The sequence below is a fragment of the Streptomyces sp. BE20 genome (assembly GCF_036322525.1).
Classification (GTDB): domain Bacteria; phylum Actinomycetota; class Actinomycetes; order Streptomycetales; family Streptomycetaceae; genus Kitasatospora.
In genome coordinates this window covers 57,672-114,174 of the sequence record NZ_JAQYWW010001113.1, presented here as the reverse complement: position 1 = coordinate 114,174, position 56,503 = coordinate 57,672, and the positions used below count along the sequence as shown (strand labels likewise).

48 protein-coding genes and 1 tRNA gene are annotated in these 56,503 nt (G+C 72.5%); 15 read left to right on the top strand and 34 right to left on the bottom strand.

Annotation, left to right across the window (positions count from 1 at the left end; translation table 11 throughout):
- Positions 1-9: 9 nt before the first annotated feature.
- Positions 10-981: a sigma-70 family RNA polymerase sigma factor gene (locus tag PUR61_RS33760; protein ID WP_329883324.1), complete on the bottom strand. Its 972-nt coding sequence runs from the start codon at positions 979-981 to the stop codon at positions 10-12.
- 440 nt (positions 982-1,421) lie between these two features.
- Here PUR61_RS33760 and PUR61_RS33755 point away from each other — a divergent pair, with 440 nt between their 5' ends.
- On the top strand, positions 1,422-2,222 hold the full coding sequence (locus tag PUR61_RS33755; RefSeq protein ID WP_329883323.1) for a phosphatase PAP2 family protein: 801 nt from the start codon (positions 1,422-1,424) through the stop codon (positions 2,220-2,222).
- 269 nt (positions 2,223-2,491) lie between these two features.
- Here PUR61_RS33755 and PUR61_RS33750 read toward each other — a convergent pair.
- Positions 2,492-2,564, bottom strand: a tRNA-Arg gene (locus PUR61_RS33750).
- A 248-nt stretch (positions 2,565-2,812) separates the two neighbouring features.
- Between PUR61_RS33750 and PUR61_RS33745 the strand changes: the two genes are divergently transcribed.
- On the top strand, positions 2,813-4,357 hold the full coding sequence (locus PUR61_RS33745) for a glycosyltransferase family 39 protein (protein ID WP_329883322.1): 1,545 nt from the start codon (positions 2,813-2,815) through the stop codon (positions 4,355-4,357).
- A 204-nt stretch (positions 4,358-4,561) separates the two neighbouring features.
- Positions 4,562-5,476, top strand: a complete 915-nt coding sequence (locus tag PUR61_RS33740) for a YhjD/YihY/BrkB family envelope integrity protein (protein WP_329883321.1) — start codon at positions 4,562-4,564, stop codon at positions 5,474-5,476.
- 44 nt (positions 5,477-5,520) lie between these two features.
- Here PUR61_RS33740 and PUR61_RS33735 read toward each other — a convergent pair whose 3' ends face one another.
- Positions 5,521-7,878 (bottom strand): D-alanyl-D-alanine carboxypeptidase, encoded by a 2,358-nt coding sequence (locus tag PUR61_RS33735; RefSeq protein WP_329883320.1) that lies wholly within the window; start codon positions 7,876-7,878, stop codon positions 5,521-5,523.
- 299 nt (positions 7,879-8,177) lie between these two features.
- On the opposite strand from PUR61_RS33735, the gene PUR61_RS33730 reads away from it, so the two are divergent.
- From PUR61_RS33730 to PUR61_RS33720, 3 genes are all read left to right on the top strand, one after another.
- Positions 8,178-8,933, top strand: a complete 756-nt coding sequence (locus PUR61_RS33730) for a GOLPH3/VPS74 family protein (RefSeq protein ID WP_329883319.1) — start codon at positions 8,178-8,180, stop codon at positions 8,931-8,933.
- Positions 8,934-9,500: 567 nt separating this feature from the next.
- On the top strand, positions 9,501-10,364 hold the full coding sequence (locus PUR61_RS33725) for a helix-turn-helix domain-containing protein (RefSeq protein ID WP_329883318.1): 864 nt from the start codon (positions 9,501-9,503) through the stop codon (positions 10,362-10,364).
- Positions 10,361-10,570: a DUF397 domain-containing protein gene (locus PUR61_RS33720; protein WP_329883317.1), complete on the top strand. Its 210-nt coding sequence runs from the start codon at positions 10,361-10,363 to the stop codon at positions 10,568-10,570. The genes PUR61_RS33725 and PUR61_RS33720 overlap by 4 nt, the downstream gene beginning before the upstream one ends.
- Before the next feature lie 170 nt (positions 10,571-10,740).
- On the opposite strand, the gene PUR61_RS33715 is transcribed toward PUR61_RS33720, so the two are convergent.
- Positions 10,741-11,856, bottom strand: a complete 1,116-nt coding sequence (locus PUR61_RS33715; protein WP_329883316.1) for an ADP-ribosylglycohydrolase family protein — start codon at positions 11,854-11,856, stop codon at positions 10,741-10,743.
- A 191-nt stretch (positions 11,857-12,047) separates the two neighbouring features.
- Here PUR61_RS33715 and PUR61_RS33710 point away from each other — a divergent pair, with 191 nt between their 5' ends.
- Positions 12,048-13,160, top strand: coding sequence for a tyrosine-protein phosphatase (locus PUR61_RS33710; RefSeq protein WP_329883315.1), 1,113 nt, complete (start codon positions 12,048-12,050; stop codon positions 13,158-13,160).
- A 139-nt stretch (positions 13,161-13,299) separates the two neighbouring features.
- On the opposite strand, the gene PUR61_RS33705 is transcribed toward PUR61_RS33710, so the two are convergent.
- Complete coding sequence (locus PUR61_RS33705) at positions 13,300-15,885, bottom strand: bifunctional FO biosynthesis protein CofGH (protein WP_329883314.1); 2,586 nt, start codon at positions 15,883-15,885, stop codon at positions 13,300-13,302.
- A 190-nt stretch (positions 15,886-16,075) separates the two neighbouring features.
- On the opposite strand from PUR61_RS33705, the gene PUR61_RS33700 reads away from it, so the two are divergent.
- From PUR61_RS33700 to PUR61_RS33690, 3 genes are all read left to right on the top strand, one after another.
- Entirely contained in the window at positions 16,076-17,389 is a 1,314-nt protein-coding gene (locus PUR61_RS33700) for a LolA family protein (protein ID WP_329883313.1), read from the top strand.
- Between the two features lie 144 nt (positions 17,390-17,533).
- Positions 17,534-18,466: an ABC transporter ATP-binding protein gene (locus PUR61_RS33695; RefSeq protein ID WP_329883312.1), complete on the top strand. Its 933-nt coding sequence runs from the start codon at positions 17,534-17,536 to the stop codon at positions 18,464-18,466.
- Positions 18,453-19,400: an ABC transporter permease gene (locus PUR61_RS33690; RefSeq protein ID WP_443035285.1), complete on the top strand. Its 948-nt coding sequence runs from the start codon at positions 18,453-18,455 to the stop codon at positions 19,398-19,400. Before PUR61_RS33695 ends, PUR61_RS33690 begins: the two co-directional genes overlap by 14 nt.
- A 164-nt stretch (positions 19,401-19,564) precedes the next feature.
- Here the strand turns inward: PUR61_RS33690 and rarD are convergent, their stop codons facing one another.
- Together rarD and PUR61_RS33680 are read right to left on the bottom strand one after the other, a co-directional pair.
- Positions 19,565-20,602, bottom strand: a complete 1,038-nt coding sequence (gene rarD / locus PUR61_RS33685; protein WP_329883310.1) for an EamA family transporter RarD — start codon at positions 20,600-20,602, stop codon at positions 19,565-19,567.
- A 197-nt stretch (positions 20,603-20,799) separates the two neighbouring features.
- Entirely contained in the window at positions 20,800-21,651 is an 852-nt protein-coding gene (locus PUR61_RS33680) for an SDR family oxidoreductase (RefSeq protein ID WP_329883369.1), read from the bottom strand.
- A 220-nt stretch (positions 21,652-21,871) separates the two neighbouring features.
- On the opposite strand from PUR61_RS33680, the gene PUR61_RS33675 reads away from it, so the two are divergent.
- Complete coding sequence (locus tag PUR61_RS33675) at positions 21,872-22,207, top strand: winged helix-turn-helix transcriptional regulator (protein ID WP_329883368.1); 336 nt, start codon at positions 21,872-21,874, stop codon at positions 22,205-22,207.
- Between the two features lie 10 nt (positions 22,208-22,217).
- On the opposite strand, the gene PUR61_RS33670 is transcribed toward PUR61_RS33675, so the two are convergent.
- Positions 22,218-22,994: a TetR/AcrR family transcriptional regulator C-terminal domain-containing protein gene (locus PUR61_RS33670; RefSeq protein WP_329883309.1), complete on the bottom strand. Its 777-nt coding sequence runs from the start codon at positions 22,992-22,994 to the stop codon at positions 22,218-22,220.
- Positions 22,995-23,045: 51 nt separating this feature from the next.
- Here PUR61_RS33670 and PUR61_RS33665 point away from each other — a divergent pair, with 51 nt between their 5' ends.
- Both PUR61_RS33665 and PUR61_RS33660 read left to right on the top strand, forming a co-directional pair.
- The gene (locus PUR61_RS33665) at positions 23,046-23,267 is read left to right on the top strand and encodes a DUF6011 domain-containing protein (protein ID WP_329883308.1); all 222 of its coding nucleotides are present in this window, start codon (positions 23,046-23,048) and stop codon (positions 23,265-23,267) included.
- Between the two features lie 178 nt (positions 23,268-23,445).
- Positions 23,446-23,829: a VOC family protein gene (locus PUR61_RS33660; protein ID WP_329883307.1), complete on the top strand. Its 384-nt coding sequence runs from the start codon at positions 23,446-23,448 to the stop codon at positions 23,827-23,829.
- Between the two features lie 82 nt (positions 23,830-23,911).
- Here the strand turns inward: PUR61_RS33660 and PUR61_RS33655 are convergent, their stop codons facing one another.
- The 19 genes from PUR61_RS33655 to PUR61_RS33565 form a co-directional block, all read right to left on the bottom strand.
- Complete coding sequence (locus PUR61_RS33655) at positions 23,912-24,964, bottom strand: thiamine pyrophosphate-dependent enzyme (protein WP_329883306.1); 1,053 nt, start codon at positions 24,962-24,964, stop codon at positions 23,912-23,914.
- Positions 24,961-26,940, bottom strand: a complete 1,980-nt coding sequence (locus PUR61_RS33650) for a 2-oxoacid:acceptor oxidoreductase subunit alpha (protein ID WP_329883305.1) — start codon at positions 26,938-26,940, stop codon at positions 24,961-24,963. The genes PUR61_RS33655 and PUR61_RS33650 overlap by 4 nt, the downstream gene beginning before the upstream one ends.
- A 244-nt stretch (positions 26,941-27,184) precedes the next feature.
- Entirely contained in the window at positions 27,185-27,847 is a 663-nt protein-coding gene (locus tag PUR61_RS33645) for a response regulator transcription factor (protein WP_329883304.1), read from the bottom strand.
- A gap of 146 nt (positions 27,848-27,993) precedes the next feature.
- Entirely contained in the window at positions 27,994-29,007 is a 1,014-nt protein-coding gene (locus tag PUR61_RS33640) for a polyprenyl synthetase family protein (RefSeq protein ID WP_329883303.1), read from the bottom strand.
- A gap of 221 nt (positions 29,008-29,228) precedes the next feature.
- Positions 29,229-30,866 carry an NADH-quinone oxidoreductase subunit NuoN gene (nuoN, locus tag PUR61_RS33635; protein WP_329883302.1) on the bottom strand — a complete coding sequence of 546 codons (1,638 nt, stop codon included), beginning with the start codon at positions 30,864-30,866 and terminating at the stop codon, positions 29,229-29,231.
- Positions 30,863-32,539 carry an NADH-quinone oxidoreductase subunit M gene (locus PUR61_RS33630; protein WP_329883301.1) on the bottom strand — a complete coding sequence of 559 codons (1,677 nt, stop codon included), beginning with the start codon at positions 32,537-32,539 and terminating at the stop codon, positions 30,863-30,865. The genes nuoN and PUR61_RS33630 overlap by 4 nt, the downstream gene beginning before the upstream one ends.
- Positions 32,540-32,576: 37 nt before the next feature.
- The gene (nuoL, locus tag PUR61_RS33625) at positions 32,577-34,472 is read right to left on the bottom strand and encodes an NADH-quinone oxidoreductase subunit L (protein ID WP_329883300.1); all 1,896 of its coding nucleotides are present in this window, start codon (positions 34,470-34,472) and stop codon (positions 32,577-32,579) included.
- A gap of 14 nt (positions 34,473-34,486) precedes the next feature.
- Positions 34,487-34,786 carry an NADH-quinone oxidoreductase subunit NuoK gene (nuoK, locus tag PUR61_RS33620; protein ID WP_329883299.1) on the bottom strand — a complete coding sequence of 100 codons (300 nt, stop codon included), beginning with the start codon at positions 34,784-34,786 and terminating at the stop codon, positions 34,487-34,489.
- Positions 34,783-35,721: an NADH-quinone oxidoreductase subunit J gene (locus PUR61_RS33615; protein WP_329883298.1), complete on the bottom strand. Its 939-nt coding sequence runs from the start codon at positions 35,719-35,721 to the stop codon at positions 34,783-34,785. The genes nuoK and PUR61_RS33615 overlap by 4 nt, the downstream gene beginning before the upstream one ends.
- Complete coding sequence (gene nuoI / locus PUR61_RS33610; RefSeq protein ID WP_329883297.1) at positions 35,718-36,329, bottom strand: NADH-quinone oxidoreductase subunit NuoI; 612 nt, start codon at positions 36,327-36,329, stop codon at positions 35,718-35,720. The genes PUR61_RS33615 and nuoI overlap by 4 nt, the downstream gene beginning before the upstream one ends.
- Before the next feature lie 6 nt (positions 36,330-36,335).
- Positions 36,336-37,706, bottom strand: a complete 1,371-nt coding sequence (nuoH, locus tag PUR61_RS33605) for an NADH-quinone oxidoreductase subunit NuoH (RefSeq protein WP_380359840.1) — start codon at positions 37,704-37,706, stop codon at positions 36,336-36,338.
- A 44-nt stretch (positions 37,707-37,750) separates the two neighbouring features.
- Complete coding sequence (locus PUR61_RS33600; protein ID WP_329883295.1) at positions 37,751-40,228, bottom strand: NADH-quinone oxidoreductase subunit G; 2,478 nt, start codon at positions 40,226-40,228, stop codon at positions 37,751-37,753.
- Positions 40,225-41,586: an NADH-quinone oxidoreductase subunit NuoF gene (gene nuoF / locus PUR61_RS33595; protein WP_329883294.1), complete on the bottom strand. Its 1,362-nt coding sequence runs from the start codon at positions 41,584-41,586 to the stop codon at positions 40,225-40,227. The genes PUR61_RS33600 and nuoF overlap by 4 nt, the downstream gene beginning before the upstream one ends.
- Positions 41,586-42,326 (bottom strand): NADH-quinone oxidoreductase subunit NuoE, encoded by a 741-nt coding sequence (gene nuoE, locus PUR61_RS33590; RefSeq protein WP_329883293.1) that lies wholly within the window; start codon positions 42,324-42,326, stop codon positions 41,586-41,588. The genes nuoF and nuoE overlap by 1 nt, the downstream gene beginning before the upstream one ends.
- Positions 42,323-43,675: an NADH-quinone oxidoreductase subunit D gene (locus tag PUR61_RS33585; protein WP_329883292.1), complete on the bottom strand. Its 1,353-nt coding sequence runs from the start codon at positions 43,673-43,675 to the stop codon at positions 42,323-42,325. The genes nuoE and PUR61_RS33585 overlap by 4 nt, the downstream gene beginning before the upstream one ends.
- Positions 43,675-44,388 (bottom strand): NADH-quinone oxidoreductase subunit C, encoded by a 714-nt coding sequence (locus PUR61_RS33580; RefSeq protein ID WP_329883291.1) that lies wholly within the window; start codon positions 44,386-44,388, stop codon positions 43,675-43,677. Before PUR61_RS33580 ends, PUR61_RS33585 begins: the two co-directional genes overlap by 1 nt.
- Positions 44,385-44,939 (bottom strand): NuoB/complex I 20 kDa subunit family protein, encoded by a 555-nt coding sequence (locus PUR61_RS33575; RefSeq protein WP_266271098.1) that lies wholly within the window; start codon positions 44,937-44,939, stop codon positions 44,385-44,387. Before PUR61_RS33575 ends, PUR61_RS33580 begins: the two co-directional genes overlap by 4 nt.
- Before the next feature lie 108 nt (positions 44,940-45,047).
- A complete protein-coding gene (locus PUR61_RS33570; protein ID WP_014137597.1) occupies positions 45,048-45,407 on the bottom strand; it encodes an NADH-quinone oxidoreductase subunit A in 360 nt (119 codons plus the stop codon).
- A 568-nt stretch (positions 45,408-45,975) separates the two neighbouring features.
- On the bottom strand, positions 45,976-46,947 hold the full coding sequence (locus PUR61_RS33565) for a DMT family transporter (protein WP_329883290.1): 972 nt from the start codon (positions 46,945-46,947) through the stop codon (positions 45,976-45,978).
- 215 nt (positions 46,948-47,162) lie between these two features.
- Between PUR61_RS33565 and PUR61_RS33560 the strand changes: the two genes are divergently transcribed.
- Both PUR61_RS33560 and PUR61_RS33555 read left to right on the top strand, forming a co-directional pair.
- On the top strand, positions 47,163-47,873 hold the full coding sequence (locus PUR61_RS33560) for a peptidylprolyl isomerase (protein WP_329883289.1): 711 nt from the start codon (positions 47,163-47,165) through the stop codon (positions 47,871-47,873).
- Positions 47,874-47,995: 122 nt separating this feature from the next.
- Entirely contained in the window at positions 47,996-48,397 is a 402-nt protein-coding gene (locus PUR61_RS33555; protein ID WP_329883288.1) for a MazG-like family protein, read from the top strand.
- Between the two features lie 110 nt (positions 48,398-48,507).
- Here PUR61_RS33555 and PUR61_RS33550 read toward each other — a convergent pair whose 3' ends face one another.
- The 7 genes from PUR61_RS33550 to PUR61_RS33520 form a co-directional block, all read right to left on the bottom strand.
- Positions 48,508-49,791, bottom strand: coding sequence for a geranylgeranyl reductase family protein (locus PUR61_RS33550; protein ID WP_329883367.1), 1,284 nt, complete (start codon positions 49,789-49,791; stop codon positions 48,508-48,510).
- Between the two features lie 160 nt (positions 49,792-49,951).
- Complete coding sequence (locus tag PUR61_RS33545) at positions 49,952-50,644, bottom strand: demethylmenaquinone methyltransferase (RefSeq protein ID WP_329883287.1); 693 nt, start codon at positions 50,642-50,644, stop codon at positions 49,952-49,954.
- 158 nt (positions 50,645-50,802) lie between these two features.
- A complete protein-coding gene (locus PUR61_RS33540; protein WP_329883286.1) occupies positions 50,803-51,390 on the bottom strand; it encodes a hypothetical protein in 588 nt (195 codons plus the stop codon).
- A 312-nt stretch (positions 51,391-51,702) separates the two neighbouring features.
- The gene (locus PUR61_RS33535; RefSeq protein WP_443035284.1) at positions 51,703-52,332 is read right to left on the bottom strand and encodes an amidohydrolase family protein; all 630 of its coding nucleotides are present in this window, start codon (positions 52,330-52,332) and stop codon (positions 51,703-51,705) included.
- Positions 52,333-52,346: 14 nt separating this feature from the next.
- Positions 52,347-53,570 carry a cyclic dehypoxanthinyl futalosine synthase gene (gene mqnC / locus PUR61_RS33530; RefSeq protein ID WP_329883285.1) on the bottom strand — a complete coding sequence of 408 codons (1,224 nt, stop codon included), beginning with the start codon at positions 53,568-53,570 and terminating at the stop codon, positions 52,347-52,349.
- Positions 53,571-53,730: 160 nt separating this feature from the next.
- Positions 53,731-55,434, bottom strand: a complete 1,704-nt coding sequence (locus tag PUR61_RS33525; RefSeq protein WP_329883284.1) for a serine/threonine-protein kinase — start codon at positions 55,432-55,434, stop codon at positions 53,731-53,733.
- A gap of 146 nt (positions 55,435-55,580) precedes the next feature.
- Positions 55,581-56,480, bottom strand: a complete 900-nt coding sequence (locus PUR61_RS33520; protein ID WP_329883283.1) for a menaquinone biosynthetic enzyme MqnA/MqnD family protein — start codon at positions 56,478-56,480, stop codon at positions 55,581-55,583.
- Positions 56,481-56,503: the final 23 nt, after the last annotated feature.

Sequence of the window (56,503 nt, the reverse complement as noted above, 5' to 3'; positions counted from 1 at the left end):
CGTCGGCCGTCACGCCGCCTCGAAGCCCGCGTGGTCGGCGATCTTCTTCAGCTCGGCCAGCGCGTGCTTCTCGATCTGGCGAATCCGCTCCCGGGTCAGGCCGTGCTGCTTGCCCACCTCGGTCAGCGTGCGCTCCCGGCCGTCCTCCATCCCGTACCGCGACCGGATGATCGAGGCCGTGCGGTCGTCCAACCGCCCGATCAGATCGTCCAGCTCCTCGCGGCGGAGCATGACCATCACGGCATCCTCCGGCGAGGTCGCCCCGGTGTCCTCGACGAGGTCGCCGAACTGCGTCTCGCCCTCGTCGTCGACCGACATGTTCAGACTGACCGGGTCACGTGCCCAGTCCAGCACGTCCTTGATCCGGGCCTCGGTGGTGTCCAGCTCGGCCGCGATCTCGGACGGGTCGGCCTCCCGGCCCAGCTCCTTGGACTTCTCCCGCTGCACCCGCCGGATCCGGCCCAGTTCCTCCACCAGGTGGACGGGAAGCCGGATCGTACGCGACTGGTCGGCGATCGATCGGGTGATCGCCTGCCGGATCCACCACGTGGCGTAGGTGGAGAACTTGAAACCCTTGGCGTAGTCGAACTTCTCGACCGCCCTCACCAGGCCCGCGTTGCCCTCCTGGATGAGGTCCAGGAGCGGCAGGCCGCTGCGCGGGTAACGCCGGGCGACGGCCACCACGAGACGGAGGTTGGACCGGATGAAGACGTCCTTGGCGCGCTCGGCGTCCTCGGCTATCGCCTCCAGCTCGTCGCGCTGCACGCTCGCGGGGAGCTCGTCCTCCTCCAGCAGGTGCTGGGCGTACACACCGGCCTCGATCCGCAGTGAGAGCTCGACCTCCTCGGCGGCATCGAGCAGGGGCGTCCTGGCGATCTCGTCGAGGTACATGCCGACCAGGTCACGGTCGGCCTCGAAGTTGGTCGGGCGGGCCGCGCGAGTCCGGTCGGCCCTGTCGCGAACGACGGCACGGGTGGCCATGCTTGTGCTCCCTTTGCTGGTGTTGCCGAGGTCTGCCTGCCTGCCCGGAGCGGGCAAGAAGCGGGGGCCCCGCGGGGCCTCACACGTAACGATCCAACGAACAGATTCCGGACAACATTCCCAAGTCGCTCAGATTCTTCCGACGATGCAGTATCCTGCCGGATTTCACCGCAACACTGGACGGAGGGTGACCGCTCGGACACCTGAGGTGTCGACTTTGAAACCGGGCCGGCCCGGGGCGGGCGGCAGGTCGACGCCCTCGCCGCGACCCGCGGCGCACTCCCGCGCACCGCCCCTCTTCTCGTGAACCTCCGGGCCGGCGCCCGCGTTCCCACGGGCCGCGCCCGCCCCCGGGCGCACGCAGGTCCTCCGCACAAAAGATGCCAAATCGCTATCGGTCCAGCGCTCGATCGGCACGACCGGCTGGGAAGGTGTCAGCCATGCACCTGACCAACAGCTCGCCCACCATCACCCCGCGTGATCGCCACCTGCTCCGGCACGCGGCTCTCGCGGTCGGCTGTGCCGCGCTGTTCGCCGTGCTGGCGGCCCTGGTGCAGACGGCCTGGCGCCCGCTCGCCCGCTTCGACCACGCGTCGGTCGGCGACCTGCACCACTACGCCACGGAGCACACCGTGTGGACCGCCGCGGTGCAGATGTTCTCCAACATCGGCGGCACCGTCACCATGCGGACGGTGCTCGGCCTGGTCGCGGTCTGGCTCTGGCTGATCGGCGCACGGGTGCTGGCCGGCTGGGTGGCGGCGCAGACCCTGATCGGCTGGGGCGGCCTGTGGGTCCTGAAGCTCTCGTTCGGCCGCGAGCGGCCCACGTTCCCCGAGCCGGTCTCGCACGCCGGCGGCCCGGCCCTCCCCTCCGGCCACGCGATGGCCTCCGCGATCACCTGTGCCGTCCTGGTCGGCCTGCTCTGGCCCCGGGTCCGCCGATCCGGCCGGATCGCCGCCTGCTCGGTCGCCGCCCTCACCGTGCTGGCGGTCGGCTTCACCAGGGTCGCCCTCGGCGTCCACTGGCCCAGCGACGTCCTCGCCGGCTGGCTCGCCGCCGGTATCGTCCTCGGCGCCGTGACGGTCGTCATCGAGCTGTCGCGTCCCGGCGCGCTGGCCCGCGACGTCCGACGGGTGGACTGGCGCACCCGCCCCCGGGTCCAGCGCGTCCTCGTCTCTCCTACCGGCCTGCCCGACGACGCCGCGGAACCCAGCGGTCACCCCGACGAACTGATCCGCTGACACACCCCTCGGGGCCGCCTCCGCCCGCACACTCCGCCCGCTCCGGGCACGGGTCTGGCCGGGTCGGGTCGGGCTCCGGGCGCTCTGCGTCGGTCGGCGCCCGGATCCCTGACTGCCGGACCGTGGCGGCGGGGACGGACCGCGTCCGAGCCGGGCCGGGCCGGGCCGGGCAACGCTGAGCGGCCGGTGACACGTGACGACGAAGGGCCGGCTCCGAGGATCCCCTCGTGAACCGGCCCTTCTCACGTCATCCGCCGTGATCGGCGCTGTGCCCCAGGCAGGATTCGAACCTGCGACACCGGCTTTAGGAGAGCCGTGCTCTATCCCCTGAGCTACTGAGGCGGGGATGACCGCTGACAGCCTAGCGGATCGGCGGAGGGAGGGGTGGCGGTACGAGGCGGGGCGGCCGGACCGACGGGGAGTCAGCTCCGCCGGGAGGGCGGAGCCCGGGTGCGGAGTGGGGGCCACCGGTGATCACCCCCCGAGCTGATCACTCCGCAGGGGCGGCGGATAGCCTGGGTGAACAAACGTGCCGGTGGGGGCATTGGCGTCCACCGGGGAGGACCACAGCGAGGACGGGGCGCGCCAGCATGACGTCGGGGGACCAACAACGGTACCGGCCCGCCGTTCTTCGGCTGCTGCAGACGGTGTGGCTCTGGCCGGCCCTGATCATGCTGGTCGTGGGCGGGTACCGGCTCGGCACGCCCGACCTCTGGCGGGACGAGGTGGCGAGCTGGACGGCGGCCACCCGCCCGCTCGGGGACCTGCTGCGGATGCTGCAGCACGTCGATGCCAGCAACGGCACCTATTACGTGCTCCTCCACGGCTGGACGGCGGTGTTCGGCGACTCGGTGATCTCCCTGCGGCTGCCGTCGGTGCTGGCCATGGCCGGTGCGGCCGGGTTCGTGGCGCTCACCGCCGAGCGGCTGTTCGGCGGCCGGGTCGCGGGGATGTCCGCCGGGGCGCTCTTCGCGGTCGTGCCACTGGTCTCCCGGTACGCGCAGGAGGCCCGCTCCTACGCGCTGGTGACCTGTGCGGTCGCGGCCGCGACCTGGTTCCTGCTCCGGGCGCTGGACGAACCGACGCTGCGGCGGTGGGCGCCGTACTGCGTGGCGATGGCGGTCGCGGGGGCGGGACACCTGGTCTCGCTGAGCACCCTGGTCGGACAACTCTCCCTGGTGACGCCGTACCTGCTCCGCCGGGGCGCGGCGCGGCGACGGCTGCTGTGGCGGCTCCCCCTGGCGGTGGCCGTCGCGGCGCTGGCCGCGCTGCCGGTGGCGGTGCTGGGCAACCGGCAGTCCGGGCGCCAGCTGGGCTGGCTCGCCCGGCCGAGCCTGGACCAGCTGTGGCACTTCGGCGAGCCGCTCTTCGGTTCGGCCCGGGTGTTCCACGTCTTCGTGGTGCTCGGGCTGCTGGCCCTGGCCCTGCCCGGACGGCGGCGGCCGGCGGTCCAGCTGCTGCTGCTCGCGGTACTGCCGGTGCTGGCGGTCTGGGTGATGTCGCGCGGCTCGACCTCGTACTTCCTCGACCGGTACCTGCTGTTCACGGTGCCCGCCTGGGCGGCGCTGGCCGGCGGCGGGATCCGCGCCGTGTACGGCGCGGTGGTGGCGGTCGCCCGGCGGACCCGGACGCCCCGGGAGCTGCGGGTGGCGGGGCTGCTGCTGGCGCTCGGGCTGGTCGCGACGGCGGGAGTGGTGGCCCTGCCCCGGCAGTCGCTGGTCCGCTACCAGGGTTCGCACTCGCAGTCGAAGGAGCCGTACCAGGCGGCGGCCGGGCTGATAGCCGCCGGTTACCGTCCCGGTGACGGGCTGGTCGTGCCGCTCGGCGACCAGGCCTGGTCGATGGTGGGACCGGGTGTCTCCTACTACCTGCCGGACCGGGTGCAGCCGTACCCGGTGTTCGTCGAACGCAGTGCCGCCCAGGCCGAGGACCTCTTCCCGGTGGCGTGCCCGCGGCCCGCCGACTGCACGGGCCCCGGCCGGCGGGCCTGGCTGCTGGTGCTCGGGGACACCGCCGATCCGCTGGCCGTGCTGCCCGGCAACCAGGTGGCGGCCCTGCGCGAACGGTACGGCCCGCCGGACCGGGTGACGCCGCTCGGCGGGGTGACCCTGGCCCTGCTGGACGGCACGCGCTGACGCCGTAGCACCGCTCGTACCCTCCGGAGCGCGGGCCCTCCTCGCCCGCCTCGCACATCCCTCCCTCCCCCGGGCACGTCGCGGCCGGATGTTCCGGGCCACGCCGCCGTGCCGCCCGCGCCGTGTCCCCCGTCGCCCCCGGATGCGCGCTCCCGGAGGGCGGGCGACCATGGTGCGCAGTGACCAGGTCGGGAGGACGGGCCCGTGAGCGAGCAGCCGACCGGCCGGAGGACCCGGCGGAAGGCCCGGCGGAGGGCGCGGTGGAGAACGCGGTCGGCCGAGCTGACCGGATACGCGCGCGGACTGCCCGAGCACGTGCCGATGGTGGGCCGGGCTCTGCACCATCTGATCCGGGTCAACCTGCTGGACTGCGCGACCCGGCTGGCCGCCCAGGCGTTCCTGAGCGCACTGCCGGCACTGTTCGTGGTGGCGGTCTTCACCCCGGCGGCGATCCGGGAGGGCGTGGTGCGGTCGCTGCGCAAGGAGCTGGGTCTGGAGGGCGACGCGGCGCAGTCGGTGCAACAGTTGCTCGGGACCGGCCACGAGCAGGACACCGGGTTCGGGCTGCTCGGCGCGCTGGTGACGCTGTTGTCGGCGACGGCGCTGAGCCGGGCGATGCAGCGGGTCTGCGAGCGCTGCTGGGAACTGCCGAAGTCGGGGACGAGGGTGGCGGCCTGGCGCTGGCTGGTCTGGCTGGCGGTCTGGCTGGTCACCCTGGTGCTGCAGACGCCGGTCCGGGACGGCTTCGGGTTGGGGGCCTGGCTGGGGATCCCGCTGACGTTCCTGGACGGGACGGCGATCTGGTGGTGGACGCAGCACCTGCTGCTGGGCGCCCGGGTGCGCTGGCTGCCGCTGCTGCCGGGGGCGCTGCTCTGCGGGACGGTGGTGGTGGGCCTCGGGGTGGCCTCGCGCGTCTACCTGCCGGGCGCGATGGCGCGCAGCATCGGCCAGTTCGGGCCGTACGGGGTGGTCTTCACCGGGCTGTCCTGGCTGATCGTCATGTTCGCCGGGCTGACGCTGTCGATCGCGCTGGGCCGGGTGGTGTCCGAGGAGGAGTCGGTCGCGGGGCTGTTGGGTTCGCGGACCGAACCCGGCCGCTGGGGCGGCGCACGGTTCTGAGCCCCGGGCGGAGCGGGTGCCTGCCGCTCCGCCCGGGGTGTCGCTCAGAGGGCGCGGGTGAGCCGGGAGGCGATGGACGGCGGGTTCAGGTCGGACTGGAGCACGACCGGGACCTCGATCCGGTTGTCGCCCTCGCCCGAGCGCAGCACGCCGACCTTGTCGCCCGCCCTGGCGGTGTGGCCGACCTTCACCGCGTCCAGCACGAGGGTCGCGGTGATGCCGGGGAAGCCGGCCACGGTGAGGTCCTTGCCCGCGACGACCGGGACGGTGCCGCCGAGCCCGTCCTCGACCCGGCCGACCACCTCGCCCTGCTTGGCGAGGCTCTGTCCGGTCAGCCCGTTCTGGGCGGCCTGGATCTGCTTGGCGCTGACGTTCTGGACCATCTTGAGGATGCTGGGCTCGGCGGTGGTCGCCGGCTGGCCGAGGGTGACGCCGAGGATCAGCCGGCGCACCCCGCCGACCTCCTTGTAGGCGGCCCACATCAGGCAGCCGCCGGCCGGGGTGCTGGAGCCGGTCTTGACCCCGATGATGCCGTTCTTGGGGGAGATCAGGGTGTTGGTGTTGGAGATCTTCTGGTTGTTGAAGGTGGTGTCCGGGGTCGAGACGATCTGCCGGAAGATCTCGTCCTGCATGACCTGGCCGGCCAGCTTCAGCTGGTCCTTGGCGGTGCTCTTGGTGTCCGGGCTGAATCCGGCCGGGTCGGTGTAGGTCGTGTTGGTCATGCCGAACCTGGCGGCGGTGTCGTTCATCTTCCTGACGAACGCCTCCTCCGAACCGGCGTCCCAGCGGGCCAGCAGCCGGGCCACGTTGTTGGCCGACGGCAGCATCAGCAGTTCCAGTGCCTGGTACTGGCTGATCTGCTGGCCCTCGACCAGGGTGGCGCGGGACTCGTCGACGTTGCCGGACTCCTGGGCCGCCTGCTTGTCGACGGTGATCTTCGGCCCGCTCTCGCCCTTCTTGAGCGGGTGCGACTGGAGGATCAGGTAGGCGTTCATGACCTTGGTGACGCTGGCGATCGAGGCGGGCGTCTCCTGACCGGAGCTGCCCAGGCTGCCGACGCCGACCACCTCGGCGGCCGACTGGCCCTTGGCCGGCCAGGCCAGGTCGAGCCGGTCACCGGCGAAGGTGAAGCCGCCCGGGGCGGTGAGCCGCACCTTGCCGTCCGGCAGCGGGCGGAGCAGCTGGGCGGTCACCGCCGCGCCGAGGACGACGGCCAGGAACAGGGTCCAGATGGTGATCCGCTTGAGGGCGCGGCGCAGCGGTGAGACCGGGCGGGCGCTGAGTGCGGCCAGGACCTCCATCGCCTCGGAGGTCGACTCCGGGGACGGCTCCGGGGCGGGAACGGGCTCCGGGGCGGGGAGCGGTTCGGGCTCCGGCAGCGGCGGCGCGGGCGGCACCGGCCGGCGGTCGGGGGTGGGCAGCGGTTCGGGGGCCGGGGTGGGCCCGGGCTCCGGTGCGGGGGGTACGGGTGCGGGCCGGGGCAGCGGTTCCGGGTCGGGGGTCGGCTCGGGCTCGGGCAGCGGGCGCGGCGCCGGCGGCGCGGGGACGGTGCCCGCACCGGGGGCCGCGGGGGCGCGGAAGGCCCGAAGGGCCCGGGTCCGCTCCGCGTGGTCCGGCTTCTCGAACTTCTCCGTCTGCTCCGTCTTCTCCGTCTGCTCGGGCCGGTCCGTCCGCTCGGGCCTGCCGGTGTCCGGGGCGGCTCCGGCGGTGGCGGCCCCGGTGGGGCCGGCGGTCGAGGAGCCGGCGGTCGCGGCCCCGGCGGCACCCCCGCCGTCCGTCCGCATGGCGAGACGGGGGTCGGCGGCGGCCGGGCGCTTCGCCGGCCCGTCCCCGCCCCGCACGCCACCGGCCCCGAGGGGTTCCACCAGCTCCTCCGGCAGGCGCAACGCGGTCGTGGCCTCGTCGGCGGGGAGTCGCAGGGCGGTGGTCGCGTCGTCGGCGGGCAGTCGCAGGGAGGTGGTCGCCTTGTCCGACGGCAGGCGCAGCATCGTCGTCCGGATGTCCGCATCCCGGACACGGAGGTGGGCGGTGGTGCCGCCCCGGGGCGCGCCCGACGCGCCGGAGGCGGTGGCACCGGAGCGCTCCGCACCGGCCGACCCTGCCTCGGACCCAGCCGCCGACCCAGCCGCCGACCCGGCCCCGGAAACCGGCCCGGACTCGGAAGCGGTCACGGCGTCGGAGCCGGACGCGGACTCGGATCCCGACGCGGATCCGGACGCGGTCGCGGGCTCGCCGGACTCGGGTGCGGAGCCGGCCGCGGCCGACCCGGCGGCGGCGCCTCCGCCGGCACCGACCGCCTCCGCGGCAACCTCCTCGGAGGCCGCGGCGGCAGCGGTCCGTTCCCCGTCCCGCTCCCGCGCCCGCTCGCCGTCCCGCAGCACCCTGTCGGGGGACTCGCCCACGTAACCCAGCCTCCTCAACGCCCGGCGGGGCACCGGCAGACCCGATTTCGGGAAGCCGGTACCCCGCCCCGTGTACCTGTACAGTCTCCGCCACCGGCGACCGTTTGCGGTCGCCCACACCCCGCCCGACCGGCGGTTATTGCCGTGGCGCGGCCGCACTGCGGCCTGTTCAACGGTCAGACGCCGGGCCCGCCACGGCCGGTTCCCCCGCTCGATCGCAAGGTCACGATTCGGAGGCGTACTCGACAAGCCCGTGTGAGAGGCGTCACGCTGTTTCCCATCCACGCGGGGAGGCTTGGATGGGCAAGAGCCGCAGAACTATTCCCGAGGAACTCTTGCTGCTCGCTTTGGACCCGGCCACGGGCACCACTGCGCAGCCGCAGACCCTCGACCTCGGACTCGCCGGGGCCCAGCTCGTCGAGCTGTCCCTGGCCGGACGGATCGTTCCGGAGGGAGACCGCATCGCCGTGGTACTGCCACGGCCCACCGGTGACCCGACACTCGACCACGCGCTGGAGCTGTTGCGGCGACGTGGCAGTCCGGTCCGCGCCGCGCACTGGATCGGCGGGCCCCGACTGGGGCTCCGGCAGACCTATCTGGCGCACCTCGAACGGTGCGGCATGGTCACGGCCGTGCCGGGCCAGGTGTGCGGGGTGCTGCCGACGACGCGCTATCAGGCGTCCGACGACTGCACCAACGCTGCGATCAAGCAGCGGTTGGACACCGCGATCCGCACCGGCGTGCCGCCGGACCCGCGGACCGCGGCGCTCGCCGCGCTGGCGCACTCGGTGGGTCTGGGCAAGCACCTCTACCCGGGCAACGAGGGCCGGTCGTCACGGTCCCGGCTGCGCGACCTGATCCGGTACGACCCGCTGGGCGGGATGGTCGCGCACGCCGTGATGGACGTGCAGAACGGCCTGCCGAGCCAGCAGAACCGTTCCGCCCAGAGCGGCGGCGCGGCCCCGGCCGCGAGCAACGGCCGTCCGGCCCCACGCTCGGCGCCCGCACGCGGGTCCGGCGGACGGGTCGCGGCCCCTCGCGTCGGCGTCCGCTGACCCGACGGGGCAGGTCCGGCCGGCCGGGTAGGACCGGTTGCCGGACCGGCACGCGAACCACCCGCGCGCAGGGAACTCACCCGCGCGCAGAGCGGCGCTCGCCGCATCGCTCGCGCCGCACGGCGGCGCCGAGCAACCAGCAGTGAGAAGGGGCGGTCGCCCGCGACGGAAGTCGCCGGCGACCGCCCCTCCGCCGTCCCCACGGGCGGTCCGACCCCACTCGGCCCGGCCCGATCCCCCGCAGAACGTCGTCCGCACCTCGGCCGCATACCGCCCCCGCACGTGCCACCCGCACTTGCGCGGCCCCGCGCCGCGTCCGCACGATGTCCGCACCGCCGTCGCAGCACCACCGGAACGGGCCGCGGAGTCGCATTACCACTCCGGGGTGTCCGTTGTCTCACCGAAGCGCTTTTCCGATGATCTGTTCTACTGCGCTCCTGTGATAACCCGGCGCCGACCTGATCCAAGGTGACATGCTGCACAACGTCAGGGGGGTTGATCCCGATTTCCACAGTGTTCCGAGGACTGCCGTTCCAACGATCACCAGAAGTCCGACCGGAGGCCGACGTGTCCGCGAACATCAATCCCACGGTGCGCCGTCGACGCCTCGGTTCGGAACTGCGCAAGCTCCGCGAGGGCCTCAGCATGACGGCCGAGGAGGTCGCCGGCCGGCTGATGGTCTCCCAGTCGAAGATCAGCCGACTGGAGAACGGCCGCCGCTCCATCAGCCAGCGGGACGTCCGTGACCTCTGCGACGTCTACAACGTCACCGACGAGGCGATGCGGGCCAGCCTGATGGAGATGGCCCGGGAGTCCCGGCAGCGCGGCTGGTGGCACGACTTCAACGACATGCCGACCCCCTACAGCGTGTACATCGGGCTGGAGGCCGAGGCCTCCTCGATCCGGGCGTACGAGTCCTCCTTCGTCCCCGGGCTGCTGCAGACCGAGCAGTACGCGCAGGCCGTGGTCGAGGGCACCCAGCCGGACACCGACGCGCTCTCCGTCCAGCGCAGGGTCCAGGTCCGGATGAAGCGCCAGGACCGCGTCCAGGGCGAGAACCAGCTGGGCAGCCTCTGGACCGTCATAGACGAGGCGGTGCTGCGCCGGGAGGTCGGCAGCCGCGACGTGATGGCCGACCAGTTGAAGCACATGCTGGAACTGAGCCAGCGCCCCAACATCACCATCCAGGTCATCCCGTTCGCGCACGGCGCCCACCCCGGCATGACCGGGACATTCTCCCTGCTGGAGTTCCCCGAGTCAGCCGATTCCACGGTTGTCTACTTCGAAGGGGTGACGAGCGATCTCTACCTGGAGAAGGAAGCCGACGTGCGCCGCTATACCAGTCTCTACGACCACCTGCGGGCAGCCGCGCTCGGGGTGACGGAGAGCCGGTCGCTGATAGCCACGATTGAAGAGGGATACCACGGATGAGCACCACCTTCGAGAACGGGACGACCTGGTACAAGAGCAGTCACAGCGGCGGCAACGGCGCCTGTGTGGAGATCAGGGTGCCCGCCGCCGACGCGGTGGCGGTCCGGGATTCCAAGGATCCCGAAGGTCCGCAACTGCGTTTCTCCGCCGAGGCCTGGAACGTCTTCGCCACCGAGGCCGGAGCCGGGGTGTTCGGCGGGTTCTGACCTCGCGTCGCACCGCTTCTCGGCCCAGGTGCCCGTAGCGGTGTCCGCCGCCCTCTCCCGGGCGGCGGACACCGCTACGGGCATCTGGGCGTCCGGAGCCATGCACCCGTCAAGACCGGACCCCGCCGCGCGACGGCCCGGTCGCGCGACGGCCCCGCCGCCCGACGGCCTCAGCCGAGCACCGGGTAGCGGGCCGACCAGGCCTCGCCCTCCGGGGTCCGTGCGCTGTGCAGTTCGGGCCCGTGCAGGAGTTCCAGGACGAAGTCGTCCGCCAGCTCCAGCAGCGCCCCCCGCCCCTCCAGGCCCACCACCAGGCCGGGCGGCAGCGCGGTGTCACCGTGCAGCACTCCCAGCAGGTTGCCGCAGATCGCGCCGGTGGAGTCGCTGTCCCCCGAGTGGTTCACCGCCAGCAGCAGCCCGGACCGGACGTCGTGCGCGACCAGCGCGCAGTACACCCCGATCGCCAGCGCCTCCTCGGCGACCCAGCCCTCCCCCAGCGCCTCCACCCGCTCGGCGGACGGCTCCCCGGCCCGCACCGCGTCCAGTGCCGCCCGCAGCGCGGCCGTCGTCTCCTCGTGCGCCGGCCGCTCCGAGAGCAGGGCGAGCGCCAGGTGCACCCCCTCCTCCAGGGTGCCGCCCCGGGCCACGGTCTGGACGATCACCGCCAGCGCACCCGCCGAGAGGTAGCCGGTGGGGTGGCCGTGGGTCAGCACCGAGCACTCCACCGCCAGCTGGAACACCAGCCCCGGCTCCCAGGTGGTGAGCAGCCCGAACGGCGCCGCCCGCATCACCGTGCCGCACCCCTTGGAGTGCGGGTTCTTCGGCGACTCCAGGGTGCCCAGCCGGTCGGCGTCCACCCCGGAGAGTCCGGACAGGCAGGCCTGCCCGGGCGCCCGCTGCGCGTACAGCCACTCCTCCCGGCCGAGCCAGCCGAGGTCGGACCGGCGTTCGTCCGGTCCCCAGTCCCGTTGGGTGGCGGCCCAGCGCAGATAGGCGCGGTGGACGTCGGTGGGCGGGTGCCAGCTGCCGGTGTCCCGGCGGATGTGGGCGCGGATCAGGCCGTCGACGGTGAACAGCACCATCTGGGTGTCGTCGGTGACCGCCCCCAACCGCCCGTACGCGGGGACGTAGCCGGTCACACCGCGCGGGCCGTGCGCGGCGCGGATCTTCTCCAGCGAGTCGAACTCGATGCCGGCGCCGAGCGCGTCCCCGATCGCCCCGCCGAGCAGACAGCCCCGCACCCGGCTGCGGAAGTCCTGTTGCTGTGCGCGTGACCACAGTGGCATCACGACGGGCGCCTTTCGTACGAAAGCGGGCGGACCGCGCGACGCACGGCCGGTCGCGCGCCCTCGCACTGTATTCGAAGGCCCGAACGGGTCGCGGGCCTCCCTGGAACACCAGCACTTCCACCCGATGTCGCCGGTCCGCCATGCCTCGTCCACGGACCGCCACCCCGGGCTGCCTACCGTCCCGGGCCATGACCATCTCCCGCACCCGCCTGACCGCGGCCGTCGCCCTGACCTGCGCACTGACGCTCGGCACCCCGGCGCTCGCCGCGGCCGCGCCGGCCGGCTCCCCCGCCCCGGCCGCCGCCCACCACGCCGCCCGCGCCGTCCCGTTCACCGCCGCCACCGCCACCCAGCAGGCCGACGGGAGCTTCAGCCTCACCTGGACCGCCCCCGGCGCCCGCGGCGTCACCGTCTACGCCGGCACCGACCCGGAGGACATCCGCCACCGCAGGCCCGTCGCCGGGGGCGCCGGCAGCGCGACCGTGACGGTCACCGGCCTGCCTGCCGCCGACCGCTGGTACTTCGAGCTCGTCCCCGACCGCGGCGCCCCGCTGGTGATCGCCGACCGCTCGCTGCACCTCGCCTCCGCACCCAACTTCCGCGACGCGGGCGGCTACCGCACCACCGACGGCCGCTGGGTGCGGACGGGCGTGGTCTACCGCTCCGGCGACCTCTCCAGGCTCACCGACCAGGACCTCGCCAAGCTCCGCCGCCTCGGCATCCGCACCGTCTTCGACCTGCGGACCCCGGCCGAGCAGAAGGCCGCCCCGGACCGGCTCCCCGCCGGTGCCACCGCCGTCTCCGCCAACGTGCTCGGCGCCGCCGACACCGGCGCGTTCAACGTCACCACCCCGCAGGCCGCCGTCCAGGCGATGGTGGACGCCGAGCGCACCATGGTCTCCGCCGACAGTGCCCGGACCGCCTACCGATCGGTGCTCGACTCCCTGGTGGAGCGTGACGACGAGGGCATCCTGTTCCACTGCACCGCCGGCAAGGACCGCACCGGCTGGGCCTCCGCCGCCCTGCTCACCGCACTCGGCGTGCCGCGCGAGACGGTCGAGGCCGACTACCTCGCCAGCAACGCCTACCGGGCCGCGGAGATCGCCGCCACCCTGGCCCAGCTGCCGCCCGCCTACCAGGCGGTCTACAAGCCGCTGCTGGACGTCCGGCCCGAGTACCTGAACGCCGGCTTCGACGAGGTGCGGCAGCGGTTCGGCTCCTTCGACGGCTACCTGAAGTCCGGCCTCGGCCTGGACCAGCGGGACCTGCGCGACCTGCGCAGCCAGCTTCTCGTCGGCTGAGGCCGGCCCCCGAGCCTCCGGCCCCGAGGCCCGTCCGGCCGTCCGCCCGTCCGCCCGTCCGGCTGTCCAGCTGTCCGAGAATGCCCGCCGCCCGACGCGAGGCGGACGGCGGGCCGGACGGGCCCGGACGGTTCGGCCGTCAGTCCACCAGCGGCAGCAGCTCGGGAAGGTGCCCGTCCGAGGCGAGCGCGGCGGCCCGCCGCTCGGCCGGCACCTCGCCGTAGGTCGTGGTGCGCTGCCGGTGCGGGCGGCCGACCGCCTCGGCGATCGCCTGGAGGTCCCGGACCGACTTGTAGCTGCCGTACGCCGAGCCGGCCATCCGCGAGATGGTCTCCTCCATCAGCGTGCCGCCAAGGTCGTTGGCGCCCGAGCGGAGCATCTCGGCCGCGCCCTCCGCGCCCAGCTTCACCCAGCTGGTCTGGATGTTGGGGATGTGCGGGTGGAGCAGCAGCCGGGCCATCGCGACCACCGCCCGGTTGTCCCGGGCGGTGGGGCCCGGCCGCGCGATGCCGGCCAGGTAGACCGGGGCGTTGGTGTGGATGAACGGCAGCGTCACGAACTCGGTGAAGCCGCCGGTCCGCTGCTGGATCCCGGCGAGCAGCCGCAGGTGGCCGAGCCAGTGCGCCGGGGTGTCCACGTGCCCGTACATCATCGTGGACGAGGAGCGGATCCCCAGCTCGTGCGCGGTGCTGACGACCTCCACCCAGGTCGCGGCCGGCAGCTTGCCCTTGGTGAGCACCCAGCGGACCTCGTCGTCCAGGATCTCGGCGGCCGTGCCCGGGATGGTGTCCAGACCGGACTCCTGGGCCCGCTGCAGCCAGTCGCGGATCGAGAGGCCGGTCCGGGTGGCGCCGTTGACCACCTCCATCGGCGAGAACGCGTGCACGTGGATGCCGGGGACCCGTTCCTTCACCGCGCGCGCGATGTCGAAGTAGGCGGTGCCGGGCAGGTCCGGGTGGATGCCGCCCTGCATGCAGACCTCGGTGGCGCCCACCTCCCAGGCCTGGGCGGCCCGGTCGGCCACCTGGTCCAGCGAGAGGCTGTACGCGTCCGCGTCGGTGCGGCGCTGGGCGAAGGCGCAGAACCGGCAGCCGGTGTAGCAGACGTTGGTGAAGTTGATGTTCCGGGTGACGCAGTAGGTGACCTCGTCCCCGACCGTGTCGCGGCGCACCGCGTCGGCGATCCGGCAGAGCGCGTCCAGCGCCGGGCCGTCCGCGTGGAACAGGGCCAGCGCCTGCGCGTCCGTCAGCCCGGTCGGGTCGTCGGCGGCCACCGCGAGGGCCGCCCGGACGTCGGCGTCGAGGCGCTCCGGCGCCCCGGCCGGCCCGGGGACGGAGGCCGCCTGCTCGCGCAGTACCTCCCAGTCGCCGTAGACGTCCTCGAAGTCGGCCCGGCGGTCGCCGGTCCGGCCCTCCCTGTCGACGGCGGTGTGCAGGTCGGTGCGCCCGTACGACTCCGGCAGGTCCTCCGGCTCCTGCCAGGGAAGCCCGGTGACCACCGCGTCCGGGCGGGCCAGGCCGGTGTCCGGGTCGGCCAGCGCCCGGACGTGCGGCAGCACCCGGGGGTCGAGCCAGGGCTCGCCGTGCCGCACGTACTCGGGGTAGACGGCGAGGCGCTCGCGCAGCTCGAAGCCGGCCGCCGCCGCGTGCTCGGCGAGCTTCTCGATCTGGGGCCAGGGACGCTCGGGGTTGACGTGGTCGGGGGTCAGCGGCGAGACGCCGCCCCAGTCGTCGATGCCGGCGCCGATCAGCCGCTCGTACTCGCCGTCCACCAGGTTCGGCGGGGCCTGGAGGCAGGCGGACGGGCCCATGATGTGCCGGGCCACCGCGACGGTGGCGACCAGCTCGTCCAGCTCCGCGTCCGGCATCCCGCGCATCGCGGTGTCCGGCTTGGCGCGGAAGTTCTGCAGGATCAGCTCCTGGATGCCGTGGTAGGCCCGGGAGACGCGGCGCAGCGCGAACAGCGACTCGGCGCGCTCCTCGTACGTCTCGCCGATGCCGATCAGCAGGCCGCTGGTGAACGGCACCGAGCTGCGGCCCGCGTCCTCCAGCACCCGCAGCCGGACGGCCGGCTCCTTGTCGGGCGAACCGTGGTGCGGGCCGCCGGGCTCGCTCCAGAGCCGGGTGGCGGTGGTCTCCAGCATCATGCCCATCGAGGCCGAGACCGGCTTGAGCCGCTGGAAGTCGGTCCAGCTCAGCACCCCGGGGTTGAGGTGCGGGAGCAGGCCGGTCTCCTCCAGGATGCGGATCGACATCGCGCGGACGTAGGCGATGGTGTCGTCGTAGCCGTGCGCGTCGAGCCACTCGCGGGCCTCCGGCCAGCGGTCCTCGGGCTTGTCGCCGAGGGTGATCAGCGCTTCCTTGCACCCGAGCTCGGCGCCCCGGCGGGCGACCTCCAGCACCTCGTCCGGGGACATGAACATCCCGTGGCCGGCCCGGCGGAGCTTTCCGGGGACGGTCACGAAGGTGCAGTAGTGGCACTTGTCCCGGCAGAGCCGGGTGAGCGGGATGAACACGCTCTTGGAGTAGGTGATGACGCCGGGGCGGCCGGTCGCTTCGAGGCCCGCGTCGCGCACCCGGGCGGCGCTCGCACAGAGGTCGCGCAGGTCCTCGCCCCTGGCCCGGAGGAGTACCGCCGCCTCGGTCGCGTCGAGCGCGACACCGTCCCGGGCCCGCCGCAGGGCTCGCCGCATCGCGTTGGCGGTCGGGATGTTGGTTGCGTCCATGCTCGCGACCCTACGCCAGTTCCCGCACGTTCCTCGTACGTTCGGAGGAGCCGACCCTGAGGTGCTGTCAGGGTCGGCTGCGCCGCGAGACCGACCCGGATCTGGCCCTGCAGGGCGATGACGGAAACGGTCCGGGGACGTCTAATGGAGACACAGGGACAGTCGGTCACTGACGGAGGGGTTGGACGCGATGACGGACGACAGGACGACCGCGGTGGGTGGTTCGGCGGACGGGTTCCGGGACGACTTCCAGGACGGGCTCCGGGAGGGCGTGCCGTACCGGTCGGGCCGCCGGACGATGATCAGGGTGGCGGTTCCGCTGGCGGTGGCCGCCACGATCGCCGCCGGTGTGGGGCTGGGGCCGGCGCTGGCGGACTCCTCGCCCCCGGACCTTCCGACGCTGACGGCGGAACAGGTGGTGGCGAAGGCCCTCGGCTCGCAGGCCGAGACGCTCTCCGGCACCGTGTCGGTCTCGGCCGACCTGGGCGTGCCGAGCCAGCTGCTCGGCGCCGCGGCCGGCGGGATCGGCTCGGGCGGCCCCGGTGGCGGCAAGTCGTCGGGGGCCTCTCCGGAGTCCAAGCTGACCGGTCTGCTGGGCGGTGAGCACACGCTGCGGGTCGCGGTCGACGGTCCGGACAAGCAGCGGATCGGCCTCCTGGAGCACCTCTCCGGGTACGAGCTGGTCCGCAACGGCGACCAGGCCTGGGCCTGGGACAGCGCCACCAACGAGGCGGTCCACCTGAGCGGGGTCCGGTCCGACGGCCCGGCCGGGCGGCCGGGAGCCGGCCACGAGGCCAGGACGCCGCTGACCGGGGCGCCGACCACCCCGCAGGAGGCGGCCCGGCTGTTTCTCACCGCGAGCGCGGGCACCACCGCCGTGGCCGTGGACGGCACCGCGAGCGTGGCCGGGCAGAAGGCGTACCAGCTGAGCGTGAAGCCCACCCAGCCCGGCTCGACCATCGGCGAGGTGCGGATCGCGGTGGCCGCCGACAACGGCGTCCCGCTGGCCGTGGTGGTCAGGGGCTCCGACGGCAGCACCGTGCTGGACGTCCACTTCACCGACGTGTCGTTCGCCAGGCCCGCCGCCAAGACCTTCGAGTTCACCGTGCCCAAGGGCGCCAAGGTGACGGAGAGGAAGGCGTCGGAGGAGCGGACGGGCGCGGACGCGAAGGCCGAGGTCCCGCCCGGGGCGAAGGCCGCCGCGGAGGGCCTGAACGTGGTCGGCGAGGGCTGGACCGCGGTGCTCTCCGCCGCGCTGCCCAGCGGCGACGTGTTCGTCCCGGCCGAGGGCAGGGGCCCGCGCGGCAAGGGCGGGCGCGGGCCGGGTGCCGGCGAGGGCAAGGCGCAGAACCCGCTGGCGCTGGTCAAGTCGCTCGGCAAGCCCGTCGCCGGGGGCTCGCTGATCAGCACCAAGGTGCTGAACGTGCTGGTCACCGACGACGGCCGGGTCTTCGCGGGCGCGGTGACCCTGCCGGTGCTGCAGAGTGCGGCCGGGGTGAAGTAAGTGACCCAGGCTCCGGTAACGGGGGACGTTACGGAGCCGGCCGGGGGCCGGGGCGCGACGACGCGCCCGGCCCCCGTTGCCGCTTCGCCCTCCGCGACATCGACGACGTCCACGCCCTCCGCGTCTCCCCCGTCCTCCGACGACGTGATCAGAGCCAGGGGGCTGACCAAGCGGTTCCGTGGCGGCCAGCTCGCCGTGGACGGGCTGGACCTGACCGTCCCCCGGGGGTCGGTCTTCGGCTTCCTCGGACCCAACGGCTCCGGCAAGACCACCACCATCCGGATGCTGATGGGCCTGATCTCCCCCAGCTCCGGCGTGGCGACCGTGCTCGGCGAGTCGATGCCGCAGTCGGTCTCCACCGTGCTCCCCCGGGTCGGCGCGCTGATCGAGGGGCCGGCGCTCTACGGCTTCCTCTCCGGCCGGGACAACCTGGCCCGGTTCGACGCGGCCGATCCGACCGCCGACCCGCGGACCCGTGCGCAGCGGGTGACCGAGGCGCTGGACCGGGTCGGTCTGACCGCCGCCGCCGGCAAGAAGGCCCGGGCCTACTCCCTGGGCATGAAGCAGCGGCTCGGCCTGGCGGCCGCCCTGCTCCAGCCGCGCGAGCTGCTCGTCCTGGACGAACCGACCAACGGCCTGGACCCGCAGGGCATGCGGGAGATCCGCGCGCTGATCCGGGAGGTCGCGGCGGAGGGGACGACCGTCTTCCTCTCCTCCCACCTGCTGGACGAGATCGAGCAGGTCTGCACGCACGCGGCGGTGATGTCGCGCGGCCGGCTGGTGGTGCAGGGCACCGTCGCCGAACTCGCCGCCCGGGCCCGGGGCCGGCTGGTGGTCCGGACCCCGGACACCCACCGGGCGGCCGAGGTGCTGCTCGCGCACGAGGTCGCCGGCGTGCAGGTCGGCGAGGAACGGGTCGACGGCGAGCTGGGCACCCTGGCCGAGGACGCGCTGCCCGGTCTCTGCGCGGCGCTCGTCGCGGCCGAGGTGCGGGTGCACGGTTTCGGGGTGGAGCGGGGCACGTTGGAGGACGCCTTCGTGGCGCTGACCGGGGAGGGCTTCGATGTCGCGGGCTGAGGTGCCGGAGAAGGCAGCGGCTGTGCCGTCCGGGGCCCCGGCTCCGGGGACTGCGGTGTCCGGTGTCGCGGCAGCTGCGGTGCGACCGGCGCCCGGGCGGCGGCCGCAGACGGCGGCCGGGTTCCTGGCGCTGTTCCGCAGCGAGCTGGTGCTGACCTTCCGCCGGGTGCGGACCATCGTGCTGCTGGGGATCCTGGCGGTGCTGCCGATCCTGATCGGCACGGTCGTCAGGATCGAGACGGACGGGCCGCGCGGCGGCGAGGGTCCGGCCTTCATCGCGCAGGTCACCCAGAACGGGCTGTTCCTGGTGTTCACGGCGCTCGCCGTGGCCCTGCCGGTCTTCCTGCCGATGACGGTCGGCGTGGTCGCCGGGGACTCGGTGGCCGGTGAGTCCGCCACCGGCACCCTGCGTTACCTGCTGGTCGCCCCGGCCGGGCGGACCCGGCTGCTGGCCGCCAAGTTCACCGCCGGACTGGTCTTCTGCCTGGCGGCCACCGTGACGGTGGCGCTCGCGGCCGTGGCCACCGGGGCGGCGCTGTTCCCGGTCGGCGACGTCACGCTGATCTCCGGGGAGACGATCGGCCTGGGCTCCGCACTGCTGCGGGCGGTCCTGGTGGCGGCCGTGGTGGCCGCCTCGCTGGCCGGGCTGGTCGCGATCGGGCTGTTCGTCTCGACGCTCACCGGCAGCGGCATCGCGGCGATGGCGGCGACCGTCGGACTGGTGATCACCGTGCAGATCCTGGACAGCTTCCCGCAGCTGCACGCGATCCAGCCGTTTCTCTTCACCCACCACTGGCTCACCTTCGGCGACCTGCTGCGGGAGCCGATGTACTGGGACGGCGTGCTGAAGAACCTCGGGCTGCAGGCCGGCTACGTGGCGGTGTTCGGTTCGGCCGCGTGGTCCCGGTTCACCGCGCGGGACATCACGGCCTGAAGGGGCCGGACCGGCGCCGGGACCGGTCCGCTCGGCGGACGGTGGCGGTGGCGGGCCCGGCGGCGGGGGTCGCGGGGGCCCGGTCACGAGGGACCGGGCCGCTCGCGGGACGGCCTCGGGACGGGGCCGAGGGCGCGGCCGCCCCGTTCGGCGGGTGACCGGGCTCAGCCGGTGGTGGCCCGGGCGGGCCCGGTGGTCGGCGTCGTGCCGGAGGGCACCGCGTCGGCCGGGGCCACGGCTGCGGAGGCGGCCGCGGCGGCCGCCGTCCGGGCCTGGGCGGCGGCCCGGTCCGTCCGGTCCGCCCGGACGCGCCGCAGGGCGTCCCAGGTGAGCACCGCGAGCGCGGCCCACACCAGGGCGAACCCGGCCCAGCGGGCGGGCGGCATGGACTCGTGGAAGACCGTGACACCGATCAGGAACTGGAACATCGGCGCCAGGTACTGCAGCAGCCCGAGCACGGTCAGGGGCACCCGGACCGCTGCCGCACCGAAGCAGAGCAACGGGATCGCGGTGATCACCCCGCTGAGCACCAGCAGCCCCGAGTGACCCCAGCCGAACGAGCCGGCGACCGTGTGCCCGAAGGTGCCGCGGCCACTGGCCTGCAGGTACACCAGGTAGCCGAGCGCGAAGGGGAACATGAAGGCGCTCTCCGCCGCCAGGCTCTCCAAGCCGCTCAGCCCGACCGTCTTCTTCAGCAGGCCGTAGGTGGCGAAGGAGAGCGCCAGGGTCAGCGCGATCCACGGCAGGCGCCCGTACCCGACGGCCAGCACCGCCACCGCGAGCGCGCCGATGCCCACCGCGACCCACTGCGCCCTGCGCAGCCGCTCCTTGAGCACCAGCACGCCGAAGGCGATGGTGACCAGCGGGTTGATGAAGTAGCCGAGGCTGGTCTCCACCACGTGACCGGCGTTGACGGCCCAGATGTAGACGCCCCAGTTGACCGAGATCACCACGGCGGCCCCGCCCAGCATGGCGAGCCGGCGGGGCTGGCCCAGCAGCGGGCGTATCCAGCCCCAGTGGCGCTGGACCAGGAGCAGGAGCACCACCGCGACCAGTGACCAGACCATCCGGTTGGCGAGGATGTCGTCGGCGGCACCGGGCTCCAGCAGCGGCCAGAACAGCGGGAAGAGCCCCCAGATCCCGTACGCCGCGACGCCGAACCAGAGCCCTCGGCCGGCTTCCTGCTGGGTTGTCTCTGGCATGGACCGCCTGCTCTCCGCGCGCGCCTGTGTCGAGGCGACGGTAGCGGGCACGGGGGCAGGCTGTCATCTCCGTATTCGGATTTTGGTCATGACAGTCGTCGCGGCGGAGGCACGGCGGCGCAGCATCGCAGCCGCCCGCTCACCTGGTCACCCGGTGCGACGGGCGGGCGCCCGGGGCGGGCGCCCGCGCGAAGGGCTCAGGCCCCGAGCGCCACCTTCACGCTCTCCGCCAGCGGGGCGGTCGGACGGCCGATCAGCCGGGCCAGGTCGCCCGGGGTGCCGGCCAGCTCGCCACGCGCGATGCCGGCGTCCACGTCGACCAGGATCCCGGCGAAGCCCTCCGGCAGCCCGGCGCCGACCAGCACGGCGAGGTGCTCGGCGGGGGTCACGTCACGGTGCTCGACCGGCTTGCCCGAGACCTGCGCCAGCTCGGCCGCCAGCTCCGGGAGGCTCCACGCGACGTCGCCGCTGAGCTCGTACACCGCGTTCTCGTGGCCCTCACCGGTGAGGACGGCCACCGCGGCGTCGGCATAGTCCCGGCGCGGGGCGGAGGCGATCCGGCCCTCACCCGCGCTGCCGACCACCACGCCGCGCTCGGCCGTACCGGCCGCGTCGCCCAGGTAGTTCTCGGTGTACCAGCCGTTGCGGAGGAGGGCGAACGGGAGTCCGGACTCGCGGATGACCGCCTCGGTGGCCTTGTGCTCGTCGGCCAGCTTGAAGGTGGCCACGCCCGGCGCGCTGGTGTAGGCGAACAGCGCGACACCGGCGGCGCGCGCCGCCTCGACGACGGCGGTGTGCTGCGGGATCCGGTGGCCGACCTCGCTGCCCGAGATCAGCAGCACCCGGTCGCCGGCCGCGAAGGCGCTCTCCAGGCTCTCCGGCCGGTTGTAGTCGACCACCCGGACGGCCACGCCGCGCTCCGCGAGGTCCGCGGCCTTTTCCGCGGAACGGACGGCCACCGCCACCTCGCTCGCGGGGACCTTGGCCAGCAGGCCCTCGACGACGAGGCGGCCGAGCTGTCCGGTGGCACCGGTGACGACGTACATGATGCTGCTCCCTGTGGTGGTTGCCCGTTGAACTTCTGCCTTCGACACTCACTCTAGGGGTGGCACTAACCTTTCGTAAGTACGCACTTCAAAGTAGGGTACTGACATGCAGGTAATGAACTCCGCCGACGCCCGCACCGCGGCCGAGCCCCTGGCCGAGCCCCTGGCCGGACCACTCGCCACGCCGAACCGCACCCTGCCCCCGGCCGACGTCTTCGACCGCATGTGCCCGTCCCGGGGCGTGCTGGAGCACGTCACCAGCCGGTGGGGCGTGCTGGTCCTGGGTGCGCTCGACGAACGCGGCTACCGCTTCAGCGAACTGCGCCGCCGGATCTCCGGGGTGAGCGAGAAGATGCTCGCGCAGACCCTGCAGACCCTGGAGCGCGACGGCTTCGTCCTGCGCGAGGCGCACCCGGTCATCCCGCCCCGGGTCGACTACAGCCTGACCCCGCTCGGCCGGGAGGCCGCCCGACTGGTCGCCGGCCTGGCGCACTGGTCGGAGGCACGGGTGGGCGCCGTCCTGGCCGCCCGCGACGAGTACGACGCACGCGGGCGCTGAGCCTGCGGGCTCAGCCCTCGCGACACTCCTCGATCAGCGCTGCCAGCCCGTCCAGCACCCGGGCCAGCCCGAAGGCGTACGCGTGGTCCGGGTTGTACGCGCCGCCGTACGCCTCGCCGGCGGCGCTCCCCACCCGGGCCGCCACCGGATACCGCTCGGCGTCGAAGACCCGGGCCAGCAGCGCGGCGTTGGCGGTCCACCACTGGGCGTCGGACATCGCGCTCTCCTGCCGCGCGGCCCGCCCGTCGGCGGCCATCCGGGCGCAGGTCTCGACGAAGCCCAGCAGGTGCGTCAGCGCGGCGTCCAGCTCGACGTCCGGCAGCCCGGTTCCGGCCAGGGCCCCCAGCTCGTACTCGTACTTGGCCATCAGCCCCGGCCCGAGCGGCGGGCGGCTGGTGGCGACCGCCACCGTCCACGGGTGGGCCCGGTGCAGCGCGCGGTTGTCCTCGGCGACGGCGGTGACCCGCGACCGCCAGCCCGCGTCGGCGGGGACACTCCGGGGCATGGCCGCGTAGACGGTGTCCAGCATCAGGTCGAGCAGCTCGGCCTTGCCCGGTACGTAGGTGTACAGCGCCATCGGCGAGACCCCGAGGTCCTGGGAGACCCGCCGCATCGTGACGGCGTCCACGCCCTCGGCGTCGGCGATCGCGATCGCCGCGGCCGCGATCTCCACCGGGGACTTCGCCTGACGCGGCCCGCGGCGGCCGGGCCGCTCCTCCGCCGTCACGCCCCAGAGCAGCGCGAGGGTCCGCGCCGGGTCACCTGCGCTGCTGCGGTCACTGGCCATGCGCCGATCCTTTCACGCCCGCCGCCCCGGCCGCCGGGCTACCGTCGCCCCATGACCGACCGCGCCCCCGAACCCCTCCCGCTCACCGACACACCCGGCCTCGTCCGCCCCCGGGTCACCTGCCGCCGCTGCCACCGCCCCCTGCACGACCCCGAGTCCCGCATCCTCCGCCTCGGCCCCGAATGCCGGGACCCGGCGGATCGCGTCGCCCGCCACGACGTCGACCAGGACCCGCTGCCGGGGCTCGACGGGGCCTCGGACCGCCGGCCGTAACCCGGCGGCCCGCCCCAGCCCACGCCCCAACCAGCCGACCTGGCCGACCTGGCCGACCTGGCCGGGCGCGCCCGCTCCGGGACCGGCCTCCCGATCGGCCCGGGGCGACCCTTGCGCAATTCTCCGTACTATGTATAGTGTACTGCGTACGGGATAATCGCCGACGAGAGGGACCAGCATGCAGATCACCTCCTCCGCCGTTTCGCTCACCGTCGAGGACGTGGACGCCTCGGCGTCGTTCCTCCGGAAGCACTTCGGGTTCACCGAGCAGATGGCGTCGGACGGGTTCGTCTCCCTCGGGCGGGAGGACGCCGGGCTGAACGTGGTCTTCCTGCGGCGCGGGATCGAGGTGCTGCCGGAGGGCTTCCGCGACCAGGTCGCCGCCGGACTGATCCTGGCCTTCGTGGTCACCGACGTGGCCGCCGAGGAGGCCCGACTGCGGGCCGAGGGCGCGGAGATCACCATGGCCCTGCGCGAGGAGCCGTGGGGCGAGAAGCTGTTCCAGGTCACCGACCCGAACGGGGTGGTGATCCAGCTCGTGGAGTGGGCGGAACAGTCGTGACGGGCCGGCTTCCGGCCGCATGACGGAGCGACGCCCCCGGCCGGACGGCCGGGGGCGTCGCTCCGTCATGCGGGGCCCGCGCTCAGTCGACCGTCCAGGTGTCGTTGCCGGCGAGCAGTGCGGCGAGGTCGCCCGGGCCCTGCTGGGCGGCTGCGGCGACCAGCTGGCTGGTCATCAGTTCGTCGTACACGGGGCGGCGGACACTCCGCAGCACACCGATCGGGGTGTGGTGCAGGGTGTCCGCATCGGCGATCCGGGAGAGCGCGAACGCCGTGGCCGGACTGGCGGCGTGGGCGTCGTGGACCAGGACGGCGGACTCGTTGGAGGCGGTGACGGCGTCGACGAACAGCTCGCCGTCGGCACCGCGGAAGACGCCCTGGGCACGGTCGGTGCCGAAGCGGATCGGCTGTCCGTCCTCCAGGCGGATCAGCGCCTCGTCACGGGTGCCGGCCTCCTTCAGCACCTCGAAGGCGCCGTCGTTGAAGATGTTGCAGTTCTGGTAGATCTCGACCAGAGCCGTGCCCTCGTGCTCGGCCGCCGCCCGCAGCACCGACTGGAGGTGCTGGCGGTCGGAGTCGATGGTGCGGGCGACGAAGCTCGCCTCCGCACCGATCGCCAGGGAGAGCGGGTTGAACGGGGCGTCCAGCGAACCCATCGGCGTGGATTTGGTGATCTTGCCGAGCTCGCTGGTGGGCGAGTACTGCCCCTTGGTCAGGCCGTAGATGCGGTTGTTGAACAGCAGGATCTTCAGATTCACGTTCCGGCGCAGCGCGTGGATCAGATGGTTGCCGCCGATCGAGAGCGCGTCACCGTCGCCGGTCACCACCCAGACGCTGAGGTCGCGCCGGGAGGAGGCCAGCCCGGTGGCGATCGCCGGCGCGCGGCCGTGGATCGAGTGCACCCCGTAGGTGTTCATGTAGTACGGGAAGCGGGACGAGCAGCCGATACCGGAGACGAAGACGGTGTTCTCCCGTCTGATCCCCAGCTCCGGCATGAACGCCTGTACCGCGGCCAGGATCGCGTAGTCACCGCACCCGGGGCACCAGCGCACCTCCTGGTCGGTCTTGAACTCCTTGGCGGTCTGCGGCGCGTCGGCCTTCGGCACCAACTTCAACGAGGGGAACTGCCTGGTCATCGGTTGTCCTCCTCGTCCAGGTTGCCGATAGCCGCCCACAGCACGTCCGCCAACTGGGCCGCCTTGAACGGAAGTCCACGCACCTGGTTGTAGGACTGGGCGTCCACCAGGTACTTGGCGCGCAGCAGCAGCGCCAGCTGGCCGAGGTTCATCTCCGGAACGATGATCTTGTCGTAACTCCGCAGCACCGTGCCGAGGTTGGCGGGGAAGGGGTTGAGGTTGCGCAGGTGCGTCTGGGCGATCTCGCCGCCGTCCGCCCGGACCCGGCGGACCGCCGCCGTGATCGGGCCGTAGGTCGAACCCCAGCCGATGACCAGCACCCGGGCCTCGCCGGACGGGTCGTCGACCTCGGCCTCGGGGACGGTGATGCCGTCCACCTTGGCCTGGCGGGTGCGGACCATGAAGTCGTGGTTGGCCGGGTCGTAGGAGATGTTGCCGGTGCCGTCCTGCTTCTCGATGCCACCGATCCGGTGCTCCAGACCGGGCGTTCCGGGGACCGCCCACGGCCGGGCCAGCGTCTGCGGATCGCGCAGGTACGGCCAGAAGGTGCCGTCCTCGCGATTCGGGCCGGTGGCGAAGTCCGGTGCGATCTCGGGAAGTTCGTCGACCTCCGGGATCCGCCAGGGCTCGGATCCGTTGGCCAGGTAGCCGTCCGACAGGAGGAAGACGGGGGTACGGTAGGTGACCGCGATCCGGGCCGCCTCCAGCGCCGCGTCGAAGCACTCGGCCGGGGTGGCCGGGGCCACGATCGGCACCGGGGCCTCGCCGTTGCGGCCGAACATCGCCTGCAGCAGGTCGGCCTGCTCGGTCTTGGTCGGCAGGCCGGTGGACGGCCCGCCACGCTGGATGTCGACCACCAGCAGGGGCAGTTCGAGCGAGACGGCCAGGCCGATGGTCTCGCTCTTCAGCGCCACACCCGGGCCGGACGTGGTGGTCACGCCGAGCGCACCGCCGAAGGCCGCACCGAGCGCCGCACCGATGCCGGCGATCTCGTCCTCGGCCTGGAAGGTACGCACGTCGTAGTTCTTGTGCCTGCTGAGCTCGTGCAGGATGTCCGAGGCCGGGGTGATCGGGTACGAGCCCAGGTAGAGCGGCAGCCCGGAGCGCCGGGCGGCGGCGATCAGTCCGTAGGACAGGGCCAGGTTTCCGGAGATGTTGCGGTAGCGGCCGGGCGGCAGCTTGGCCGGCGACACCTCGTAGGAGACCGCGAACGACTCGGTCGTCTCGCCGAAGTTCCACCCGGCCCGGAAGGCGACGATGTTGGCCTCGGCGATCAGGGGCTTCTTGGCGAACTTGCTGCGGAGGAAGGTCTCGGTGTTGTGCGTCGGCCGGTGGTACATCCAGGAGAGCAGGCCGAGCGCGAACATGTTCTTCGCCCGTTCGGCGTCCTTGCGGGCCAGTCCGCTGTCCTTGAGCGCCTCCAGGGTGAGCGTGGTGAGCGGCACCTTGTGCAGGTGGTAGGCCTCCAGCGAGCCGTCGTCCAGCGGGTCCGCCCCGTAACCGACCTTGGCCAGCGCGCGCTTGGTGAACTCGTCGGTGTTGACGATGATCTCCGCGCCGCGCGGGAGGTCCGCCAGGTTGGCCTTGAGCGCGGCCGGGTTCATCGCCACCAGGACGTTGGGCGCGTCCCCGGGGGTCAGGATGTCGTGGTCGGCGAAGTGGAGCTGGAAGGACGAGACGCCCGGCAGGGTTCCGGCGGGTGCGCGGATCTCGGCCGGGAAGTTGGGCAGGGTGGAGAGGTCGTTGCCGAAGGACGCCGTCTCGGAGGTGAAACGGTCGCCGGTGAGCTGCATTCCGTCGCCGGAGTCTCCGGCGAATCTGATGATCACCCGGTCCAACTTGCGGATCGGCTTGGCGCGCCCGGGCTGTGGACCGACCGGCACGGCACCGCCGGAGCGGCCACCGCCGGGCCCGGACCGGCCCTCGTCGCCGTCCGAGCCGTCCACTGCTTCTGACTGATCGACCTGACTGGTCACTGCCGCGGACCTCCTCGTGGGCACCAGCCGCGGGCGTGAGCCGTGTGCCCCGTCCGCCTGGTGCACCTCTCGCATCCTATGCGGGTAAGGATTGCCTGGGACGGAACTACCCGATGCGGCGGAAAATCACCGCCGCATACCGGTACAACACAGGGGGCGGCCCGGCCCATGCCCGGACGGAGAAGGTCGGTTCGAATACCAACAAAATGTTCGAGAATGCACACCCGGCCGGGGGGCGGTCCATTCAGGAATTCAGATAAGTGAGCACCGCCAGAACGCGGCGGTGATCGCCGGGGCTCTGCGCCAGGCCGAGCTTGAGGAAGATGTTGCTGACGTGCTTCTCCACCGCCCCCTCCGACACGACCAGCTGCTTCGCCACTGCGGTGTTGGTCCGCCCCTCGGCCATCAGCCCCAACACCTCGCGCTCGCGGGGCGTCAGCCCGGCCAGCACGTCGCCCTTGCGGCTGCGGCTGAGCAGCTGCTGCACGACCTCGGGGTCCAGGGCGGTTCCGCCCTCGGCCACCCGGACCACCGCGTCGACGAACTCGCGGACCTCGGCGACCCGGTCCTTCAGCAGGTAGCCGACGCCCCGGGTGGATCCGGCCAGCAGTTCGGAGGCGTAGCGCTCCTCGACGAACTGCGACAGCACCAGCACGCCCAGGGCCGGGTAGAGACCACGGAGCGTGACACAGGCGCGCAGGCCCTCGTCGGTGTGGTCGGGCGGCATCCGGACGTCGGAGACCACCACGTCCGGCAGCGCGTCGGCGGCGGCGAGGTCGTGGATGGTCTTGATCAGGGCGTCGCCGTCCCCGACGCCCGCCACGACCTCCAGGCCGCGGTCGGTGAGCAGCCGGGTCAGGCCCTCCCGCAGAAGTACGGAGTCCTCGGCGATGACGACGCGAAGCATGGCGGCCTTCCGGATGGGCGAAGTGCGGGCGGAGCTGACGAAGGTCAGTCTCCCCCATCCGCGCGCGCCCCGGGGCGGCCGGTCGGGAATTCGCGCCGACCGCGGGGGCAACGGACGCCGGCCGTACGGGCAAGCCCGCACCGGCCTCACATGGTGCGGATGGCCACCGAGTCGCAGAGCGCCTGGAGCGCTTCCTTGGCCGGGCCGTCCGGCAGCGGGTCGAGCAGCGCGCGGGCCTCCTCGGCGTGCCGCAGCGTCTCCCGGCGCGCGCGCTCCAGCGCCGGATGGCGGCGCAGCAGCCGCAGCGCCTCGGCGTGCAGCTCGTCGTCACCGCTGAGGTCGCGGTTGAGCAGCTCGCGCAGTCGTGCGTCGGACGGGTCGGCGCCGTCGGCCGGCATCTGGCGCAGCAGCAGGGTCGGCAGGGTCGGCACGCCCTCGCGCAGGTCGGTGCCGGGGGTCTTGCCGGACTCGTGGCCGTCGCTGGCGATGTCCAGGACGTCGTCGGCCAGCTGGAAGGCGATGCCGATGCGCTCGCCGTAGGCGCTGAGGGTGTCGATCACCCAGGGCTCGGCACCGGCCAGCAGTGCTCCTATCCGGCAGGCGACGGCGATCAGCGAACCGGTCTTGCCGGCCAGTACGTCGAGGTAGTGGCGGAGCGGGTCGGCGTCCGCGGCCGGGCCGACCGTCTCCAGGATCTGACCGGTGACCAGCCGCTCGAAGGCGTCGGCCTGGACGCGGACCGCCTCGGGGCCGAGGTCCGCGAGCACCTGCGAGGCGCGGGAGAAGAGGAAGTCGCCGGTGAGGATGGCGACCGAGTTGTCCCAGCGCGAGTTGGCGCTGGCGGCGCCGCGGCGCACCGGGGCCTCGTCCATGACGTCGTCGTGGTAGAGCGTGGCGAGGTGGGTGAGCTCGACGACGACGGCGGCCGGGACGACACCGGGGGCGTTGGCGTCGCCGAACTGGGCGGCGAGCAGCACCAGCAGCGGGCGGAACCGCTTGCCGCCGGCGGCCATGAGGTGGCTGGCGGTGACCGTGATGAACGGGACGTCGCTCTTCACTGCCTCGGCGAGCGCGACCTCCACCGCGTCCATCCCGGCCTGGACGTCGCGGGTCAGATCGCGGTCCTGCACGCTGAGCCCAAAGGGTCCCACGACGGTCACGAAGACCACTCCTCTGTCCCTGGTCGATCTAGCGGCCTGGTCCCTGAGTGCCGCCGCTGGCCATACAGGCAGGGTATCCGGTCGCGAGTGGATCACTGCACGGGCGTGCGGGTCTGTCATGGTCGGGGCGTCCGCGCTGGCCAGCGGGGATGCCGGGACGACGCGTCCGGGCCGCGCGCAAGGGGCGCGGCCCGGACGGCCGGTGAGCGCTCGGTGCGCGCTCAGCCGACGAAGATCGAGGCCTTCGACGCCAGGTCCAGGAAGTACTGCGGGAGCAGTCCGAGGCCGAGCGTGGCGAGGACCCCGATGGCGATCGCGGTCGCCGTGAAGGCGCTCGGGATGGCGACGGTCGGACCGCCCGGCTGCGGGTCCGAGAAGAACATCAGCACGATGACCCTGATGTAGAAGAACGCGGCCACCGCGGAGCTGAGCACACCGACGATCACCAGCGGGGTGGCCCCGCCGGCCGCGGCGGCCTGGAAGACCGCGAACTTGCCGGTGAAGCCGGAGGTGAGCGGGATCCCCGCGAAGGCCAGCAGGAAGAGCGCGAAGACCGCCGCGACCAGCGGCGAACGCCGGCCCAGGCCGGCCCAGCTCGACAGGTGGGTCGCCTCGCCCTTGGAGTCGCGCACCAGGGTGACCACGGCGAAGGCACCGAGCGTCACGAAGGAGTACGCCAGCAGGTAGAAGAGCACCGAGCTCAGGCCCTGCTTGTTGGTGGCGATCACGCCGGTGAGGATGAACCCGGCGTGCGCGATCGAGGAGTAGGCGAGCAGCCGCTTGACGTCCTGCTGGGTGACGGCCAGGACCGCGCCGACCACCATGGTGAGGATCGCCACCCCCCACATCACCGGCCGCCAGTCCAGCCGCAGGGCGGGGAAGGCCACGTAGAACAGCCGCAGCACCGCACCGAACGCGGCCACCTTGGTCGCGGCGGCCATGAAGCCGGTGACCGGGGTCGGCGCGCCCTGGTAGACGTCCGGGGTCCAGGAGTGGAACGGCACCGCGCCGACCTTGAAGAGCAGGCCGACCGCCAGCAGCGCCAGGCCGACCAGCAGCAGCGCGTCGTTCTGGGTGGTGGAGAGCAGCGCCGGGGTGGCCAGTGCCTTGCCGGAGATGACGTCCGAGATCTCGCCGAGCCGCACGGTGCCCGCGAACCCGTACAGCAGGGCGGTGCCGAACAGGAAGAACGCCGAGGCGAAGGCGCCGAGCAGGAAGTACTTGACCGCCGCCTCCTGGGAGAGCAGCCGGCGGCGCCGGGCCAGCGCGCAGAGCAGGTAGAGCGGGAGGGAGAAGACCTCCAGCGCGACGAACATGGTCAGCAGGTCGTTGGCGGCGGGGAAGAGCAGCATGCCGCCGACCGCGAACATGGTGAGCGGGAAGACCTCGCTGGTGGCGAAGCCGGCCCGGATCGCGGCGCGCTCCTGCTCACCGCCGGGGGTGGCGGAGGCCTGGGACGCGAACGCGTCGGCCGGTTCGCCCCCGGCCTTCGGCTCCAGGCCGCGCTCGGCGTAGGTCAGCACCGCGACCACCGCGACGAGCAGGATCACGCCCTGGAGGAAGAGCGCCGGGCCGTCCAGGGCCACCGCGCCCATCGCGAGCAGGTCGAACTTGGTGGAGCCGTAGCCCTGCGAGGCGAGCACCACCACGGCGGTGAACGCGCCGGCCAGACCGACCAGGGCGAGGACGACCTGGGCCCGGTGCCGGTACCGGCGGGGCAGGAAGGCCTCCAGCAGGATGCCGGCCACGGCGGTGCCGAACACCACCAGCATCGGCGAGAGCTGGCCGTACTCGACATGCGGCGCGGGGATGCTCTGGGTGTTGCCGCCGGCGGCGGCGAGCCATCCGGTGGTGCTCACTTGTGCTCACCTCCTGGGGTGGCGGACCCGCTCCCGGGTGCCCCGTTGCCGGAGGTCCCGTGGCCGGTGGCGTTGTCGGCGGCGACCGGGTGGACCGGCGCCGGGTCGGTCTGGTGGACCTGCGAGAGGGTCGCGTCGACCGCCGGGTTGACGATGTCGGTGAGCGGCTTCGGGTAGACGCCGAGCAGGACGGTCAGTGCCAGCAGCGGCGTGACGACGACGAGCTCGCGCACCTTGAGGTCCGGCATGCCGCCCACCCCGGCCTTGACCGGGCCGGTCATGGTGCGCTGGTACAGCAGCAGCGCGTACAGCGCGGCGAGCACGATGCCGAAGGTGGCGACGATGCCGACCGCGGGGTACCGGGCGAAGGTGCCCACCAGGACGAGGAACTCGCTGACGAAGGGGGCGAGTCCGGGCAGCGAGAGGGTGGCCAGGCCGCCGATCAGGAACGTCCCGGCGAGCACCGGGGCGACCTTCTGGACGCCGCCGTAGTCGGCGATCAGCCGCGAGCCGCGACGGGAGATCAGGAAGCCGGCCACCAGCATCCACGCGGCGGTGGAGATGCCGTGGTTGACCATGTAGAGGGTGGCGCCGCTCTGGCCCTGGCTGGTCATCGCGAAGATGCCCATGATGATGAAGCCGAAGTGCGAGATCGAGGCGTAGGCGACCAGCCGCTTGATGTCCTTCTGACCGATCGCCAGCAGCGCGCCGTAGATGATCCCGATCACCGAGAGGACGAGGATCGCCGGGGCGAAGGTCTTCGAGGCGTCCGGGAAGAGTCCGAGGCAGAAGCGGAGCATCGCGAAGGTGCCGACCTTGTCCACCACGGCGGTGATCAGGACGGCCGTCCCGGCGGTGGACTCGCCCATCGCGTTCGGCAGCCAGGTGTGCAGCGGCCAGAGCGGGGCCTTCACGGCGAAGGCGAAGAAGAAGCCCAGGAAGAGCGCCTTCTCTGCGGTGCCGCTGAGCTGGAGCCGGCCCTCGGCGATCGCGCCGGTCAGCGTCTGCAGGTCGAAGGTGCCGAAGCCCTGCTCCTGTGCGATCACGTACAGGCCGATCACCGCGGCCAGCATGACCAGGCCGCCGAGCAGGTTGTACAGCAGGAACTTGACGGCCGCGTAGGACCGCTGGCGGGCGGACTCGGGTCCGCCCGCCCGGTCGCCGAAGCCGCCGATCAGGAAGTACATCGGGATCAGCATGGCTTCGAAGAAGACGTAGAACAGGAAGACGTCGGTGGCGTAGAAGGAGACGATGACCATCGCCTCCACCGCCAGGATCAGGGCGAAGAAGCCCTGGGTGCGCCGCCTGTTCTCGAAGGTGCCGTCCGGGCCGGCGGGCGCCGGGTCGGCGTCGTGCCAGGAGGCGAGCATCACGATCGGCACCAGGACGGCGGTGAGCAGGGCCAGGACCGCGCCGATGCCGTCCACGCCGAGCGAGAAGGTGATGCCGAAGGAGCGGATCCAGCTGTACGACTCGGTCAGCTGGTAGCGCGCGCCGTCCGGGTCGAACTGCGCGGTCACCGCGACGGCCAGCGCCAGGGTGACGGCGGAGACGACCAGCGCGACGGACTTGGTGGTGCGCCGCCTGGCGTCGGTGGACCCGGCGGGCAGGGCGGCGGTGAGCACCGCGCCGGCCGCCGGGACGGCACACGTGGCGGTGAGCAGGGCGCTCATGTCCGGACCTCCCGACGGTGTGTGTAATCCCAATCCATCAGACGGACCTCATCAGGAGAGTCGTGGCGACCAGCACCAGCGTGCCGCCGAACATGGAGAGCGCGTACGACCGGACGTAGCCGTTCTGGATCCGGCGCAGCCTGCTGGAGATGCCGCCGATGGTGGCGGCCAGGCCGTTGACGAAGCCGTCCAGGCCGCGGCTGTCGAAGTAGACCAGCGCCGCGGTGAGCGCCGAGCCGGGGCGGACCAGGACGGCGTGGTTGAAGTCGTCCTGGAGGAGGTCCCGACGGGCGGCCCGGGTGAGCGGGGAGCCGTACGGCGGCACCACCGGGACGGCGGAGCGGCCGTACACCAGGTACGAGACCGCGACGCCGACCACCATGCAGGCGGTGGTGAGCAGGGTGACGGTGAGCTCGCCGAGCGGCGAGTCGCCGTGGGAGTGGCCGGTGACCGGCTCCAGCCAGGTGACGAAGGAGCTGTTGTAGGCGAAGATCGCACCGGCGAAGACCGAGCCGAAGGCCAGCACGATCATCGGGGCGGTCATGGTCTTCGGCGACTCGTGCGGGTGCGGGTCGTTGCCCTCGGTGTCCGGCTGCCAGCGGCGCTCGCCGAAGAACGTCAGGATCATCACCCGGGTCATGTAGAACGCGGTGACGGCGGCGCCGAGCAGGGTGCAGAGACCGAGGATCCAGCCCTCGGTGCCGCCCTTGGCGAAGGCCGCCTCGATGATCTTGTCCTTGGAGAAGAACCCGGAGAGGCCGGGGAACCCGATGATCGCCAGGTAGCCGAGGCCGAAGGTCACGAAGGTGATCGGCATGAACTTCCGCAGACCGCCGTAGTGACGCATGTTCACCTCGTCGTTCATGCCGTGCATGACCGACCCGGCGCCGAGGAAGAGCCCCGCCTTGAAGAAGCCGTGGGTCACCAGGTGCATGATCGCGAAGGCGTAGCCGATCGGGCCGAGGCCGGCCGCGAGGATCATGTAGCCGATCTGCGACATGGTCGAGCCGGCCAGCGCCTTCTTGATGTCGTCCTTGGCGCAACCGACGATCGCCCCGAACAGCAGGGTGACCGTGCCGACCACCACCACGGCGGTCTGGGCGTCCGGCGCCAGGTTGAAGATCGCCCCGGAACGGGTGATCAGGTAGACGCCGGCGGTCACCATGGTGGCCGCGTGGATCAGGGCGGAGACCGGGGTCGGACCCTCCATGGCGTCCCCGAGCCAGGACTGCAGCGGCACCTGGGCGGACTTGCCGCAGGCGGCGAGCAGCAGCATCAGGCCGATCGCGGTCAGCTTGCCCTCGCTCGCCTGGTCCGCGGCGCCGAAGACCGGCTCGAACGCGAAGGAGCCGAACTCGACGAACATCAGCATGATCGCGATCGAGAGGCCCATGTCACCGACGCGGTTGACGATGAACGCCTTCTTCGCGGCGGTGGCGGCGCTCGGCTTGTGCTGCCAGAAGCCGATCAGCAGGTACGAGGCGAGCCCGACGCCCTCCCAACCGAAGTACAGCAGGAGGTAGTTGTCGGCGGTCACCAGCAGCAGCATGGCCGACAGGAAGAGGTTCAGGTAGGCGAAGAACCGGCGCCTGCGCTCGTCGTGCGCCATGTAACCCACCGAGTAGAGGTGGATCAGGGTGCCCACGCCGGTGATCAGCAGGACGAAGGTCATCGAGAGCTGGTCGAGCCGGAAGGCGATGTCGGCCTGGAAGCCGTTCACCGGGATCCAGCTGAACAGGTGCTCGGTGAGCGCGCGGTCCTCGGCCTCCCGGCCCAGCATGTCCGAGAAGAGGACGACGCCGAAGCCGAAGGAGAGGGCGGCGAGCGCGGTGGCCAGCCAGTGGCCGAACCGGTCGAATACCCGGCCGCCGAGCAGGAGCAGGGCGGCGCCGGCCAGCGGAGCCGCGACCAGCAGCGGAATGAGTGAGTTCACCGAAGGCCCTCCGCCTACAGCTTCATGAGGTTGCTGTCATCGACCGAAGCGGAGTGCCTGGTCCGGAAGATGGAGACGATGATGGCGAGGCCGACGACGACCTCGGCCGCCGCGACCACCATGGTGAAGAACGCGATGATCTGGCCGTCCAGGTTGCCGTGCAGGCGGGAGAACGTGACCAGCGCCAGGTTGGAGGCGTTGAGCATCAGCTCGACGCACATGAACAGGACGATCGCGTTCCGCCGGAGCAGTACACCGGAGGCGCCGATGGTGAACAACAGGGCGGAGAGATAGAGGTAGTTGACCGGATTCACTCCGCCCCCTCCTCGTCGTGGTCGGGTGCCGGGTGGTTGTTCGGGACCGGCTCAAGGGTCTTGCGCCGGTTCTCCGGCTGCTCCAGCGCCTTGCGCGGGCCGGTCACCGGCGGGCGCTCGGACGGCGGGCGGCCCAGCCAGTCGGCGGTGGCGGACTCCAGCTCGGCCATCCGCGCCAGCATCTCGTGGCTGACGTCGCGGATCTGGCCGCGCTCGCGGAGGGTCGCCATCACCGAGTCCTCGGCGATGGAACCGTCCGGCAGCAGGGCCGGGATGTCGACCGCGTTGTGCCGGGCGTAGACACCGGGCGCCGGCTTCGGCGGGAGCTGGAGGTTGTCCCTGACCCGCTGGTCGGCCAGCTCGCGCTGGGTCTTCGGCGGCTTCACGTGCTCGCGGTGGGTCAGCACCATGGCGCCGATCGCGGCGGTGATCAGCAGTGCGCCGGTGACCTCGAAGGCCCAGACGTACTTGGTGAAGATCAGCCGGGCCAGGCCCTGGACGTTGCCCTCGGCGTTGGCCTCGCCGAGGCCGACGAAGGTGTCCAGCTTGGCGTTGGCGACGCCGGCGAGCAGCAGCACCCCGAAGCCCAGGCCGCAGAACACGGCGGCGAACCGCTGGCCCTTCAGCTGTTCCTTCAGCGAGTCCGCGCTGGTGACGCCGACCAGCATCACCACGAAGAGGAAGAGCATCATGATCGCGCCGGTGTAGACGACGATCTGCACCACGCCCAGGAAGACCGCGCCCTGGGCCATGTAGCAGACCGCCAGGGCGAGCATGGTGGCGGCCAGGCAGAGCGCGCTGTGCACGGCCTTCTTCATCAGCAGCATGCCGAGCGCGCCGCCGACGGCGATCACCGCGAGGACCCAGAACTGCACGGCCTCGCCGGTGGAGGTCGCGCCCGTGACGGCGGCGAGAGTGGCGGGGGCGGTGGTCACGACAGCTCCTCCCTCTCCCGGTCGGTGCGCTCCTGCTGGACCGTCCCGGGCGCCGCCGCGGTGATCTCGCCCCGGTAGTACGCACCCTCGTCGGTGCCCGGGAAGATCGAGTGCGGGCTGTCGACCATGCCCTCGGAGAGGCCGACCAGCAGCTGTTCCTTGGTGAAGATGAGGTCGGCGCGGGAGGAGTCCGCCAGCTCGTACTCGTTGGTCATGGTGAGCGCACGGGTCGGGCAGGCCTCGATGCAGAGACCGCAGAGGATGCAGCGCGCGTAGTTGATCTGATAGACCGCGCCGTACCGCTCACCGGGCGAGTAGCGCTCGTCGTCCCGGTTGTCGGCGCCCTCGACGTAGATCGCGTCGGCCGGGCAGGCCCACGCGCAGAGCTCGCAGCCGACGCACTTCTCCAGACCGTCCGGGTGCCGGTTCAGCTGGTGGCGGCCGTGGAAGCGCGGAGCGGTGGGCTTCTTCTGCTCCGGGTACTGCTCGGTGAGCCGCTTCTTGAACATGGCCTTGAAGGTCACGCCGAAGCCGGCGGCCGGCCCGAGGACGGACGGCTTCTCGGTCGGTTCGGGCCGGTCGGCCCGGGCGTTCTGGTCGGACGACATCTCGGTTCAGCTCCCTTCGGAATGGTCGGCCCCGTTGAGGGCGTCCTGGAGTTGCTTCGGGGCGCGGCTGCGCCGGCGCGGGACCGGCGGAAGCTGCTGACCGGGCAGCGGCGGCACCGGGTACCCACCCGCCATCGGGTCGAACACGGGTTCCGGGGCGGCCTGTTCGGGTTCGGGCTTGCGCTGCACGACGTCCCGGAGCAGGCCGAGCAGCAGGAGGACGCCGACCGGGGCTCCGACGTAGAGCACCACCTGGCCGAACTCGTAGCCCTCGTTGCGCAGGGCCCGGACACTGGCCACCATCACCAGCCAGACCAGCGAGACCGGGATCAGCACCTTCCAGCCCAGCTTCATGAACTGGTCGTAGCGGAGCCGGGGCAGGGTGCCGCGCAGCCAGATGAAGAAGAAGAGCAGCAGCTGGATCTTGAGGATGATCCAGAGCATCGGCCACCAGCCGTGGTTGGCGCCCTCCCAGAAGGTGGAGACTGGCCAGGGAGCCCGCCAGCCACCCAGGAACAAGGTGGAGGCGACGGCCGACACGGTCACCATGTTCACGTACTCGGCGAGCATGAACATCGCGAACTTCAGCGAGGAGTACTCGGTGTTGAAGCCGCCGACGAGCTCGCCCTCGGCCTCCGGGAGGTCGAACGGCGCCCGGTTGGTCTCCCCGACCATCGCGATGATGTAGACGATGAACGACACCGGCAACAGCACCGCGAACCAGGTCGGCTGTTGCGAGGAGACGATCTCCGACGTGGACATCGAGCCCGAGTAGATGAACACCGCCGCGAAGGACAGGCCCATCGCGATCTCGTAGCTGATCATCTGGGCCGAGGAGCGGATCCCGCCGAGCAGCGGGTACGTCGAGCCGGAGGACCAGCCCGCCAGCACGATGCCGTAGATACCGACCGAGGCGGTGGCCAGGATGTAGAGCAGCGCCACCGGGAAGTCGGTCAGCTGGAGCGGCGTCCGGGTGCCGAAGATCGACACCTCGTCACCGGCCGGGCCGAACGGGATCACCGCGAAGGCCATGAAGGCGGGGATGGCGCAGACGATCGGGGCCAGGATGTAGACCGCCTTGTCGGCGTTCTTGACCACCAGGTCTTCCTTGAGCGCCAGCTTCACCCCGTCGGCGAGCGACTGCAGCAGGCCCCACGGGCCGTGCCGGTTGGGCCCGATGCGCAGCTGCATCCAGGCCACCACCTTGCGCTCCCAGACGATCGCCACAAGCACCGTGCCGACCAGGAAGGCGAAGCAGAAGACCGCCTTGAGCAGCACCAGCCACCAGGGGTCGCGCCCGAAGAAGCCGAGCGTCCCGTACGCGGCGACCTCCTGGGCCGCCGCCGCGGACGCGGTGACGTCGTGGGACGCGAGCAGGGACGCGGCGGCGTCGAACGCCGAGACGTCGAGTGCGGCGAGACTCACTTCTCCTCCTCGTCGGGCTCGATGGCCTCCGCCGCGGCGATGGTGACCAGGTGGCCGATGGTGGTGCCGAGCGCGCGGTAGGCGCCGCCCGGGGTGGAGTTGAGCGGGATCCAGACCGTGCGGTCCGGCATCTCCTTGGTGATCTCCAGCGGCAGGACGAGCGAGCCTGCCGGGCCGGTCAGCCGCAGCGCGACGGGCGGGCCGTCGGCGCCGAGCTCCTCTGCGGTGGTCGGCGAGATCCGGGCGACCGCCGGGTGCCGGGTGCCGGCCAGGTGCGGGTCACCCTGCTGGAGGGTGCCGCGGTCGAGCAGCAGCCGCCAGCCGGCCAGGACCGCCTGGCCGGCGGCCGGCCGCGGCAGCAGACCCGGGTGGGCCGCCGGGGCGGCCGGACGGTCACCGGTCCAGGGCGCGAACCGGTCCAGCTCCGACCGGACGGCCCGGACGTCGGGCAGCCCCAGCCGGTGGCCCAGCGCGTCGGCGAGCATGGTCAGCACCCGCAGGTCCGGGTGCAGGTGGTGGCCCATCTGCTGGTCCGGCTTGAGCGCGGCCTCGAACATCCGCACCCGGCCCTCCCAGTCCAGGAAGGTGCCGGCCTTCTCGGCGACGGCGGCGACCGGCAGCACCACGTCCGCGTGCGCGGTGACGGCGGACGGCCGCAGCTCCAGCGACACCACGAACCGTGCGGCGGCCAGCGCCTCCTCGGCCAGCGCCGGGTCGGGCAGGTCGTCCGGGTCGACGCCGCCGACCAGCAGCGCGTCCAGCTCGCCGTGGGCGGCGGCCGCGAGGATCTGCTCGGTGTCCCGGCCCAGCCGGGAGGGGAGTTCGGCCACTCCCCAGGCGGCGGCGGCCTCGGCCCGGGCCGCCGGGGCGGCGACCGGACGGCCGCCCGGCAGCAGACCGGGCAGCGCACCCGCCTCGACCGCACCGCGCTCGCCGGCCCGACGCGGGACCCAGGCGATCCGGGCACCGGTGGCGTGCGCCAGCCGGAGCGCCGCGGTGAGCGCGCCGGGGGCGGCGGACAGCCGCTCACCGACCAGGATGACCGAGCCCGGGGTGCGGAGCAGTTCGGCGGCCCGGCCCGCGTCGTCGTTGAGCGGCTCGTCGGCGGCGAGCGCCGCCAGCCACTCGGCCTCGGTGCCGGGGGCCGCCGGCAGCAGCGCACCGCGCAGCTTGGCCAGGCCCCGGGACGCGTGCGTGGCGATCGAGAAGACCCGCAGTCCGCGGGCAATGCTCGCCTTGCGCAGCCGCAGGAAGACGATCGGCGACTCCTCCTCCGGCTCCAGGCCGGCGAGCAGCACGCCCGGCGCCGCCTCCAGCTCGTCGTAGGAGACGCCGGTGCCGTCCACGTCGACGCCGCGGCCGGCGACGGCGGCGGCCAGGAAGTCCGCCTCCTCACCGCTGTGCGGGCGGGACCGGAAGTCCACGTCGTTGGTGCCGAGCACCACGCGGGCGAACTTCGCGTACGCGTAGGCGTCCTCGACGGTGACCCGGCCGCCGGTCAGCACGCCGGCCCGGGCGCCGCGCAGTCCCTCGGCCGCCCTCGCCAGCGCCTCCGGCCAGGAGGCGGTGACCAGTTCGCCGTCCTTGCGGACCAGCGGGGTGGTGATCCGGTCACGCTGCTGGGCGTAGCGGAAGGCGAACCGGCCCTTGTCGCAGTTCCACTCCTCGTTGACCGCCGGGTCCTCGCCGGCCAGCCGGCGGAGCACCTTGCCGCGCCGGTGGTCGGTGCGCTGGGCGCAGCCCGCCGAGCAGTGCTCGCAGACGCTCGGCGACGAGACCAGGTCGAACGGGCGGGAGCGGAAACGATAAGCCGCCGAGGTGAGGGCGCCGACCGGACAGATCTGGATGGTGTTGCCGGAGAAGTACGACGCGAAGTCGTCACCCTCACCGGTACCGACCTGCTGGAGCGCGCCGCGCTCGACCAGGTCGATGAACGGGTCGCCGGCGATCTGCTGGGAGAAGCGGGTGCAGCGGGCGCAGAGCACGCACCGCTCGCGGTCCAGCAGCACCTGGGTGCTGATCGGGACCGGCTTCTCGTAGGTGCGCTTCATCCCCTCGAAACGGGAGTCGGTGTCACCGGTCGACATCGCCTGGTTCTGCAGCGGGCACTCACCGCCCTTGTCGCAGACCGGGCAGTCCAGCGGGTGGTTGATCAGCAGCAGTTCCATCACGCCGCGCTGCGCCTTCTCGGCGACCGGCGAGCTGACCTGCGTCCGGACCACCATGCCCTCGGCCACCGGGATGGTGCACGAGGCGACCGGCTTGCGCTGGCCCTCGATCTCGACGATGCACTGGCGGCAGGCGCCGGCCGGGTCGAGCAGCGGGTGGTCGCAGAAGCGCGGGATCTGGGTGCCCACCTGCTCGGCGGCCCGGATCACCAACGTCCCCTTGGGGACCTGCACTTCGACGCCGTCGATGGTGAGCGTGACCAGTTCGACCGCGGCCTTGGAGGTGGCTGGCTCTGTGATCGTCACGCGTGCACCTCCCTTTCGGTGGCGGACTGGTGGCCGGGGCGGGGGCCGTCGGCCCAGACGGTGGAGGCGGTCGGGTCGAAGGGGCAGCGGCGCTCCGCGAGGTGCTGCTCGTACTCGGCCCGGAAGTGCTGGAGCGAGGAGACGATCGGGCTGGCCGCACCGTCCCCCAGCGCGCAGAAGGACTTGCCGTTGATGTTGTCGGCGATGTCGAGGAGCTTGTCGAGGTCCCCCGCGACGCCTTCGCCGGCCTCGATCCGCCGGAGCAGCTGGACCAGCCAGTAGGTGCCCTCGCGGCAGGGGGTGCACTTGCCGCAGGACTCGTGGGCGTAGAACTCCGTCCAGCGGGTGACCGCACGGACCACGCAGGTGGTCTCGTCGAAGATCTGCAGCGCCTTGGTGCCCAGCATCGAGCCGGCCGCGCCGACCCCCTCGTAGTCGAGCGGGACGTCGAGGTGCTCGTCGGTGAACATCGGGGTGGAGGAACCGCCCGGGGTCCAGAACTTGAGCCGGTGGCCGGACCGGATGCCGCCGCTGATGTCGAGCAGCTGGCGCAGGGTGATGCCCAGCGGGGCCTCGTACTGGCCGGGGTTGGTGACGTGGCCGGAGAGCGAGTAGAGCGTGAAGCCGGGGGACTTCTCGGTGCCCAGTCCCTTGAACCACTCCTTGCCCTTGGCCAGGATCGGCGGCACCGACGCGATCGACTCGACGTTGTTGACCACCGTCGGGCAGGCGTAGAGACCGGCGATGGCCGGGAACGGCGGGCGCAGCCTCGGCTGGCCGCGGCGCCCCTCCAGCGAGTCGAGCAGGGCCGTCTCCTCGCCGCAGATGTACGCGCCGGCGCCGGCGTGGACGGTGATGTCCAGGTCCAGGCCGGGTCCGAGGGCGTCCTTGCCGAGCAGTCCGGCCTCGTACGCCTCGGCGACGGCGGCCTGCAGCCGGCGCAGCACCGGGACGACCTCGCCGCGCAGGTAGATGAAGGCGTGGTCGCAGCGGATCGCGTAGGACGCGATGATCATGCCCTCGATCAGCGAGTGCGGGTTGGCGAAGAGCAGGGGGATGTCCTTGCAGGTCCCCGGCTCCGACTCGTCCGCGTTGACCACCAGGTAGTGCGGCTTGCCGTCGTTCTGGGGGATGAACTGCCACTTCATGCCGGTGGGGAAACCGGCGCCGCCGCGACCGCGCAGGCCGGCGTCCTTGACCAGCGCGATCACCTCGTCCGGGGCCATCGCGAGGGCGGCCTTCAGCCCCTCGTACCCGGCGTGGCGGCGGTAGGTGGCGAGGGTCCATGGCCTGGTGTCGTCCCAGGAGGCGGAGAGCACCGGGGTGAGCAGCTTCTCGGCCGGCTCGGCGGAGGTCATCACGCTTCGGTCCCTTCGTGACGGGGCGAGACGACGCGGGTACCGCCGGTGCCGGGCAGGGCCTCACCGCGGGCCAGCCGCAGGCCGGCCAGCGAGGGGGCGCCGCCGGCGCCGGACTCGTCGACGGCCCCGGTGCGCTCGTCCGGGAAGCCGGCCAGGATGCGGGCGGTCTCCTTGAAGGAGCAGAGCTTGGCACCGCGGGTGGGCCGGGCCTCCCGGCCCGCCCGCAGGTCGTCGACCAGCTGCTTGGCGCTCTCCGGGGTCTGGTTGTCGAAGAACTCCCAGTTGACCATCACCACGGGCGCGTAGTCGCAGGCCGCGTTGCACTCGATGTGCTCGATCGAGATCCGGCCGTCCTCGGTGGTCTCGTTGTTCGTGACGTCGAGGTGCTGCTGGAGCTCCTCGAAGATCTGGTCGCCGCCGAGCACCGCGCAGAGCGTGTTGGTGCAGACCCCGACGTGGTACTCGCCCGCGGGCCGGCGCCGGTACATGGTGTAGAAGGTGGCGACGGCGGTGACCTCGGCGGTGGTGAGGTCCAACTGCTCGGCGCAGAACCGGATGCCGGTCGGGCTGACGAAGCCCTCCTCGGACTGCACCAGGTGCAGCAGCGGCAGCAGCGCGGACCGGGCCACCGGGTAGCGCCCGATCAGCTCCTTCGCGTCGGCCGCCAGCCTGGCGTGCACCTCCTCGGGGTACGGCCCGGCCGGCAGCGCCGGCATCCCCAACTGGACGTCTGTCACCGGTCCACGCCTCCCATCACCGGGTCGATCCCGGCCACCGCGACGATCACGTCGGCCACTTGGCCGCCCTCGCACATCGCCGCCATCGTCTGCAGATTGGTGAACGACGGGTCCCGGAAGTGAACCCGGTACGGCCTCGTCCCGCCGTCGCTGACCACGTGCACGCCGAGCTCGCCCTTGGGTGACTCGACGGCCGCGTACGCCTGGCCGGCCGGGACCCGGAAGCCCTCGGTGACCAGCTTGAAGTGGTGGATCAGGGCCTCCATCGAGGTGCCCATGATCTTCCGGATGTGGTCGAGCGAGTTGCCCATCCCGTCCGGGCCGACGGCGAGCTGGGCCGGCCAGGCGATCTTCTTGTCGGCCACCATGACCGGGCCGGGGCGGAGCCGGTCCAGGCACTGCTCGACGATCCGCAGCGACTCCTTCATCTCCTCCAGGCGGATCAGGAAGCGGCCGTAGGAGTCGGCGCCGTCGGCGACCGCGACCTCGAAGTCGTAGTTCTCGTAGCCGCAGTACGGGTCGGTCTTGCGCAGGTCGTGGGGCAGGCCGGTGGCCCGCAGGATCGGACCGGTGGCGCCGAGCGCGAGGCAGCCGGGCAGGTCGAGGAATCCGACGTCGACCAGGCGGGCCTTGAAGACCGGGTTGCCGGTGGCGAGCTTGTCGTACTCGTGCATCCGGGAGCGGATGGTCTTCACGGCCTCGCGGATCTGGTCCACCGCGCCGGGCGGGAGGTCCTGGGCGAGGCCCCCGGGGCGGACGTACGCGTGGTTCATCCGCAGGCCGGTGACCAGCTCGAAGACGTCCAGGATCAGTTCGCGGTCCCGGAAGCCGTAGATCATCAGCGTGGTGGAGCCGATCTCCATGCCGCCGGTGGCCAGGCAGACCAGGTGGGAGGAGATCCGGTTGAGCTCCATCATCAGGACGCGGATGACGCTGGCCCGGTCCGGGACGTCGTCGGTGATGCCGAGCAGCTTCTCGACCGCCAGGCAGTAGGCGGTCTCGTTGAACAGCGGAGTCAGGTAGTCCATGCGGGTCACGAAGGTGGTGCCCTGGACCCAGTTGCGGAACTCCATGTTCTTCTCGATGCCGGTGTGGAGGTAGCCGATACCGCAGCGGGCCTCGGTCACCGTCTCGCCGTCGATCTCCAGGATGAGTCGCAACACGCCGTGGGTGGACGGGTGTTGGGGACCCATGTTGACGATGATGCGTTCGTCGTCGGCCCGGCCGACGGCCTCGACCACCTCGCCCCAGTCACCGCCGGTGACCGTGAAGACCCGGCCCTCGGTGGTCTCCCGGGCTGCGGCCTCCGCCGCCTCCTGGTGCGCCTCTTCGTAGTGCTGGGTGCTCATCAGCTGTACGACCTCCGCTGGTCGGGCGCCGGGATCTGGGCGCCCTTGTACTCGACGGGGATGCCGCCGAGCGGGTAGTCCTTGCGCTGCGGGTGGCCCAGCCAGTCGTCCGGCATCATGATCCGGGTGAGCGCCGGGTGGTCCTCGAAGACCAGGCCGAAGAAGTCGTAGGCCTCGCGCTCGTGCCAGTCGTTGGTCGGGTAGACGCTCACCACGGACGGGACGCGCGGGTCGGCGTCCGGTGCGGCGACCTCCAGCCGGATCAGCCGGCCGTGGGTGATCGAGCGCAGGTGGTAGACCGCGTGCAACTCGCGCCCGGAGTCGCCCGGGTAGTGCACGCCGCTCACACCGAGACAGAGCTCGAACCGGAGGGCCGGGTCGTCGCGCAGGGTGCGGGCGGTGCGGAGCAGGTGCTCGCGGGCGATGTGGAAGGTGAGCTCGGCACGGTCGACGACGGTCTTCTCGATCACGTCGGCCGGGTCGAGCCCCTGCTCCTCCAGTGCGCCCTCCAGCTCGTCGGCCACCTCGTCGAACCAGCCGCCGTACGGGCGTCCGCCGGCCGGCGGCAGCGCGATCGGGGCGACCAGCCCGCCGAAGCCGGAGGTGTCACCGCTGCCCTGGGCGCCGAACATGCCCTGCCGGCGCCCGACCACCTCGACCGGGATCTCGCGGCGCGGCTCCTCGCGCCGGGTCTCGGGTACCTGGTCGCTCATCGCAGCAGCCCCCGCATCTCGCTCACCGGGGTGGCCTGCAGCGCGAGCGCCTCGCCCAACTCCTCGGCACGGCGCTTGTTCGCGCCGAGCGGCTCGTGCTGGATCTTGTCGTGCAGCTTCAGGATCGCGTCCATCAGCATCTCCGGGCGGGGCGGACAGCCCGGCAGGTAGATGTCGACCGGGACGATGTGGTCGACGCCCTGCACGATCGCGTAGTTGTTGAACATCCCCCCCGACGAGGCGCAGACGCCCATCGAGATGACCCACTTCGGGTTGGCCATCTGGTCGTACACCTGGCGCAGCACCGGGGCCATCTTCTGGCTCACGCGACCTGCCACGATCATGAGATCGGCCTGCCGGGGCGAGCCCCGGAAGACCTCCATGCCGAACCGGGCCAGGTCGTAGCGGCCCGCGCCCGTGGTCATCATCTCGATCGCGCAGCAGGCGAGCCCGAAGGTGGCCGGGAAGAGCGACGCCTTGCGCACCCAGCCGGCGGCCGTCTCCACGCTCGTGAGCAGAAAGCCGCTCGGCAGCTTCTCCTCGATTCCCATCAGATCCCTCTCAATGCCCTCAAGTCCTGTGGTTCATCCGCCCGTTCAGGCTTTGTCCGCCCGTTCACAAGCTCCGGCGGCCGCCCGGCACCCGGTCCCGCTCCAGGCTCAGTCCCACTCCAGACCGCCGCGCCGCCAGACGTAGGCGTACGCAACGAAGACAGTGGCGATGAACAGGAGCATCTCGACCAGTCCGAAGATCCCCAGGGCGTCGAAGCTCACCGCCCACGGATAGAGAAAGACGATCTCGATGTCGAAGACGATGAAGAGCATCGCCGTCAGGTAGTACTTGATCGGGAACCGGCCGCCGCCCACGGGCTGCGGGGTCGGTTCGATGCCGCACTCGTACGCCTCCAACTTGGCCCGGTTGTACCGCTTGGGCCCGGTCAGTGAGGCCATCACGACGGAGCCGACCGCGAACGCCGCCGCGATGGCACCGAGTACGAGGATCGGCGCGTAGGCATTCATAGCCCCCGCTCCCTCCGTCCAGTCGTCCTTGACTGCAGATCGGAACCGACGGGTCACACTGCGGTGAACCCGGTGTTCCAGTTCCCGTGATCCACCTCATGTGAGGCAGTTCACAAAGCCTGGAACGAGCGCATCCTATGCCCGTCAGCTTGTGATCTGCGACACGCAGTTCAAGACGATCTTTGTGATCTCCGCCACCTCTCGAATGGTGGCGAAAGTGAACATGGCGAGAGTTGTCGACACAAAGAAGTCAAACGATCACAACCCGTCGCATTTATCTGCGAAGCGGCAGGTCAGAGCCGCGCTCCTATATCAACTATGCGCGGTCCGGGGCAAATTTCAGAGCGCCGGGTTGACGTGTTATGTCGGCTCACCCGCAGGGGTGGCGGCCTCCCGAACGCCCGCTTGACCCTTCGTTCACAAGCGCGCGAACGGGAAGCCGAGTTGGGGCGCGGACGGTACCGGCGGGCGGGCACGGAGACGTGCGGGCGGGCACCGGAAGGTGCCCGCCCGCACGGTGTGCGGCGGTGTACGGCGGCGGGCGGACGTCCGCGGCCGCGCCCGTCGGTCAGGCCGAGGCCCGCTCCGGCGCCGTCTCCACGCCCGGCCCCGCCGCACCCGGCTCCCCCGCGCGTCCCGCAGGCGCACCGTCCCGGAGCGGTGCCACCGCGGTCCGGCGCCCCCACTCGGTGGCGACCAGGACGAGGGCGCCGCCCGCCAGGGCGAGCGGGCCGAGGTGGTTGCCGGCGAGCGTGATCCCGAAGACCGCCGCCCAGAGCGGTTCGGTACCGAGCAGCAGGCTGACCCGCGAGGGCGAGGTGGTGCGGACCGCCCACATCTGCACGAAGAACGCGAACAGCGTGCAGAGCAGCGCGAGATGCAGCAGCCAGCCCCACTCGGCCGGCCCGTACGCGGCGGCGACCGTCCAGGGCAGCGGCCCGGTGAAGGGCGCGACGACAGCGAACACCAGGGTCGCGGTGGCGAGTTGCACCCAGGTGACGGCCAGCGTGTCGGTGTCCCGGATCGCCCGGACCCGGGAGGTGGCCAGGACGTTGACCGTCCGCACCACGGCCGCGCCGAGCACCAGGAGGTCACCCGACGCCGGCGCCCGCAGCCCGCCGTCCCCGGTGAGCAGGGCGATGCCCACCACCGCCAGTCCGGCCGCCGCGACGAACGGGCGCGGCAGCGGCGTCCGGGTGAGCACGCTCTCCGCGAGCGGGGTGAACACGATCGTGAGGCTGATGATCAGGCCGGCGTTGGTCGCCGAGGTGTGGACCGCGCCGAAGGTCTCCAGGAGGAAGATCGCGCCGAGCACGAGGCCCAGGGACGCCCCGCCCGCCCACTCCGCCCGCCCCATCCGCCGCAGCCCCCGCCAGGCGAACACCCCGAGCAACGGCAGGACGAGGCCGAACCGCAGCACCAGCATGGCCACCACCGTCCCCGGCTCGGCCACCCGCTGCACCGCCAGGAAGCTCGACCCCCACACCACCGCCACCAGCAGGACCGGCACATCTCGGAGAACGGACGACGAAACACGCATGGGCAGGACCTCTTCGGAGCGAACGGGAACCGGCACACGAGAGTCCCGCACGACGTCGGACGGATCCCGGGGCTGAGCAACGAGCCGAGCAGGCGACCGGGCGCGGGGCCCGGTCGGGGCGGAACAGGGGTCCGCCATCCTCGCGCACCGGAGGCCGGACGATCAACGGCATTCCACCCCTACCGGATCCCCACCCCGCCATGGATGATGTCGCCATGACAACACAGCCGTCCCCCATCCACCGGAAGGCCCGTCAAGTGAAGCGGAAACACTGGGCGTTGATCGCCGCCGCCACCGTCCTGCCGCTCGCCGTGAGCACCGGCACCGCCGTCGCGGAGACCCCGTCGACCGGCACCGCCGCCGGCGCCGCCTGCACCTACACCCCGGCGGTCCCGGCCGACAACTTCAAGGGCATCCCGGTCTTCGACGCCAAGAGGGCCGCCAAGCCCTACAGCGCGACGCTGAGGACCTCCCAGGGGGCGATCACCTTCCAGGCGCTGACCGACAAGGCCCCCTGCACCACGTTCTCGTTCCGGTTCCTCGCCGAGCACGACTACTACGACCGCAGCCACTGCCACCGGCTCACCACCCAGCGGATCTTCGTCCTGCAGTGCGGCGACCCGACCGGCACCGGCAGCGGAGGCCCGGGCTACTCGTTCCCCGACGAGAACCTGGAGGGCGCCACCTACCCCGCCGGAACCGTCGCCATGGCCAACGCCGGGCCGAACACCAACGGCAGCCAGTTCTTCTTCGTCTGGAAGGACACCAAGCTCTCCCCCGCCTACACGCCCTTCGGCCGGATCACCGCGGGGCTGGACGTCCTCCAGAAGATCGCCGCCGCCGGCGAGGACGACCAGAACAACCCCGGCGACGGCTACCCGAACCTCTTCGTCAAGATCCGCGACGTCCGGATCGCCAAGCGCTGACCTCCCGCCGGGGCCCCGTCCGCAGCCCCGGCCCCGCCCGGCCCCCACCGCGGTCGGCCGCCGCACGCCACCGCTCCCGTACGGTGGACCACGCCATCGACACCGTACGGGAGCAGCACCGCATGGACAGCAGGATCTGGGAGAGCGTCGACCACCTCGTCACCTGGCTCGACGAGGAGAGCCCGCTCCCTCCGCAGGAGGAACGGCTGGCCCGGATCCTCAAACTCTCCGAGGAGGTCGGTGAGGTGAGCGCCGCCGTGATCGGCGCCACCGGTCAGAACCCGCGCAAGGGGGTCACCCACACCTGGGACGACGTCCAGCACGAGCTCTGCGACGTCGTCTTCTCGGCCCTGGTCGCCCTCCGGACGCTCACCCCCGACGCGGCCCGGGTCTTCGCCGAACGCCTCGCCTACGTCGAACGCCGCTCCGCCGCCGGCCGGCGGCCCGCGACAGGTCAGCCCGCGACAGGTCGACCGGAGACGGCTCGACCGGACGCGGACCGGCCCGAGGCCGATCGGCGCTGACCCCGGGGCGGCCCACGGCGCCGGAGCCTTCGGGCTCCCGGCCGCCGGGGCCCGGGTCCGGTACCGCCGGGGTCAAGGGCCGCCGGGGTACGATGCCGCCGGCCCGTGGGTCAGGCGTTGGGGGCGGCCTTGGCGAGGCCGTTGATGATGCGGTCCATCGCGTCGCCGCCCTGGGGGTCGGTGAGGTTGGCCAGCATCTTCAGGACGAACTTCATCAGGACGGGGTGGGTCAGGCCCCGCTGGGTGGCGAGCTGCATGACCTTCGGGTTGCCGATGAGCTTCACGAAGGCGCGGCCGAGCGTGTAGTAGCCGCCGTAGACGTCCTTGAGGATGCGCGGGTATGCCTGGAGGGCGCGCTCGCGGCCGGCGTCGGTCAGCCGGGCGTGGGCCTGCACGATGACTCCGGCGGCGATCTGGCCGGATTCCATCGCATAGGCGATGCCCTCGCCGTTGAACGGGTTGACCATGCCTCCGGCGTCGCCGACCAGCAGCAGGCCGCGGGTGTAGTGCGGCTGGCGGTTGAAGGCCATCGGGAGCGCGGCACCGCGGATCGGGTCGGTCATGTTCTCGGGGGTGTAGCCCCATTCCTCCGGCATGCTGGCGCACCAGGCCTTGAGGACCTCGCGCCAGTCCAGCTCGCCGAAGGCGGGCGAGGAGTTGAGGATGCCGAGGCCGACGTTGGAGGTGCCGTCGCCCATGCCGAAGACCCAGCCGTAGCCGGGCAGCAGCTTCCGCTCGGCGCCGCGGGTGTCCCACAGCTCCAGCCACGACTCCAGGTAGTCGTCGTCGTGGCGCGGGGAGGTGAAGTAGGTCCGGTAGGCGACGCCCATCGGCCGGTCCTCGCGGCGGTGCAGGCCCATGGCCAGCGAGAGCCGGGTGGAGTTGCCGTCGGCGGCCACCACCAGCGGGGCCCGGAAGGTCACCGGCCGCTTCTCCTCGCCGAGCCGGGCGGTGACGCCGATGATCCGGCCGGTCCGCTCGTCCAGCACCGGGCCGCCGACGTTGCAGCGCTCGTAGAGCCGGGCACCCGCCTTCTCGGCCTGACGGGCGAGCAGCTCGTCGAAGTCGGCCCGCTTGCGGACCAGTCCGTAGTCGGGGAACGCCGACAGCTCGGGCCAGTCCAGCTCCAGCCGGACGCCGCCGCCGATGATCCGCAGCCCCTTGTTGTGCAGCCAGCCGTTCGCCGTCGACACGTCGATGCCCATGTCGACGAGCTGCTTGGTGGCGCGCGGGGTGAGTCCGTCGCCGCAGACCTTCTCCCGGGGGAAGGAGGTCTTCTCCAGCAGCAGCACGTCCAGGCCCGCCTGGGCCAGGTAGTACGCCGTGGCGGAGCCGGCCGGGCCCGCGCCGACCACGATGACGTCCGCGGTGCTCTCCACAACGCCTGCGTTCAGGTCGACGGCGGTCTCGGACACGGTGGGCACACTCCTGCTGGGGTCGGCCGGCCGTCGGGGGCCGGCGCGGCTGGGCTTGGACGAGTCTACGAGCTGCGGACCGGGCCCCGGCCGGAACCGCGGTCGGCTCCGGCGGGTCCGGGGCGGCCCGACCCGGGGATCAGACCCTGTACGCCCGGTGCAGGGCGACGATCCCGCCGGTCAGGTTGCGCCAGGCCACCTTGGACCAGCCGGCCTCCTGGAGCAGCCCCGCCAGAGCGGGCTGGTCGGGCCAGGCCCGGATGGACTCGGCGAGGTAGACGTAGGCGTCCGGGTTGCTGCTGACCGCGGTGGCGACCGGCGGCAGCGCGCGCATCAGGTACTCGGTGTACACCGTCCGGAACGGCGTCCAGGTCGGCGTGGAGAACTCGCAGATCACCAGCTTGCCGCCGGGCTTGGTGACCCGGTGCATCTCGCGCAGCGCCGCCTCGGTCTCGTGGACGTTGCGCAGCGCGAAGGAGATCGTCACCGAGTCGAAGGTGCCGTCGGCGAACGGCAGCCGGGTGGCGTCCCCGGCCGTCAGCGCCAGCTCGGGGTGGCGGCGCTTGCCCTCGGTCAGCATGCCGACCGAGAAGTCGCAAGGGACGACCTCGGCCCCGGCCTCCCGGAACGGCAGCGAGGAGGTGCCGGTGCCGGCCCCGAGGTCGAGGACGAGGTCCCCCGGCCCGGCGTCCACGGCCTCGGCCACCGCCCGGCGCCAGGCGCGGGCCTGGCCGAGGGAGAGCACGTCGTTGGTGCGGTCGTACTTGGCCGCGACGTCGTCGAACATGGCGGCGACTTCGTGCGGCTGCTTGTCCAGAGAGGCTCGGGTCACGACCCCATTGTTCACCCTGGCCCGGACGATCCGGGCAACGGGGCACGTCCGGCGCGATCCCGGACGGTGCGGCCGGGCCGCGGCCGGACGGGGCCTGCGTCGTCGTGGTCCGGCGCGGTCCTCGCCCGACACGCCCTCACCCCGGCGCGGGCGGAGCGTCAGTGCAGGCCGCGCCGCCCGCCGGAGCGGCGCTTGCGGCGCGAGCGCTTGCCGTGGGTTATCGCCGGCATCCCCTCGGCCAGCGCGCCGGTCGCCATGGCCACCGTGGTGGCGATCCGGTTCTGCCCGCTCCGGACGGCGAGGTCGCGCCGGTGCCTGCGGATCCTCAGCATGCAGACGGCGAAGAGCACCACCGCCACCGGGACGCTGAACCGGGCCAGCCCGACGCCGACCGGTTGCGGGTAGGTGTCGCCGCAGACCCGGACCGCGCCCGCGTCGTCGGCCGCGTGCTCCAGGCAGACCGTGTCACCGACCTTCACGCCGTCGGCGAGCGGCAGCGCCGCCGCGGTGTGCTGCTGGCCGACGGCCCGGTAGCTGACGGTGCTGTAGGAACCGCCGCCGGCGGGGAGCTGGGTGACCGTGCCCTCGACCGTCACCGGGTGCGCGCCGATCCGGTCGGCCTGCTCGGCCTGACGCCAGCCCAGCAGGCACATGCCGACGGCCAGTACGGCGCTGAGCACGGCGGTGAGGTACCAAACACGGCCCAACCGCGGGGTGCGCGGCGGGGGGACGGTCGCGGATCGCATGGTTCCTGTCCTGGCTTGCGTTCGGGGCCTGGGACGGGGCCCCGCCGCCCGAGGGCACGGGCGGAGTGTGGTGAGGGTACGGACTGAGCTGAGCGGGATGCTATCCGCTGGCGGGCCCTCAGGTCACGGCGAAGGGGGAATCAGACACCCTCGCCGGGGGTGCAGTTCGACTGCACACGAAGCAACTCCCCTGCGGCACAAGGGGGGATCACCGGGAAGTGGAAAACAGCAGTATGACGGTATGACTACCAATGAGTAGCATCCGGGCGTCCACCCCGTGCCGGTCCCCGGAGCCGGGTCGCGGCGGGCAGCTCACCGTCGGCGGAACACCAGTCGACCGGCCAGCACCGTGGCCAGGCAGCCCCCGGCCCGCGGGCCGTCCGCACCGGGTGCGAACACGGCGAAGTCGGCCCGGCCCCCGACCCCCAGACGGCCGTGCACGGCCTCGACGAACGGGAGCACCGCGAGCGGGTCCAGCGGACCCTCCTCGACCCCCGCACCGCCCGGTACGCCCAGCCCCGACCGGGCCACCGCCGTCCGCACCGAGGCGCGTTCGAACGGCCCGGCCACCGCGGTCACCCCGAACCCGAGCATCCGCTGGAGCCCGCGCCGGGCGCTCGCGCCGCACCGCGCCTCGTCGGCCGGTCCCCCGAGCCCCTCCGGCCCTCCGGGCACCGGCTCGTCCCCGATCCCCTCACGCGGGTCCGGATGGTACGCACACTCCAGCAGCCAGCGCCCGTACGGGTTGCGGAGACCGGGGGTGAGCAGTCCGTCGCCCCAGTCCCGCACCCGGGCCGCCGGGTGCTCCGCCGCCAGTCCGTCGTACGGGCCGACGGCCTCGATCAGCTCGCCACGCACGAGCACCGCCCCGTCGGCGTAGGACGGGGCGGTGGGATCGGCCGGGTCGGGCAGCACACGGGCCGCCCGGTGCAGGGTCAGCACGGCAGTGGAGGCGCTCAGCCGTTGTCGAGGATCTTCAGCTCGGGGTGCGCCGTGCCGCCCTCGATCGCGGTGGAGGCGATGTGCGAGGCGACCCGCGGGTCGACCGGGTCGTTGGCCGGGTCGTCCAGCACCCGCAGGTGCTCGTAGGTGGTCGAGCGCTGCGCGGGGACGCGGTCCGCCGCCCGGATCAGGTGGATCAGCTCGGTGAGGTTGGAGCGGTGCTTGGCGCCGGCCGCCGAGACGACGTTCTCCTCCAGCATCACCGAGCCCAGGTCGTCCGCGCCGTAGTGGAGCGACAGCTGGCCGGCCTCCTTGCCGGTGGTCAGCCAGGAGCCCTGGATGTGGGCGATGTTGTCCAGGAAGAGGCGGGCGATGGCGATCATCCGCAGGTACTCGAAGACGGTCGCCTGGGTCGACCCCTTCAGGTGGTTGTTCTGCGGCTGGTAGGTGTACGGGATGAAGGCGCGGAACCCGCCGGTGCGGTCCTGCACCTCGCGGATCATCCGCAGGTGCTCGATCCGCTCGGCGTTGGTCTCGCCGGTGCCCATCAGCATGGTGGAGGTGGACTCGACGCCCAGGCCGTGGGCGGTCTCCATGATCTCCAGCCAGCGCTCGCCGGACTCCTTGAGCGGGGCGATCGCCTTGCGCGGACGCTCCGGCAGCAGCTCGGCGCCGGCACCGGCGAAGGAGTCGAGACCTGCCTTGTGGATCCGGGTGACGGCCTCCTCGATCGAGACGCCCGAGATCCGGGCCATGTGCTCGACCTCGGACGCGCCCAGCGAGTGGATCACCAGCTGCGGGAAGTCCGTCTTGATCGCCGAGAAGGCGCGCTCGTAGTACTCCACGCCGTAGTCCGGGTGGTGGCCGCCCTGGAACATGATCTGGGTGCCGCCCAGCTCGACCGTCTCCGCGCAGCGGCGCAGGATCTCGTCGAGGTCGCGGGACCAGCCCTTGGTGCTCTTCGGCGCCACGTAGAAGGCGCAGAACTTGCACGCCGTCACACAGACGTTGGTGTAGTTGATGTTGCGCTCGATGATGTACGTCGCGATGTGCTCGGTACCGGCGTAGCGCCGGCGGCGCACCGCGTCGGCCGCCGAGCCGAGCGCGTGCAGCGGGGCCGAGCGGTAGAGCTCCAGCGCCTCCTCCGGGCTGATCCGGCCGCCGCCGGCCGCCCGGTCGAGCACGGCCTGCAGGTCGGTGCTGGGCGCATCGAGGGTGGTCGCTGCGAGCTCGGACACCTGACGGCCTTCTCTCTCTCGGGTACTGCTGGTCTTGCGGGCCCTGCCGGACGGGCACGGTTCCGGGTTGCGCCCCGGGGTCGTGCCGGCGGATCGAACCGCCAGGTCGGACCCCCGCCGCATCCGGTTCAGCCTACGCCAGCGCCTCCGCCGCCCCGCGTCAGCCCGCCCGCCGTAGCGTCCCGGACGGGTTCCCGGCCTTCGGGTCGGCCGAGGTGAAGAGGATCGCGCCGTCCTTCTGCAGGGTGAGCGTCTCGGAGTACGAGCCGCCGGTGCAGGCCCCGGGCAGTGAGGAGCGGACCAGCCGGGAGGTGAACACCAGCTTCTCCGGTTCGGCCGAGGTGAGCGTCCAGGCGCCCTCGCAGCTCACCGAGAGCAGCCCGCTGAGCTCGTTGCGGCTGGTGGTGGCCTCCTGACCGAGCGCCGCCTTTCCGATGACCAGGGTGGTGGTGCCGGCGGGCACCCCCTTCTGGGTGTTCATCTCCCCGCGCCAGGTGCCGAGGAAGCGTTCCGGGACGACGCTCGGCCCGGTCGTCGGGGCACCGCTCCCGGATGCGCCAGCGGACGGCATCCCCCCGGTCGCCGTCCCGCCCGAGGGCCCTCCCGACGGCGACGGCCCGCCGGACGGCCCGCCGGTCACGGTCGACGGCGGCGGCCGGGTGGCGCCCCCGGTGGCCGGGGCGCTCGGCGAGCCCGTCCCCGTCGCGGTGACCACGGCGGGCGGGTCCTCCGGCCCCCACACCCGGTAGGCGCCGTAGCCGGCCCCCGCCGCCAGCAGCAGCGCACCCGCCAGGAGCCAGGGCCCGTACCGGCGCCGGGAGGCGGCCCCGACCGCCGGGGTCTCCCCCGTACCCGGCCCGCCGCGCACGTCGGCCCCCGCGCCGGGGACGTAGGTCGGCGTCCGGTCCGCTCCCGGCGCCCCCGGAAACGGCGGGCCCGCTCCCACCGAGGAGACCTCGGCCTCCAGGTCCAGCAGTTGCACCGCACTCCGCCCGACCGCCGCCGCCAGCGCCGCCGGCAGCCAGCCGCCCCGCCCCAGCCGGGCGGCGGCCGAGCCGTCCGGGTCCAGCCAGGCGCGCAGCTCGCGCGGGGTCGGGCGGGCCGCCGGGTCCTTGGACAGGCAGGCGAGCACGGCCGAACGCAACGAACCGTCGGTCAGCCCGGAGAGGTCCGGTTCCTCGTGCACCACCCGGTAGAGGAGGACGGCGGCGCTCACGCCCTCGCCGAAGGGGTGCACCCCGGTCGCGGCGTAGCCGAGCACGGCGCCCAGCGAGAAGACGTCGCTGGGCGGTCCGGCGAGCTGCCCGTTCGCCTGCTCGGGGGACATGAAGCCGGGTGAGCCGACCACGTAGCCGGACTGGGTGAGCCCGCTGGCGGCGTCCAGCGCGCGGGCGATGCCGAAGTCGATCAGCCGCGGACCGTCCAGGGTCAGCAGCACGTTGGACGGTTTGACGTCGCGGTGGACCAGCCCGAGGCCGTGGACGTGGTCGAGCGCCTCGGCGAGGCCGGCCCCGAGGGTCCGGACCGCCGGCTCGGGCAGCGGCCCGTGCTCCGTGACGGCGGCGCCGAGCGCGGGGCCGGCGATGTAGCCGGTGGCCACCCAGGGGCGTTCGCCCTCGGTGTCCGCGTCCAGGACCGGTGCCGTCCAGGAGCCGCCGACCCGTCGGGCGGCGTCCACCTCCTGCCGGAACCGGGCGCGGAACTCGGCGTCCTCGGCCAGTTCGCCGCGGACCACCTTGACCGCCACCGTGCGGCCGCCCGCGGTCCGGCCGAGGTAGACCCGGCCCATGCCGCCCGCACCGAGCCGGCGCAGCAGCCGGTAGGCGCCCACCCGGCGCGGATCGTCCGATCCCAGTGCCTGCATCCCCCGCACGCTCCCCTCGCCGCATGGCCCCGCCTCCGGGACACGGATACCGGGTGCAGACGCTACCGGGCGGCGGGGCAGTGGAGGGCCACAACCCGGGCCACGATCCGGGCCACGATCCGGGGCGCGGGCGAGGAGACCGGCGGTCAGGCCACGACGGGCGCCGGTTCCAGCAGCCGGACCGCCACGTCCGGCGCGAAACCGCTGTCGGACGCGACCCGGCGGGCGAACTCGGCCAGTCCGGCCAGCTGCCGCTCGCCGAGCGAGAAGTCCAGCGCCTCGCTGAAGTACCGCTCCAGCACGCCGGCGTCGAACGTCTCCCAGCGGGCCGCGTGCGCGGCGACCTCGCGGGCCTCCACCAGGGAGAGGTCCCGGGACTCCAGGAAGGCCCGGTGCACCGCCGCGGTCAGCTCGGGCCGGCGCTCCGCGAAGTCGCGGCGGGCGGCCCAGACCGCGAAGACGAACGGCAGTCCGGTCCACTCCTTCCACATCTCGCCGAGGTCGTGCACGGCCAGGCCCTGCGCGGCCGCCTGGCCGAGGTAGGCGCGCAGCGCCGGGTCGCCGATCAGGACGGCCGCGTCGGCCTCGGCGAGCATGGCGTCCAGGTCGGGCGGGCAGCTGAAGTACTCCGGGCGCACGCCTTCGCGCTCCTCCAGCAGCAGCCGGGCGAGCCGGACCGAGGTCCGGCTGGTGGAGCCGAGGGCGACCCGTCGGCCGTCCAGGTCGGCCAGCGGCACCTTGCTGACGATCACGCAGGACATCACGGGGCCGTCGCTGCCGACCGCGATGTCGGGCATCACCAGCAGTTCGTCCGCGTGCCGGAGGTACTCCACGCAGGTGATCGGCCCGATGTCGAGCGAACCGCGGACCAGTTGGTCGCTGAGCTTCTCCGGGGTGTCCTTGGTGAGGTCGAGGTCGAGCAGGTTCCCGGTCCTGGCCAGTCCCCAGTAGAGGGGTACGCAGTTCAGGAACTGGATGTGCCCGACCCGCGGCCGGACCGGGGGGTGCCCCTCGGGATCCCGTGTTTCCGCATCCGGTGGTGCCACTGCGCCGCTCCCTTGCTGTTCGT

Bases quoted from the DNA above. Each gene is read 5' to 3' on its own strand.
- PUR61_RS33760 (WP_329883324.1), bottom strand. From the start codon at position 981: ATGGCCACCCGTGCCGTCGTTCGCGACAGGGCCGACCGGACTCGCGCG.
- PUR61_RS33755 (WP_329883323.1), top strand. From the start codon at position 1,422: ATGCACCTGACCAACAGCTCGCCCACCATCACCCCGCGTGATCGCCAC.
- PUR61_RS33745 (WP_329883322.1), top strand. From the start codon at position 2,813: ATGACGTCGGGGGACCAACAACGGTACCGGCCCGCCGTTCTTCGGCTG.
- PUR61_RS33730 (WP_329883319.1), top strand. From the start codon at position 8,178: ATGGGCAAGAGCCGCAGAACTATTCCCGAGGAACTCTTGCTGCTCGCT.
- PUR61_RS33720 (WP_329883317.1), top strand. From the start codon at position 10,361: ATGAGCACCACCTTCGAGAACGGGACGACCTGGTACAAGAGCAGTCAC.
- PUR61_RS33715 (WP_329883316.1), bottom strand. From the start codon at position 11,856: ATGCCACTGTGGTCACGCGCACAGCAACAGGACTTCCGCAGCCGGGTG.
- PUR61_RS33710 (WP_329883315.1), top strand. From the start codon at position 12,048: ATGACCATCTCCCGCACCCGCCTGACCGCGGCCGTCGCCCTGACCTGC.
- PUR61_RS33705 (WP_329883314.1), bottom strand. From the start codon at position 15,885: ATGGACGCAACCAACATCCCGACCGCCAACGCGATGCGGCGAGCCCTG.
- PUR61_RS33700 (WP_329883313.1), top strand. From the start codon at position 16,076: ATGACGGACGACAGGACGACCGCGGTGGGTGGTTCGGCGGACGGGTTC.
- PUR61_RS33690 (WP_443035285.1), top strand. From the start codon at position 18,453: ATGTCGCGGGCTGAGGTGCCGGAGAAGGCAGCGGCTGTGCCGTCCGGG.
- rarD (WP_329883310.1), bottom strand. From the start codon at position 20,602: ATGCCAGAGACAACCCAGCAGGAAGCCGGCCGAGGGCTCTGGTTCGGC.
- PUR61_RS33675 (WP_329883368.1), top strand. From the start codon at position 21,872: ATGTGCCCGTCCCGGGGCGTGCTGGAGCACGTCACCAGCCGGTGGGGC.
- PUR61_RS33670 (WP_329883309.1), bottom strand. From the start codon at position 22,994: ATGGCCAGTGACCGCAGCAGCGCAGGTGACCCGGCGCGGACCCTCGCG.
- PUR61_RS33665 (WP_329883308.1), top strand. From the start codon at position 23,046: ATGACCGACCGCGCCCCCGAACCCCTCCCGCTCACCGACACACCCGGC.
- PUR61_RS33660 (WP_329883307.1), top strand. From the start codon at position 23,446: ATGCAGATCACCTCCTCCGCCGTTTCGCTCACCGTCGAGGACGTGGAC.
- PUR61_RS33655 (WP_329883306.1), bottom strand. From the start codon at position 24,964: ATGACCAGGCAGTTCCCCTCGTTGAAGTTGGTGCCGAAGGCCGACGCG.
- PUR61_RS33645 (WP_329883304.1), bottom strand. From the start codon at position 27,847: ATGCTTCGCGTCGTCATCGCCGAGGACTCCGTACTTCTGCGGGAGGGC.
- PUR61_RS33630 (WP_329883301.1), bottom strand. From the start codon at position 32,539: ATGAGCGCCCTGCTCACCGCCACGTGTGCCGTCCCGGCGGCCGGCGCG.
- nuoI (WP_329883297.1), bottom strand. From the start codon at position 36,329: ATGTCGTCCGACCAGAACGCCCGGGCCGACCGGCCCGAACCGACCGAG.
- nuoF (WP_329883294.1), bottom strand. From the start codon at position 41,586: ATGACCTCCGCCGAGCCGGCCGAGAAGCTGCTCACCCCGGTGCTCTCC.
- PUR61_RS33585 (WP_329883292.1), bottom strand. From the start codon at position 43,675: ATGAGCACCCAGCACTACGAAGAGGCGCACCAGGAGGCGGCGGAGGCC.
- PUR61_RS33580 (WP_329883291.1), bottom strand. From the start codon at position 44,388: ATGAGCGACCAGGTACCCGAGACCCGGCGCGAGGAGCCGCGCCGCGAG.
- PUR61_RS33575 (WP_266271098.1), bottom strand. From the start codon at position 44,939: ATGGGAATCGAGGAGAAGCTGCCGAGCGGCTTTCTGCTCACGAGCGTG.
- PUR61_RS33570 (WP_014137597.1), bottom strand. From the start codon at position 45,407: ATGAATGCCTACGCGCCGATCCTCGTACTCGGTGCCATCGCGGCGGCG.
- PUR61_RS33565 (WP_329883290.1), bottom strand. From the start codon at position 46,947: ATGCGTGTTTCGTCGTCCGTTCTCCGAGATGTGCCGGTCCTGCTGGTG.
- PUR61_RS33560 (WP_329883289.1), top strand. From the start codon at position 47,163: ATGACAACACAGCCGTCCCCCATCCACCGGAAGGCCCGTCAAGTGAAG.
- PUR61_RS33555 (WP_329883288.1), top strand. From the start codon at position 47,996: ATGGACAGCAGGATCTGGGAGAGCGTCGACCACCTCGTCACCTGGCTC.
- PUR61_RS33540 (WP_329883286.1), bottom strand. From the start codon at position 51,390: ATGCGATCCGCGACCGTCCCCCCGCCGCGCACCCCGCGGTTGGGCCGT.
- PUR61_RS33525 (WP_329883284.1), bottom strand. From the start codon at position 55,434: ATGCAGGCACTGGGATCGGACGATCCGCGCCGGGTGGGCGCCTACCGG.